This window comes from Flavobacterium tiangeerense, from assembly GCF_007830355.1.
GTDB classification, from domain to species: domain Bacteria; phylum Bacteroidota; class Bacteroidia; order Flavobacteriales; family Flavobacteriaceae; genus Flavobacterium; species Flavobacterium tiangeerense.
Window position 1 is genome coordinate 1 of sequence record NZ_VLKO01000004.1, and the last position, 57,671, is coordinate 57,671.

The 57,671-nt window shown below is 32.6% G+C and carries 54 protein-coding genes (1 of these 54 running past the window's edge); 14 read left to right on the plus strand and 40 right to left on the minus strand.

Going from position 1 to position 57,671, the window contains the following annotated elements; genetic code table 11:
- Both IQ05_RS15360 and IQ05_RS04800 read left to right on the plus strand, forming a co-directional pair.
- Positions 1-1,878 (plus strand): beta strand repeat-containing protein (locus tag IQ05_RS15360; protein ID WP_394345192.1); only part of this gene is annotated, 1,878 nt, incomplete at its 5' end.
- A 25-nt stretch (positions 1,879-1,903) separates the two neighbouring features.
- Positions 1,904-4,990, plus strand: a complete 3,087-nt coding sequence (locus tag IQ05_RS04800; RefSeq protein WP_144890542.1) for a fibrinogen-like YCDxxxxGGGW domain-containing protein — start codon at positions 1,904-1,906, stop codon at positions 4,988-4,990.
- A 78-nt stretch (positions 4,991-5,068) separates the two neighbouring features.
- Here IQ05_RS04800 and IQ05_RS04805 read toward each other — a convergent pair whose 3' ends face one another.
- Both IQ05_RS04805 and IQ05_RS04810 read right to left on the minus strand, forming a co-directional pair.
- Positions 5,069-5,854 (minus strand): anti-sigma factor, encoded by a 786-nt coding sequence (locus IQ05_RS04805; protein ID WP_144890545.1) that lies wholly within the window; start codon positions 5,852-5,854, stop codon positions 5,069-5,071.
- The gene (locus tag IQ05_RS04810) at positions 5,854-6,384 is read right to left on the minus strand and encodes an RNA polymerase sigma factor (protein WP_144890547.1); all 531 of its coding nucleotides are present in this window, start codon (positions 6,382-6,384) and stop codon (positions 5,854-5,856) included. Before IQ05_RS04810 ends, IQ05_RS04805 begins: the two co-directional genes overlap by 1 nt.
- Before the next feature lie 408 nt (positions 6,385-6,792).
- Between IQ05_RS04810 and IQ05_RS04815 the strand changes: the two genes are divergently transcribed.
- Positions 6,793-7,380, plus strand: coding sequence for a glutathione peroxidase (locus tag IQ05_RS04815; RefSeq protein ID WP_144890550.1), 588 nt, complete (start codon positions 6,793-6,795; stop codon positions 7,378-7,380).
- Positions 7,381-7,563: 183 nt separating this feature from the next.
- Here the strand turns inward: IQ05_RS04815 and IQ05_RS04820 are convergent, their stop codons facing one another.
- Both IQ05_RS04820 and IQ05_RS04825 read right to left on the minus strand, forming a co-directional pair.
- A complete protein-coding gene (locus tag IQ05_RS04820; RefSeq protein ID WP_144890553.1) occupies positions 7,564-8,514 on the minus strand; it encodes a tRNA dihydrouridine synthase in 951 nt (316 codons plus the stop codon).
- A gap of 58 nt (positions 8,515-8,572) precedes the next feature.
- A complete protein-coding gene (locus IQ05_RS04825) occupies positions 8,573-9,070 on the minus strand; it encodes a GNAT family N-acetyltransferase (protein WP_144890556.1) in 498 nt (165 codons plus the stop codon).
- Positions 9,071-9,166: 96 nt separating this feature from the next.
- On the opposite strand from IQ05_RS04825, the gene menD reads away from it, so the two are divergent.
- Positions 9,167-10,828, plus strand: coding sequence for a 2-succinyl-5-enolpyruvyl-6-hydroxy-3-cyclohexene-1-carboxylic-acid synthase (menD, locus tag IQ05_RS04830; protein WP_144890558.1), 1,662 nt, complete (start codon positions 9,167-9,169; stop codon positions 10,826-10,828).
- Between the two features lie 88 nt (positions 10,829-10,916).
- Positions 10,917-11,258, plus strand: a complete 342-nt coding sequence (locus tag IQ05_RS04835) for a DUF2853 family protein (protein ID WP_144890562.1) — start codon at positions 10,917-10,919, stop codon at positions 11,256-11,258.
- Positions 11,259-11,387: 129 nt separating this feature from the next.
- On the opposite strand, the gene IQ05_RS04840 is transcribed toward IQ05_RS04835, so the two are convergent.
- Both IQ05_RS04840 and IQ05_RS04845 read right to left on the minus strand, forming a co-directional pair.
- Positions 11,388-12,740, minus strand: a complete 1,353-nt coding sequence (locus IQ05_RS04840; RefSeq protein ID WP_144890565.1) for a M28 family metallopeptidase — start codon at positions 12,738-12,740, stop codon at positions 11,388-11,390.
- Between the two features lie 200 nt (positions 12,741-12,940).
- On the minus strand, positions 12,941-13,474 hold the full coding sequence (locus IQ05_RS04845; RefSeq protein WP_144890567.1) for a hypothetical protein: 534 nt from the start codon (positions 13,472-13,474) through the stop codon (positions 12,941-12,943).
- Between the two features lie 643 nt (positions 13,475-14,117).
- On the opposite strand from IQ05_RS04845, the gene IQ05_RS04850 reads away from it, so the two are divergent.
- From IQ05_RS04850 to IQ05_RS04885, 8 genes are all read left to right on the plus strand, one after another.
- Positions 14,118-14,972, plus strand: a complete 855-nt coding sequence (locus tag IQ05_RS04850; protein WP_144890570.1) for a CvfB family protein — start codon at positions 14,118-14,120, stop codon at positions 14,970-14,972.
- A gap of 722 nt (positions 14,973-15,694) precedes the next feature.
- On the plus strand, positions 15,695-16,525 hold the full coding sequence (locus tag IQ05_RS04855; protein ID WP_086454479.1) for a 1,4-dihydroxy-2-naphthoyl-CoA synthase: 831 nt from the start codon (positions 15,695-15,697) through the stop codon (positions 16,523-16,525).
- Positions 16,526-16,598: 73 nt separating this feature from the next.
- Positions 16,599-17,120 carry a PH domain-containing protein gene (locus IQ05_RS04860; protein WP_144890573.1) on the plus strand — a complete coding sequence of 174 codons (522 nt, stop codon included), beginning with the start codon at positions 16,599-16,601 and terminating at the stop codon, positions 17,118-17,120.
- On the plus strand, positions 17,120-18,631 hold the full coding sequence (locus tag IQ05_RS04865) for a PH domain-containing protein (RefSeq protein ID WP_144890576.1): 1,512 nt from the start codon (positions 17,120-17,122) through the stop codon (positions 18,629-18,631). The genes IQ05_RS04860 and IQ05_RS04865 overlap by 1 nt, the downstream gene beginning before the upstream one ends.
- Positions 18,632-18,677: 46 nt before the next feature.
- Positions 18,678-19,640, plus strand: coding sequence for a 1,4-dihydroxy-2-naphthoate octaprenyltransferase (gene menA, locus IQ05_RS04870; protein ID WP_144890580.1), 963 nt, complete (start codon positions 18,678-18,680; stop codon positions 19,638-19,640).
- Positions 19,641-19,670: 30 nt separating this feature from the next.
- Complete coding sequence (locus tag IQ05_RS04875; protein WP_144890583.1) at positions 19,671-20,348, plus strand: metal-dependent hydrolase; 678 nt, start codon at positions 19,671-19,673, stop codon at positions 20,346-20,348.
- A gap of 184 nt (positions 20,349-20,532) precedes the next feature.
- Positions 20,533-21,738, plus strand: a complete 1,206-nt coding sequence (locus IQ05_RS04880; RefSeq protein ID WP_144890586.1) for a tetratricopeptide repeat protein — start codon at positions 20,533-20,535, stop codon at positions 21,736-21,738.
- 40 nt (positions 21,739-21,778) lie between these two features.
- On the plus strand, positions 21,779-22,825 hold the full coding sequence (locus IQ05_RS04885; protein ID WP_144890588.1) for an o-succinylbenzoate synthase: 1,047 nt from the start codon (positions 21,779-21,781) through the stop codon (positions 22,823-22,825).
- Between the two features lie 20 nt (positions 22,826-22,845).
- Here the strand turns inward: IQ05_RS04885 and IQ05_RS04890 are convergent, their stop codons facing one another.
- The 29 genes from IQ05_RS04890 to IQ05_RS05030 all read right to left on the minus strand — a co-directional run bounded on the left by IQ05_RS04890 (position 22,846) and on the right by IQ05_RS05030 (position 51,354).
- Positions 22,846-23,322: a nuclear transport factor 2 family protein gene (locus tag IQ05_RS04890; RefSeq protein ID WP_144890591.1), complete on the minus strand. Its 477-nt coding sequence runs from the start codon at positions 23,320-23,322 to the stop codon at positions 22,846-22,848.
- A 252-nt stretch (positions 23,323-23,574) separates the two neighbouring features.
- Entirely contained in the window at positions 23,575-25,608 is a 2,034-nt protein-coding gene (locus IQ05_RS04895) for an OmpA family protein (RefSeq protein ID WP_144890594.1), read from the minus strand.
- Positions 25,609-25,692: 84 nt separating this feature from the next.
- Positions 25,693-27,471, minus strand: coding sequence for an Ig-like domain-containing protein (locus tag IQ05_RS04900; protein ID WP_144890597.1), 1,779 nt, complete (start codon positions 27,469-27,471; stop codon positions 25,693-25,695).
- Positions 27,472-27,811: 340 nt separating this feature from the next.
- Positions 27,812-28,162 carry a hypothetical protein gene (locus IQ05_RS04905; protein WP_144890599.1) on the minus strand — a complete coding sequence of 117 codons (351 nt, stop codon included), beginning with the start codon at positions 28,160-28,162 and terminating at the stop codon, positions 27,812-27,814.
- 1 nt (position 28,163) lies between these two features.
- Positions 28,164-28,511, minus strand: a complete 348-nt coding sequence (locus tag IQ05_RS04910; RefSeq protein ID WP_144890602.1) for a hypothetical protein — start codon at positions 28,509-28,511, stop codon at positions 28,164-28,166.
- 48 nt (positions 28,512-28,559) lie between these two features.
- Positions 28,560-28,886: a YtxH domain-containing protein gene (locus IQ05_RS04915; protein WP_144890605.1), complete on the minus strand. Its 327-nt coding sequence runs from the start codon at positions 28,884-28,886 to the stop codon at positions 28,560-28,562.
- 31 nt (positions 28,887-28,917) lie between these two features.
- The gene (locus tag IQ05_RS04920; protein WP_144890608.1) at positions 28,918-29,070 is read right to left on the minus strand and encodes a lmo0937 family membrane protein; all 153 of its coding nucleotides are present in this window, start codon (positions 29,068-29,070) and stop codon (positions 28,918-28,920) included.
- 37 nt (positions 29,071-29,107) lie between these two features.
- Positions 29,108-29,260 carry a lmo0937 family membrane protein gene (locus IQ05_RS04925; RefSeq protein WP_140344716.1) on the minus strand — a complete coding sequence of 51 codons (153 nt, stop codon included), beginning with the start codon at positions 29,258-29,260 and terminating at the stop codon, positions 29,108-29,110.
- Positions 29,261-29,284: 24 nt separating this feature from the next.
- Positions 29,285-29,908, minus strand: a complete 624-nt coding sequence (locus IQ05_RS04930) for a porin family protein (protein WP_144890611.1) — start codon at positions 29,906-29,908, stop codon at positions 29,285-29,287.
- A gap of 341 nt (positions 29,909-30,249) precedes the next feature.
- Entirely contained in the window at positions 30,250-30,435 is a 186-nt protein-coding gene (locus IQ05_RS04935; RefSeq protein WP_144890614.1) for a CsbD family protein, read from the minus strand.
- Between the two features lie 192 nt (positions 30,436-30,627).
- Positions 30,628-31,515 carry an MlaD family protein gene (locus IQ05_RS04940; protein WP_144890617.1) on the minus strand — a complete coding sequence of 296 codons (888 nt, stop codon included), beginning with the start codon at positions 31,513-31,515 and terminating at the stop codon, positions 30,628-30,630.
- 17 nt (positions 31,516-31,532) lie between these two features.
- Positions 31,533-32,288, minus strand: a complete 756-nt coding sequence (locus IQ05_RS04945; protein ID WP_144890620.1) for an ABC transporter ATP-binding protein — start codon at positions 32,286-32,288, stop codon at positions 31,533-31,535.
- 1 nt (position 32,289) lies between these two features.
- Positions 32,290-33,081 (minus strand): MlaE family ABC transporter permease, encoded by a 792-nt coding sequence (locus IQ05_RS04950; RefSeq protein ID WP_144890623.1) that lies wholly within the window; start codon positions 33,079-33,081, stop codon positions 32,290-32,292.
- 57 nt (positions 33,082-33,138) lie between these two features.
- Positions 33,139-33,612: a DUF2383 domain-containing protein gene (locus IQ05_RS04955; protein WP_144890625.1), complete on the minus strand. Its 474-nt coding sequence runs from the start codon at positions 33,610-33,612 to the stop codon at positions 33,139-33,141.
- A gap of 493 nt (positions 33,613-34,105) precedes the next feature.
- The gene (locus tag IQ05_RS04960; RefSeq protein WP_144890628.1) at positions 34,106-34,579 is read right to left on the minus strand and encodes a Dps family protein; all 474 of its coding nucleotides are present in this window, start codon (positions 34,577-34,579) and stop codon (positions 34,106-34,108) included.
- 222 nt (positions 34,580-34,801) lie between these two features.
- Positions 34,802-35,137, minus strand: coding sequence for a DUF892 family protein (locus IQ05_RS04965; RefSeq protein WP_144890631.1), 336 nt, complete (start codon positions 35,135-35,137; stop codon positions 34,802-34,804).
- A 167-nt stretch (positions 35,138-35,304) separates the two neighbouring features.
- A complete protein-coding gene (locus IQ05_RS04970) occupies positions 35,305-35,499 on the minus strand; it encodes a hypothetical protein (RefSeq protein ID WP_086455092.1) in 195 nt (64 codons plus the stop codon).
- Positions 35,500-35,697: 198 nt separating this feature from the next.
- Positions 35,698-36,132, minus strand: coding sequence for a response regulator (locus IQ05_RS04975; RefSeq protein WP_144890635.1), 435 nt, complete (start codon positions 36,130-36,132; stop codon positions 35,698-35,700).
- Positions 36,129-38,597: a PAS domain-containing hybrid sensor histidine kinase/response regulator gene (locus IQ05_RS04980; RefSeq protein ID WP_144890638.1), complete on the minus strand. Its 2,469-nt coding sequence runs from the start codon at positions 38,595-38,597 to the stop codon at positions 36,129-36,131. The genes IQ05_RS04975 and IQ05_RS04980 overlap by 4 nt, the downstream gene beginning before the upstream one ends.
- Before the next feature lie 2 nt (positions 38,598-38,599).
- Positions 38,600-39,160: a helix-turn-helix domain-containing protein gene (locus IQ05_RS04985; protein ID WP_144891114.1), complete on the minus strand. Its 561-nt coding sequence runs from the start codon at positions 39,158-39,160 to the stop codon at positions 38,600-38,602.
- A gap of 386 nt (positions 39,161-39,546) precedes the next feature.
- Positions 39,547-40,026, minus strand: coding sequence for a hypothetical protein (locus tag IQ05_RS04990; protein WP_144890641.1), 480 nt, complete (start codon positions 40,024-40,026; stop codon positions 39,547-39,549).
- On the minus strand, positions 40,023-40,697 hold the full coding sequence (locus tag IQ05_RS04995; RefSeq protein ID WP_144890644.1) for a peptidoglycan DD-metalloendopeptidase family protein: 675 nt from the start codon (positions 40,695-40,697) through the stop codon (positions 40,023-40,025). The genes IQ05_RS04990 and IQ05_RS04995 overlap by 4 nt, the downstream gene beginning before the upstream one ends.
- 108 nt (positions 40,698-40,805) lie before the next feature.
- Positions 40,806-41,099: a putative quinol monooxygenase gene (locus IQ05_RS05000; RefSeq protein ID WP_144890649.1), complete on the minus strand. Its 294-nt coding sequence runs from the start codon at positions 41,097-41,099 to the stop codon at positions 40,806-40,808.
- A 141-nt stretch (positions 41,100-41,240) separates the two neighbouring features.
- Entirely contained in the window at positions 41,241-43,649 is a 2,409-nt protein-coding gene (locus IQ05_RS05005) for an alpha-ketoacid dehydrogenase subunit alpha/beta (protein WP_144890652.1), read from the minus strand.
- Between the two features lie 186 nt (positions 43,650-43,835).
- The gene (locus tag IQ05_RS05010; RefSeq protein WP_317133635.1) at positions 43,836-46,661 is read right to left on the minus strand and encodes a gluzincin family metallopeptidase; all 2,826 of its coding nucleotides are present in this window, start codon (positions 46,659-46,661) and stop codon (positions 43,836-43,838) included.
- A gap of 218 nt (positions 46,662-46,879) precedes the next feature.
- Entirely contained in the window at positions 46,880-47,608 is a 729-nt protein-coding gene (locus IQ05_RS05015) for an LOG family protein (protein ID WP_144890655.1), read from the minus strand.
- Positions 47,609-47,853: 245 nt separating this feature from the next.
- A complete protein-coding gene (gene uvrA / locus IQ05_RS05020; RefSeq protein WP_144890658.1) occupies positions 47,854-50,685 on the minus strand; it encodes an excinuclease ABC subunit UvrA in 2,832 nt (943 codons plus the stop codon).
- Between the two features lie 135 nt (positions 50,686-50,820).
- Positions 50,821-51,075, minus strand: coding sequence for a hypothetical protein (locus IQ05_RS05025; RefSeq protein WP_144890660.1), 255 nt, complete (start codon positions 51,073-51,075; stop codon positions 50,821-50,823).
- A 63-nt stretch (positions 51,076-51,138) separates the two neighbouring features.
- Positions 51,139-51,354, minus strand: a complete 216-nt coding sequence (locus tag IQ05_RS05030; protein WP_144890662.1) for a hypothetical protein — start codon at positions 51,352-51,354, stop codon at positions 51,139-51,141.
- A 137-nt stretch (positions 51,355-51,491) separates the two neighbouring features.
- Between IQ05_RS05030 and IQ05_RS05035 the strand changes: the two genes are divergently transcribed.
- A complete protein-coding gene (locus IQ05_RS05035) occupies positions 51,492-52,409 on the plus strand; it encodes a helix-turn-helix transcriptional regulator (RefSeq protein WP_144890664.1) in 918 nt (305 codons plus the stop codon).
- A 103-nt stretch (positions 52,410-52,512) separates the two neighbouring features.
- Here IQ05_RS05035 and IQ05_RS05040 read toward each other — a convergent pair whose 3' ends face one another.
- The 5 genes from IQ05_RS05040 to IQ05_RS05060 form a co-directional block, all read right to left on the minus strand.
- Positions 52,513-53,580 (minus strand): YcjF family protein, encoded by a 1,068-nt coding sequence (locus IQ05_RS05040; RefSeq protein WP_144890666.1) that lies wholly within the window; start codon positions 53,578-53,580, stop codon positions 52,513-52,515.
- 210 nt (positions 53,581-53,790) lie between these two features.
- Positions 53,791-54,225 carry a hypothetical protein gene (locus IQ05_RS05045; RefSeq protein ID WP_144890668.1) on the minus strand — a complete coding sequence of 145 codons (435 nt, stop codon included), beginning with the start codon at positions 54,223-54,225 and terminating at the stop codon, positions 53,791-53,793.
- Positions 54,226-54,251: 26 nt separating this feature from the next.
- A complete protein-coding gene (locus tag IQ05_RS05050) occupies positions 54,252-54,503 on the minus strand; it encodes a hypothetical protein (RefSeq protein WP_144890670.1) in 252 nt (83 codons plus the stop codon).
- Between the two features lie 125 nt (positions 54,504-54,628).
- Positions 54,629-57,610: a sensor histidine kinase gene (locus IQ05_RS05055; protein ID WP_144890672.1), complete on the minus strand. Its 2,982-nt coding sequence runs from the start codon at positions 57,608-57,610 to the stop codon at positions 54,629-54,631.
- Positions 57,594-57,671, minus strand: partial view of a LytR/AlgR family response regulator transcription factor gene (locus IQ05_RS05060; RefSeq protein WP_144890675.1) — the end only. Its footprint extends 672 nt past the window's final position; only the last 78 of its 750 coding nucleotides appear in the window; its start codon lies beyond the right edge, outside the window; the stop codon is at positions 57,594-57,596. The genes IQ05_RS05055 and IQ05_RS05060 overlap by 17 nt, the downstream gene beginning before the upstream one ends.

The following is a 57,671-nucleotide window of genomic DNA, read 5'->3' on the forward strand; positions in this document are numbered from 1 at the left end:
GGACTTGGAAATGTGGACAACACCAGCGATGCCAACAAACCTGTTTCGTCTGCTGTGCAAACTGCCTTGGATTTAAAAGCACCATTGAACTCGCCAACTTTCACAGGAACACCTCTAGCACCAACTCCAACCGCAGGAGTTTCTAATGGCTTAATAGCAACAACAGAATTTGTAACTAATGCCGTGGCTACTGCTTCTGCAAATACGAGTTCAAATCTTGTAAATTTAACTACAGATCAAACAATTTCAGGAGTTAAAAGTTTTAGCGTTGATGCCATTATTAATGGCGTTACAGTAGGTAGAGGGAATTTTAATGAAAATTCAAATACAGCTGTGGGACTAGGAACTTTAGCAAATAATGCTGGATATGCTAATACTGGAGTAGGTAGAGGTGCATTAGCCTCAAATGGAGCGGCCGGAGGAAATACGGCATTGGGTTACATTGCATTATCAAATAATGTTTTAGGAACAGACAATGTTGCCATAGGTACTCAATCATTACAGTCAAATGTATCAGGATCACAAAATACTGCCATTGGTAAAAATGCAGATGTTGCCGCAAATGGAATTTCTAATTCGGTTGCAATTGGAGCAAATGCAATTGTTACCTCTTCAAATACAATTCAATTAGGATCAGATGGTAGCGGTTCACATGCACCTATAACAGATGTGAAGACTAGTGGTAGTTTAACTGCTGCAGGATACAAAATTCCAGGTGGTACTTCTACGGAATTTTTAAAAGCTGATGGCAGTTTAGATACAAGTACTTATCTTACTTCTTCTTCAGCAACAGATATAACTGTTAATGGTGTTACAGTTGGTAGGGGTAATGGAGCAGAAGTTTCAAATACAACTTTTGGTTCTCAATCCATGGTATCAAACACAACAGGTTTTTTAAATAGCGCTTTTGGTTTGGAAACTCTTCATAATAATATCGTGGGTTCAAGAAATACAGCGCTAGGAAGTAAAGCTTTATACTTTAACAACGCATATGACAATACTGCAGTTGGCTATTTGACATTACAGAATAATGCAACGGGTAGTTATAATGTTGGAATAGGTTCTGAAACTATGTTTGATAATACTTCTGGGGGTTATAATACAGCAGTAGGCTCTATGGCATTAAGATCAAATATTGGTGGAAACAATAACACGGCTAGCGGATATAATTCTTTGGGTTCTAATACTTCTGGAGGTGGAAATACAGCTTCTGGATATAACTCTTTACCGAGCAATACTAGTGGTACATATAATTCCGGATTTGGTGTACAAGCTTTAGAACAAACCACCACCGGAAATGCGAATACTGCTATAGGTGTGGCTGCAATAGACCAAAATACTACAGGGAGTAATAATGCTATCTTGGGTGCATTTGCAGGTAGATATGTTAGAGACGGAAGTCCAAATACAATAATAAATAGTTCGATATTAATTGGTGCAGAAAGCAGACCAAACGCTATAAATGAATCTAATCAAATAGTTATTGGCTATGGTGCAATAGGAAATGGATCAAATACCATTCAATTGGGAAATACTTCTATTACTGATGTGAAAACTAATGGAACCATGACTTCTTCGGGTTATAAAATTCCAAGTGGTACTGCTTCTCAATATTTAATGGCTGATGGTTCGGTTTCTACTGGTATTGATCCGGTTAGAGAAGTCGCCGATGAATTTAGTGCAACTGCGGCTCAAACTTCATTTACTTTAACGCAAACTAAATCACCCAACAGCAAGGTTAAAATGTATATCAATGGAATACGAATTAGTAATACTGCATATTCCGCATCAGGAAATACATTAACTTACATACCCTCTAATAACGGATCTTACTCGTTGTCAGTAAATGACCGAATTCAATTTGATTATTTTTATTAATAGCAGCTTCTAAAACCAAAACAATATGAAGTTTTTTATAAAAATTGTTTTTATTCTTTCACTGTTTTTTACATTTCAAGGAAATGCACAAAATAGTTTGGATATCTTAGGACTGAGCATTACTGATCCAGCAGCTGTTGCTTTCAGCTTAAGAAAATTAAGTAGTTCGTATACTGGAAGTGCCATTCAAGTTCGTCGTAGTTTAGACAACGCTACTTTAGACATTGGCTTTAATGGTGATGGCTCAATAGATTCTGCTGCAATATTAACATTCGTTGGAATACAAGATGGATATGTGAGTATTTGGTACGATCAAAGTGGGAATAATAGACACCTTATAAAACCAGATTTAAGTCAACAGCCTAGAATTGTATCAAACGGAACCTTTAAATATATAGGGACTAAGATTGCAATTGATTTTTCGGGGAACAAAGGCTTGGTTTATTCTGGATCTTTAAATTTGGCAAGTGTTACTGCAGTAATACGATCAGAATCTACTAACTGGCCAGGTTATCACTGTATTCTAGATGGGACTCCTAGAATTGGGGGAATATTAGAAAACGGAGGAACTAATTTTCATTCTAATGTGTCTCCTGTAGCTATTTGGAGAAACGGAATTTCAAAATTGATTTCGAGTTCATTAGGACCTACAAATGAAAGCATGGTATTGTCAATTACTACCAGTACGGATAATTTGAGCCAAATTTTCATAGGGAATTATGATGGTGGATCTAATGGAGGCTCTATTTTACAAAACGAAGCAATTGGTTTTTCTACGTTAAATACGGTAGGAGTTAGACAATTATTAGAGTGTAATCAAGGAGGTTATTATGGAATCCCACTAACGTTATGCACAACAGCAATCCTAACCAGTCCTTCACCACTAAATAGGTTTGAATGTAGAGGAACCGTTGCAACCCCATTAAGCGTTGAAGCTACAGGTCAGAACCTAACTTTTCAATGGTATAGCAACACCATTCCAAGTACTGTGGGTGGTACATTAATTGCTAATGCTACTTCAGCTACTTTTATTCCACCAACCGTAAATAATGGCACTACATATTATTATGTTGTTGTTTCTGGAAGTTTGGGTTTACCAGCGATAAGTCTCATTTCGGGGCCTGTAATCGTTGAAGAACTAGGGCCTGTTACCATAAATCCAGCTTCAGTTACCATTAATGCGGGAGATACGGCAACCCTTACAGCATCTGGTGCAATTACTTATTCATGGAGTAGCGTTTTATATACCCCTTTGGATCAAGTAACAACTGCTAAGTTGGCTGTTGGATTGCGATTGCTGAAATCTAATTATACGGGATTTGCGGTTCGCTTAAGACGTGCAAGTGATAATGTTGAAGCTGATTTTGGCTTTTCAGGTAAAAATCTAGATACAGCAGCAATTGATTCTTGGCTCGGAGTTTCAGCTGGATATTGTGTAAAACTGTATGACCAGTCAGGAAATGGAAATGACATGGTTGCGCCTTCAACTAGTGCACAACCACTTTACGTTGCATCTGGATTAAATTCAAAACCTATTTTAAGGTTTAATACGTCACAAAGTATTAAAAATAATTTTATTTTTTCTACTCCTTACTCGGTTGTGTATACAGCAAAACAAACAGGTCCTAGTAGAGGTAGAGTTTTAAATGGTTCTAATAACAATTGGCTTTTAGGATGGTGGGGAGGAAGTAAAAGTCAGGCCTATTTTGAGGGTTGGGTTTCACAAGAAAACGGAATTCCTGCAGACAATAACGCTTATGTATACTCAGGAACAGGAAACGGGTCAGCGTCATTTGTTTTTGAAAATAGTATTGTTAAAACGATTTCTCAAAATGGAGGTAATGGCAGTCCTAATGGGTTACGAATTAATGAAAGTGAACCGTCTGATGCGGATGTTGCAGATATTTTTGCCTTTGACTCCGTACTTTCAGAAGTAGACAGAATAAAGGTAGAGCTAAGCACAGGAAACTATTACGGAATTTTTCCAAATATTCCCTTGGGACTTACAGCTTCTATTGATGTATCTCCAACTGAAACAGCAACATACTATGTATCTGGTTTTTCTTTAAATGGTGCTTGTGTAGTAAATAATTCTGTAACAGTAACAGTTTTAAAAGATCCTAACCTTAGTAGTTTTGGAAATGTAACCAAGACTTTCTTTGACGGATCTTATACTATTATGCCACCAACAAGTCAAAGTAATGGAAGCATTTCATACGCCAGTAGTAATCCTAGCGTTGCCACCGTAAGCGGATCTAATGTGACAATAACAGGTCCTGGAACTACTACAATTACTGCTACGCAAGATCTTACTGGGACTCATTTTGCCGGAACTATAACTGCATCATTAACGGTGAATAGCGTTATTGTACTAACAAGAAATGGGAAAATTTCTACTTCCGATGTTAATTATGTAAATAAAAATGGTGCTTTAAGCACGAGTAATTCTTTAACTCCTTTTGGTAATCCAGTAGCTACAAAATCAAACGATGGGTTAACACAAGCTTCAGCTGGAACTAGTGCTTTACAAATAAAAACAGATTATCCATCTGCAACGGATGGATTGTATTGGATTGTAAATCCTAATATTAATGGAGGTTCGCCATTTCAAATATATGCAGATATGACTACCGATGGTGGTGGATGGACATTGATTTTGTGTAATAACAATAATTCTGGATGGAATGGAACTAATGCTATTCTAAGAAATGAAACAGTTCCAACGATTAATGGTCAATATTCAATTATAGCCTATGCAGATTATCTTAAAAAGAGTACTAGTGGTTTTCAGTATATGATCGAAGCTTCAGCAAGAGGTCGTTGGGGTGGTATTTGGACTGCTAACCAAGCGTATAGTTTTGTCAACACCAATAATACTCAAACAGATATTACTTTAAATACAAAATTTGATTCTTGGAATTACAATAATGATGGAATTGAACAGATTATGCCTTGGTATGCAAATGGTTCACAAGGAGCTATAACAACAAGTAGCGACCCCAATGGAGCATGGTGGGGTACTTTAGTTTCCACAAACGGATTCTCTCCTGCGCCATGGATGGGTTGTTGTGGTAATGATAATCCAGGAATTATTTGGTATTGGGTACGTTAAAAGTAGAATGTTATAAATTGAATAAAAAAAAGGTTCAACTGTTGTAAGTTGAACCTTTTTGATGTGATTTTAAATTTTTTAAACTTTACCTAGAGTATACAACTGCTCCATTGTAGGGGATACGCTTCCGCCAGCAGGCTCAAGTGTTATCCCAAAAGCTTGTGCTTCATTTGCATTATTTACAGCAAATAATTTTTGATCATTTTTATCAAAATTTTCTAACAAACCAATACTTGTAGGGGTTAACGGATCTAGTTTTAAAGCCCATACTTGATACACCATTCCTTCAGGAGGTTCAGGTAATCCCGATGCATCAACATAAACAACTTTTGTGTCTTGGTTCCAATACACTTTGGCAAAAGACTCTGGTGCTACTGCTTGACCTCCCAAACCTACAACAGTATTTTTAGTATCTCTTACTACTGCTAAACTGGTTTCAACTGCTGTGTTTTTAATTTTTAAACTTTTAAATTCTTTCTCTAAAGTTGCTTTTTCAAGTTTTGTAGCAACTACTTGACTTGAAGTAACATTGAGTTCATTGTATTGATATCCTACGCCTAAAAGTAAAAGTAAAGTTGCAGCCCAACCCAAATACTGCATTTTGTTACTACTCCTTTCAAGTGCTATCACAGGAGCGTGTTTTAATTCTAGTTTTTCTTTAATTTTCTCAAAGTTGACTACTGAGTGAAATGGAGAAAAACTTGATGATAAGGCTACAATTGCTTTTTCTATAGCAATTATCTCTGAGTTTATTTCAGCAGAATTTTTTGCTTTGCTGGCCACTTCTTCGCTTTCAGACTCACTTAGTAAGCCGTAAACATAAAGTTCCAGAATTCCTGATTCTATATATTCTTTTGTTTCCATTAGATTTTCAAATAATTTCTTAGATCGTTAATACAATTTCTATTTTGCGTTTTTACGGTTCCTAAAGGAATTGCCAACTCGTCACTAGCCTCTTGTTGGGTGTAGCCTTTAAAAAAAAGTAAATCAATAATCTGAATGCATTTTGGTTTTAATTTTTTTACAAAATCTTGTAAACCAATAGTATCCATTTTGTCTGCCAGTTTCGAACTGTCTTCAAAGTGATTTACGAAATTATCTGTAGAAAGGTTTTTTTGACTGTTATTAAAGTTTTTAGAGCGAAGTTTATCAATAGAAGTATTTCTTGCAATATTTAAAATCCAGGTATAAAACCTTCCTTTACTTTCATTGTACGTATCAATATTTTTCCAAATTTTAACAAATACTTCTTGAAGCACATCTTCTGCTTCTTCTCGATTTTTTACTAAAACATTAATGACAGAGAACAAACTCTTAGAATACATATCATATAGATGTGTAAAAGCTCTCTCGTCTTTTTTATAAATTAATACCAATAGTTCTTCTTGACTCATATGTTTCTTTATTTTTAGTACTACAAACTTAAACTTTACTATCCATAAAAATAGTAAAATTATCTTTAATGAATTTATTCCGGGTGTAATTTTATAGCATACAATGAGATATGAGAATAAAAACAGCTTTTTATAAAACTTTTTTAGAACTCTTTACGTAAATAACTAAAAGTATTTACAGATAACTGAATATAACAAAGCAAAACTGAAGCTTATAAATTAATGTCCATAAACAAGTTAAACATTAGGTTTAGCAATAGAAATTTAAATACCACATTAGTTTCGTTGTTTTATTTGTTTGGAAGCTTGGTTCATCATAAAGCCAAGCTTCTTTTTTTTAACTACTGTTTAACAAAGATAATTATCAGTAAAACAAATATTTGATTAATTTTACCAAAAAAAAATACCATGAAAAAAATATTATTCTTTACAACTGTTATTTTTTCTCTTTACAGTTGTCAAAATCAAGCACAACCAAAAAAATTAGAAACGAGTAATTACACAACACCAATGACAAAAGAATCGATATACCAATTTAAAGTTGAAGATTTGTCTGGAAAGACTTTTGATTTTGCAACTTTAAAAGGCAAAAAGATTATTGTGGTTAATACCGCTTCAAAATGTGGATTAACACCTCAATATAAAGATTTAGAGGCAGTTTACAAAGAATATAAGGATAAAGGTTTGGTAATTGTTGGTTTTCCGGCAAATAATTTTGCTTCGCAAGAGCCAGGTACAAACGAGGAAATTGCTACTTTCTGTCAAATGAATTATGGGGTAACTTTCCCTATGATGGATAAAGTTTCAGTAAAAGGAGATGATATGGCTGCTATTTATCAGTTTTTAACTCAAAAATCTAAAAATGGTTTACAAGATTCAACTGTAGAATGGAATTTTCAAAAATACTTAATTAATGAAAATGGAGAACTAGAAAAAGTTATTTCACCTAGAGTTCTTGTAACAGATCCGGAAGTATTGAATTGGATTAAAGCATAAGCAGTTAGCTAACTTTATAAAGTAAAATATTTTAAAAGAGATTTTCAGTCAAATGAAAATCTCTTTTTTTTGTGGTTTAAGTAAGTGTCGAATATTTTCTAAACTTTGCACCATTAAGAAATTAAGTTACATTAAGAATCAGCGTTTAATTTTTCTTAATTTCTTAATGGTTTATTTTTTCCTCTAGAATTTTTCGTTTTTGAAAATTTCAGCGACAGCAGCTTCGTAATTCCGAATACTTTGCGCTTTTTTTATTTTTTTCAAAACCTTATGTGGATTTGAAAACGTAGCCGAAAAATATTCCCATAAATGATACATTTTTAACAAAATGTGTGTTGGACCCGAAAGAGACTCACTATATATAGCATACAAAGTATCGTGAAATGCACTAAAAAGTTCTATCTTATTTTGCGGATATTCATGCGTATTATTTTTTATCATACTTGGCAGGAAGGGATCAGAGATTAATCCTCTCCCTATCATCCAATGATCAATACTCGGATAACGTTCTTGCATTTCATGAAACTTAGCCACTGAGGTTATGTCTCCGTTGTAATACAATTTGTGTTTGGTAGTATCAATACATTTTTGAAATCCATCAAGATCTACTCCGCCTTTGTACAATTGTTTTCCTAAACGGGCGTGGATGGCTATATTTTTTAAGGGATATTTATCAAGAATAGGGAGTACATCAATAATTTCTTGTGGAGATTCATAACCCAATCGCATTTTCATAGATACTAGGATATCTGTTTCATTGTGTGCTCTTTCTAGTATGTGATTGATTTTTTCAGTGTTGCTAATCAACCCTGATCCCATACCGGATTTAGTTACCATCGGGTAAGGACAGCCTAAGTTCCAGTTGAGTTCTTTGTAACCAAGTTCTCGCACATACTTAGCAACAAATAAAAATTCATCAGCATCATTTGTAATGACTTGTGGGATTACCTCTAATTCAAGATTGTTTTCTAAAAGTAAATCGCGCTCATAAGAGGGCTTGATCACTAATTTTCCATTTAGGCGAATGTAAGGCGAATAAAAAGTATCAATACCTCCAAAAAGTTTGTTTTGGGCATTTCTAAATCTAAAATCGGTAAAACCCTGTAAGGGGGAAGAAAGCAATGTAAAACTCATAAGTACTATAAAAATGCAAAGGTACCTTTTTCAAGCCACTAACACTAATTAAGGAATCTTATTCTAAAATCAACTGCATAAACACAGAGTGCAACCATCGATCAAATTTAAATCCTGATTCTTTGATTATCCCTACCGTTTTAAAACCAAATCTTTCATGAAATTCTACGCTACTTTGATTTTCAGAATCAATAACAGCAATCATTGTGTGTAAATTTTGTCTTTTTGCAAGAACTATTAATTCTTCAAGAAGTAATTTACCTATTCCTTTACCATGATGATCTTGACTTACATATACAGAATGCTCAACTGTAAATTTGTAAGCTTCTCGAAAACGGAATTCACTATACATACCAAAACCTACAACAACTCCGTCAATTTCAGCCACGATCACTGGGAAATTTTTACTCTCTTTATCGGCTAAGATGCTCATTTGTTGCTCTAGTGTTCTAATATTATAATCATACAAAGCTGTAGAGTGTAAAATATTGTAATTTATAATCTCCAAAATAGCTTGAGTATCCTCAGTTTTGTATGCGCGTATCGTAGTTTTCATGGGGTATTTATTTGCTTCAAAAATAGCAAATAACAGTTCAAATTCAAGGAAAAAGACCAGCGAATTTGTAACTTTGTATCAAAGAAATTAGATACAATGATATACCCCAAAATACCTTTGGCGCAAAGCATAATTGAAATTTGTTTAGCCAAGGGAATCACCAACATAATTATTTCCCCGGGTTCCAGAAATGCACCACTTACCATAGGTTTTGTAAACAATCCTGCTTTTAAATGTTACAGTATTGCTGATGAACGTTGCGCAGCCTTTTTTGGTTTAGGAATGGCACAACAAACGGCACATCCAGTGGCACTTGTTTGTACCTCTGGATCCGCTTTATTGAATTATTATCCCGCTTTTGCAGAGGCTTTTTACAGTCAAATTCCACTTCTGGTAATCTCAGCAGATAGGCCTCAAAGTAAGATCGATATTGGTGATGGACAAACCATTAGACAGGAAAATGTATTCGAAAACCATTCCTTATACAATGCTAATTTGCATGAGGATGTTTCGGCCGAGAATGATTTAAAAATCAACGAGGCCATTAATACGGCTATTTCTCAAAAAGGTCCCGTTCACATCAATGCTCCTTTTGAAGAACCTTTATATGAAACCGTTTCGGAGCTTTCAGTCAAAGTTAAAATTTTCGCTTCCGCAAATTTTACTCAGACGATTTCCATTGATGATGTTTCAGAATTTGCAACGATTTGGAACAATGCAATTAAGAAGATGATTCTAGTGGGCGTCAACGAACCGAATGCCGTTAACGAAAAAGTAATTGAGGCTTTCGCCAAAGACGAGTCGATTGTGGTGTTGACCGAAACGACTTCCAACTTGCACCATGATACTTTTATCAACAATATTGACACGATAATTACGCCTTTTACGAATGAAGATTTTGAAAATTTTCGTCCGGAGATTTTAGTAACATTCGGAGGAATGGTCGTTTCAAAAAGAATTAAAGCATTTTTGCGCAAATACAAACCCAAACACCATTGGCATATTGATTCCTGGAGAGCGTATGATACATTTGGTGCTTTGACACACCATTTTGAAGTAAATCCTAATGTGTTTTTTGAAACCTTTCTGCCACTTACAAATGCAATAGAAAGTAATTATTTCAATCAATTAGACGCAGTAAAAGCATTGCGAAAGTTAAAAAGCGAAATTTATTTAGATAAAATTCCTTTTTCGGATTTTAAAGTATTTGAGAGCGTTATTCAAGGTTTACCAATAAACAGCCATTTACAAATTAGTAATAGCTCGGCAATCCGCTATGCGCAACTGATAGACATTCACCCTACAATTGAGGTATATTGTAATCGTGGAACTAGTGGAATTGATGGCAGTACATCAACTGCGATTGGTGCGGCTGTGGCCAATACAAAACCGACCATTTTTATAACGGGTGACATTGGTTTTTTGTATGATAGCAATGCATTATGGAACAGCTATATTCCTAAAAATTTCAAGATTATACTCATTAATAATGGTGGTGGCGGAATTTTTAGAATTCTACCCGGACATGAAGAAACACCAGTTTTTAACACTTTTTTTGAGACATCCCATTGCTTGACCGCCGAACATTTAGCCAAAATGTATGGTTTAGAATATACAATTGCTAGTGATGAAGCAAGTCTAGAAAGTGGTTTGGCTACAATGTATGCACAAAATGATACGCCATGTATTCTAGAAGTGTTTACTCCTACATTACAAAATGATAGTATTTTATTGCAATTTTTTAAAGAATTAGTGTAATTTTTTTCTTGTTTTTAATGCAACTCTGAGATATAATGTTTAATTTTAGTCTGTTATAAACTAAAAAACCAACAAAAAACTTTTATTTATGAGTGCAAGAGAAGAATTAATTGTAAAATACGCAGCAGATTTGAAAGAAAAATGCGGCGTAGATCCAGATATGGATTTATTAACTAAAGTTACAATAGGCTGTGGACCGTCAATTTATAATGCTGATGCTGCAACAGTAGCTGGAAGTCAGCAGTCAGAATTGGACACAGTTAAAAACAATTTCTTGATCAAGAAGTTAGGCCTAACTGATGGACCAGAATTAGACGCTGCCATTGATGCAGTAATGGAAAAATATGGAAGATCTAATAGAAATAAGTACAGAGCCGTTATTTATTATTTACTAACAGTTCATTTCAAGAAAGAGAGTGTTTACAATTAATTATTGATTGTAAAAAATTAGGTATAAAAAAGCGTTTGTCGAATTGAGACAAACGCTTTTTTGTTAAATCACTTTTTTAATCAGAAACACGAGAATTAGTTTCAATTAAATTGATTTCATTCTTGAAAGTTAACGAATTGGTATTGGAAAAACAGGTAAACTAGAATGTCCTAAAGCATCAACTGCTTGTACTGCAAAGAAGAAATTATCTTTAGAATACGGAATTTCGGCCTTAGTATCTTTTACAAAAATAGTTTTTTCCCAGTGTTGTGATCCCGTTTCTCTAATAAGGATGTTGTAGCCATAAACAGCTTTTCCTTCTGGCGCAGTCCAAAGTAAAGTAGAGAAATTGGTCAAATCTTTTACTTCAATTCCAACATTAGTAGGCGCTTTTGGCGACCAAGCTAAGTTGCTGAAAGTAGCTAAGTTAGAACAGGTTACTTTTTTCATGTATTCAAAGTCCATGAATTCAGGAAGGTCTCCATACTGAATGTTATTTTCTTTTCTCACATTTTGGTGTTGGTGATCGTAGTTCTCGTTCATTTCGCAAAAACGAATCGCAGTAAAACCATTTTGGCTAAAAGGAGTATGATCTCCACCACGCAAGAAACGGTCGTTGCGGTATACCAGGTTAATATCCAATTGATCAACATATTGGTTGGTTACTGTTTTAATGTAACGTGCTAACTGTCTTGATGGGCTATCATTATCGCGATTGGTTGATTTTCGCATTTTTGATTCGGCTTCTGTTTCTAGATAAGGAATAGTTTCGCTAAAAACACGCACTCTGGTATTGTCACGTAATAAAGTGCCGCTTGATAAGCTGTTGCCTATCATGTCATTGTTAAGCATAGCAATCAAATTCCATTTGCCTTCTTTGGCAAGATCAGCAAGATGTTTAGCACCATACAAACCTTGTTCTTCACCTACTACAGCTACAAAAATGAGTGTAAAAGGAAATTCTCTTTGACTCATAATTCTGGCTAGTTCCATCATGGCAGCCACTCCTGAAGCATCATCATTTGCACCCGGTGCATCAGATTTTGCGTCCATTACATCCGAAGCTCTAGAATCTAAGTGACCACTGATAATCATAACTCTATCGTCAGTAGGATCAGTACCTTTTAAAGTTGCCATAACGTTTCCTAATTGGCTATCCGTTGCAATTCGTTTTCCATCGGCTTTGATGGTAAAAAAATCAATAACAGAGGTAAGCCTGCCTCCAGAAGCCAAAGCATATTTTTCAAATTCTGATTTTACCCAGCGCTGTGCAGCACCTATACCGCGGGTATTGCTTTTGGTGTCGCTCAACGTATGGCGTGTACCAAAAGAAACGAGTTTCCGAACGGTAGCTTCCATATTTTCCGATTTAACTTCGGTCAACATTTTTTTAATTTCGGGATCATCAACTGTAGTTTGTGCAAAAGTTGTAATCGAAAAGCAGACAAATAGAATAAAGGTTGTTATAGGATTTGGTTTCATTAATTGTTTTTTTAGTTTCCTCAAAGTTAGTAAAAAAGAAAAAGAGTTTTTCTTATCCTTTTAATTTTAGGAATTGTTTGAGGTTAGAAGTATTTACCAAGAGATATTTTGCAAATCAGGATTGTACCACTTGGATTTTATTATTTTTATTCATGGATTGTGATGTGTTGTGTGATGACTTGACGGTGAGATATTTAATTTTATAATATTTTTTTATTTTTTATAAAATCCTTTCGTATTTTAATTAATTTGTGGTGATTAATAATTGAATAAAAAGGAATATTTGATTCTCCTCTTCCATATGTTGTTAAGTTCAAAAGTATTTTGTCTTCTGTAAATATTACAAATATTTTTTTTCCAGAACTAAATATTCCACCTCTATATTTTCCTCGTAAAATATTTATTCCATTGTCATTAAGAAGAAAATCTGGAAATTCCTTTTTTAGAAGTTCAACAATTTTTTCTCTGTCTATTTTAGGATTTGAAATCTCGACTTTCAACATTTTGTAATTCAGAAACCAACTTATTAAAAGAAAAATTGTAAAAAATATTAAACATAAAGTAAAAAACACATTCTCATTATTATCAGGATTTGATAAAATTGAAACTAATAAAAATGTCCAACCTACATAAACAAAAGTCTCAAAAAATAATTCAAGCACATATTCAAAGTTTAGTTTGTAGATTATAAATTTATATTTAATACTTTTCTCTAAATTTAATTTAAAGCTCATTTTCTTTTAGATTGCTGTCAAGATGTTTGTCCATGTCAGACAGGTGTAAACACACTTATTTTTTACTGTAAATATAGTCGATTTGAACTACAAAAAAATAAATTTTTGCAAGAATTAGATTGTTGATTACTTCGTGAAAAAGAGTTTAGAACCATAAAAATAGAGCAGTACTAAATCCTTTTTTTTAACCTTTATAATAATTCAATAGTAATAATATTAATGAGTTCTTATTTTATATCGTTTTTATAAAGTGTTTATTTTCTTTGTAAGTCAAAGACCTAACAGATTTTTAAAACCTGTTAGGTCTCGGAGGTTAAAATATTAAAGTTTGATAATCTTTTAGGTTTTTTAATTGTCATAGTGTTGTAAAGCAGCCAACGAGAACAAAAACCTCATAAAAAGGTGCTTCTGTTGTTTGTGTCATGAAAACGATATTTCCTAATCTAGCCCCGATGGAAGTGAGTATCCCACGCTTTTGGGCGTGGATACTGCGTACAGCGGGACTACACGTTATGAAACAACGAAGGTAGGTGCTCCTAAAAATAAAAAACAATAGCAATTTCCGCATTAGTTTTTTTGTGGACGGTTTCTTAATATCCTACTTTCAAACTTCGTACCTTTGCACTTTACAAAATACAATATAATGATTGAAATAGGAAAATACAATACGCTAACGATATTACGTGATACCAAAGTGGGTTTGTTTTTGGGAAATCCAGAGCAAGATCCTGAGGGAATTCATGACATTTTGCTTCCCAATAAATACGTTCCCAACGAATTTGAGATAGGTGAGGAGTTGATCGTGTTTGTGTATTTGGACCATGAAGAAAGACCAGTTTCTACCACTCTGGAACCGTATATTTTATTGAATGAGTTTGCACTTTTGCGTGTGAATTATACCAATCAAATAGGAGCGTTTATGGATTGGGGAATGGAAAAGGATATTTTGGTTCCGTTTAAAGAGCAGGCGCGCCCTATGGAAAAAGGAAAACGCTATTTGGTGTACCTTTATATGGATGAAAAAACCAATAGATTAGTCGCTTCTAGTAAATTGAATCAGTTTTTGAAAAATGAAAACCTAACTGTTGAGAAAGGTGAGGAAGTTGATTTGATTGTGTCGCATATTACGGAGTTGGGAATCAACGTGATTATCAACGAAAAGTATAAAGGATTGATGTACAAGGATGAAGTGTATGATGATGCCATTCGAACGGGAGACCGCATGCGTGGTTACATTAAAACAATCAGGCCAGATAATAAAATTGATGTTTCCTTGCAAATACAAGGTTATCAAAGTATTGAACCCAATGCCGAAAAAATTCTGGATGAACTGCGCGCAAGCAGAGGTTTTTTGAGATTGACCGATAATTCTCATCCCGAAGACATTAAAACTGTATTGAAGATGAGTAAAAAAACGTTTAAAAAAGCAATTGGTTCTTTATACAGGGAGCAATTGATTGAAATTAAAGAAGACGGAATTTATTTAGTTAAAGAGTAAAAAAAAGAAAGACTAATCTACAAAGATTAGTCTTTCTCTTTTTAATACTACAATAAAAAAATAGTACAAGTATTAAAATGGAATGATGGTTAAAAGAAACGGTATGTGCCTGCTCATCAATAGTAGTTGTGTACCAATTTTTAAGATGTAACTGCGACATTAGTTGCTTTTGACCGATTTTATTAATATGTTCAATTCATTGCACTAACGTGAAAAATAGTTTCGCGGTATGACCTTAGTTTTTCTTTAATAGATTTGATTATTTTCTAAAAAATGTTTTTAGTACCGTTTTGCACAGCATCAACAAGAAAAATAATACTTCGTTTAAACCTCAGGTGCTACTTTATTTTTATTTCGACTAATTTTAATGACTTGTTCATAGATTCTTTGCTCTGGAATTCTGAAAAAATAAAGCGAATAATTTCCTTAGAAAAAAGAGCGGTAACATTTTTAATGGTAAACAATACATTCTTTTTTTAGGTTAATAACTCAGTGAAGAATAATAAGAAAGTCAACTTTATATCTTGTAATAAAGATGATTAACTTACTATAAAGTTAAAAAATAGTACGCTAATAATCATCAAGAATATCATTTTTTTTCTGATTTTTAACATTTTAATTCCTTTCATCAGAGAAGGATTACCATAAGCTTATTCAAAATAGACTAGATATAATGTAAAAAATGATTTATTTTTACACTGAAATAATTTAAAACAATTACCATGGATTGGATTACTGCCAAAGAGTACGAAGATATCACCTATAAGAAATGTAATGGAGTCGCTAGAATTGCGTTTAACAGACCTGATGTACGCAATGCTTTTCGACCAAAAACTACTGCCGAATTGTACAATGCTTTTTATGACGCCCAAGAAGATACCTCAATAGGTGTAGTTTTGTTGTCAGCTGAAGGACCATCTTCTAAAGATGGCGTGTACTCTTTTTGCAGTGGTGGCGATCAAAACGCACGTGGTCATCAAGGTTATGTGGGTGATGACGGGCAACATCGTTTGAATATTTTAGAAGTACAACGATTAATTCGTTTTATGCCAAAGGTCGTTATTGCTGTAGTGCCAGGATGGGCAGTAGGTGGTGGACACAGTTTACATGTAGTGTGCGATATGACACTTGCTAGTAAAGAGCACGCTATTTTTAAACAAACTGATGCTGATGTAACTAGTTTTGATGGAGGTTATGGATCAGCTTATTTAGCTAAAATGGTAGGTCAAAAAAAAGCTAGAGAAATTTTCTTCCTTGGCCGTAATTATTCGGCTCAAGAAGCTATGGATATGGGTATGGTAAATGCTGTGGTGCCTCATGATGAATTGGAAGCTACGGCTTACGAATGGGCACAAGAAATTTTGCAAAAATCGCCTATGGCTATCAAAATGTTAAAATTTGCTATGAACTTGACTGATGATGGAATGGTGGGTCAACAAGTATTTGCGGGTGAAGCTACTCGATTAGCGTACATGACCGAAGAGGCAAAAGAAGGTAGAAATGCATTCTTAGAGAAAAGAAAACCAAATTTTGAAAAAAAATGGTTGCCATAAAAAGTTTTAAGTTTCAGGTTTTCAAGACGAAAACCTAAAACATTACACTTTAAAACTGAAATAAAATAAAAAAATGCAAAACTTTTCGAACGAAATAATTGATACCGATTTACTCCCAAAATATGAGGAAGTAATTTTTACAAAATTGCATCCCAAATATCTTTTTGTGGTGGCAATCAAGGTTGCTATTTTGATTATTACACTAATTACAGCTCCTTTTATTTATTTGTACTTTGAGCCCGATGGTTTTTCAGGTAAAATATCATTTTTATTAGGTTTAATGTCTCCATTTGTATTTCTATTTATCGTTTTATTTGCGCTGCTTAGTTTTAGAAAAAAAGGTTTTGCATTTAGAGAACATGATGTTTTGTATCGATATGGAGTTTTGGCTACCAATACAATCATAATTCCTTATAATAGAGTGCAACATGTAGCCTTACATGAAGGATTTATACCTGGTTTTTTTGGCTTAGCCGAAATAGAAATATTTACAGCTGGCGGAAGTTCTAGTGACATTCAAATACCCGGAATTGAAAAGGAACAAGCCGAAAATATCAAACAGTTATTGATGGTTAAAATTCAAAAACAACTGTAATGGATGTAAGTTTTAGTGCGCCGCAAAGACAATCTCCAGTGGGAGTCTTAGTGTTGTTTTTTTATACTTTACAAAAAAATGCTCGCGCTTTTTGGCCTCTAATTGTAGTATATGCTTTTAAATTCAAGGAGTTAAATATTTTGTACCTGGTTACGGGTATTGTGTTGTTTTTAATATTGATAGGCGTTATATCGTATTTGAAATACCGCAGTTTCACCTTTTTTTTAGATGCTGAAAAAGATGAATTTATTATTTCTGATGGGATTTTAAACAAAACCAAAACTGCCATACAGCTGGATAAAATTCAACAAGTAAACATCAACCAGTCTTTTATTCAAAAATTAATTGGTGTTTATGAATTGCATGTTGATACTGCAGGAAGTGCAAAAAAAGAGGGTCATATTAAAGCTATTTCTCATGAAGTGGCGTTAGAATTAAAATCGCGTTTGCTTGACCAATCGGCTTTAAAAATAAGTCAAGATTTAGATATGAATTTAAACCTTGCTGATAAAGAAGCAGCAGCAACTGAGGCGCCTTTTGTAACCATAGGGTTGCTGAGTTTGTTAAAGTTAGGAATAACCTCAAACTACGGTAAAACTATCGGATTAATTATCATTTTTGGAAGTACTATTTATGAAAATTTTAGAAAATTCAGTGAAACTGATTCCGCGTATCAAGAACAAGTTAATTCTTATGTTGATAAAGGTTTAGCTTCTCAATCTCTTGTAATTGGTTTTGCATTTGTATTAGCAGGTGTATTGGTGCTGAATATTGCACGGGTAATTATTCAATATTATGGGTATACAATTACACGTCAAAAAAATTCTATGTTATTGTCTTATGGATTATTTAATTCTAAAAGCACCATTCTTAAGCCTGAGAAAGTCCAAATTACAACCATTAAAAGAAATTTTTTCCAAAAAAAGCTCGGTATATTAGAATTAAGAATAAGACAAGCTACTAGCGGTACTGCCGAAGATAGAAAATCTATCATTGAAATTCCAGGATGCAGTGATTTAGAGAGCAGTTCGGTTTTACAATTATTGTATGATCAAATACCTGAAAAAGGTTTATCCTTGAAACCTAATTTTAGAGTGTTAGCTGTAGCGTTATTGTTGTTTATCCTTCTTCCTGTTTTATTGTTCTACGCCATAGGAGCTTGGGTGGAACCCGTTGCATTTGACTTTGCATATTTAGTTCCTATTTATGTAATTTTTATAGGTTTACTACAGTATTTTAAATTCAAAAATAATAGATTGTTCATTCATGATAATTTTATCATCAAGCAAAGTGGTGGTTGGGATATCAGCACGGCAATTATCGAGCCTCATAAAATACAAGCCGTTACCACATCGCAATATTTTTGGCATAAAAAATTAGATCTTGGTTCTGTTATTTTGCACACTGCCGGAGGAACTATTTCGTTCCAGATGGGTAATTTTTCAATATTAAAAAGTAAAGTAAATTTGTGGTTGTATCGAATGGAAAAGTCCGATAGCAACTGGATGTAAAAGAAAAATCCTAATTCAAATGAATTAGGAATAAAATAAAAAAAATATGAAACATTGGATTGAGGCCGCGCGTTTACGCACACTGCCATTATCAGTATCTGGAATAATCGTAGGAAGTATGTATGCTCTTGCAAATCCTACCGAAAATATTTTAACACCTACTGAAGTTTTTAGTTGGGCCATTTTTGGTTTAGCGCTTTTAACTACTTTAGGATTGCAAGTGCTGTCTAATTTTGCTAACGATTATGGTGATGGCGTTAAAGGAACCGATAATGACGATAGAATAGGGCCTAAACGTGCTATACAAAGCGGAGTAATTACACCACAGGCCATGAAAAAGGCAATTATTATTACTTCAATAGCCACATTGATTGCAGCTATTTTATTGATTTATGTATCCTTTTCAGATACAAATATTTTCTACTCCCTATTTTTTTTAGTGCTAGGGGTAGCGGCCATTATTTCGGCCATTCGTTACACAGTAGGAAAATCAGCTTATGGCTACCATGGTTTGGGAGATGTATTTGTGTTCATTTTCTTTGGACTAGTGAGTACCTTAGGCGTTCATTTTTTGTATACTAAACAATTGGATTTCAATTTGTTTTTACCTGCCATTGCAATAGGATTATTAAGTACCGGTGTTTTGAATTTGAACAACATGCGCGATGAAGTCTCAGACAGAAAATCAAATAAAAATACGATAGTGGTTAAAATAGGTGGAGAAAATGCCAAGAAATACCATTATTTTTTAATTATAACAGCCATGTTGCTTGTTGTAATTTTTGCTGTAATCAGTCAGTACAGACTTGATCAGTATTTATTTATCATAGCATTTATTCCATTATTAAAACATTTGAAAACAGTTTACAACAATAAAAATCACAAAGATCTTGACCCTGAACTTAAAAAATTAGCCTTGAGTACCTTTGCTTTAGCTATCTTATTATCAATATGTATGGTTTCATTCATTCAAGATTTATTTGTAAATTTATTCCTTGGCGGAAGATAATTTAAGAACTAAACTTTTAAAACAATAACAATGAAAATAACATTTTACGGTCACGCATCATTAGGAATAGAAGTTGGTGGCAAACACATACTTGTTGATCCATTTATATCTGCAAATCCTTTAGCAGCCCACATCAACATTGACAGTCTTGCAGCGGATTATATTTTATTAACTCACGCACACGGAGATCATATTCTTGATGTAGAAGCCATAGCTTCAAGAACAAACGCTGTAATTGTATCCAATGCTGAAATTGCAGGATATTATGGTGCAAAAGGGTTTCAATCGCACCCAATGAACCACGGTGGAAGTTGGAAATTTGATTTTGGAAAAGTAAAATACGTAAATGCAATTCACTCCAGCTCTTTTCCAGACGGCTCTTACGGAGGGAATCCTGGTGGTTTTGTCATAGAAGGCGAGCACAAAAATATTTATATTGCAGGTGATACGGCACTTACCATGGATATGAAACTCATTCCATTGCGCACTAAACTTGATTTAGCCATTTTACCAATAGGTGATAACTTCACCATGGATGTTGAGGATGCTATAATTGCATCAGATTTTGTAGAATGTGATAAAATTTTAGGATACCATTTTGACACTTTCGGCTACATCGAAATCAATAAAGAAGACGCCATTAGAAAGTTTTTCAATAAAGGAAAAGATTTAATGTTGCTAGAAATTGGGAACTCTATTGATTTGTAATTTTTTTTAGGAGCTATTTCCTGCTATTCGTTACAATCTTTTATAAGCCGTAAGCCTTGATGGGCTTACGGCTTTATAAAAGGATTTTCACTGCTATCAGGGCTAGGAAAATACCATTCATAAGTACTAAGCGTACTCCTAAACACGTTTTAGAATATCATGTTATCCATTATTTTATCTTACCATGCAAAATAAAAAGCTATTTGTTTTTGTTCTATTCTTACTTTCTTTCCACACTATTTTTGCACAACAAGATGGTTATTGGGATAAAACCAGAGCTACAACAGAAGAAATCACGGTATCTGCACGAGACAGAATCATCATCAAAACTCAAGATTTTCCAGAGGGAACCACTGAGGTCGTTTTTAGAATTACCCTCTTAGATAAAAACCAGCAAATGGCTGGAAGTTTGGTTTCTGTTTTAAAATCAATTCCAGATCCTACAGGAATTAGTCAAGGATCAGCAGGAGCTGTTTTTATTTTGTCTAAAATTTCAGGAGATGATACCTGTAAGTATGCCATATTTACAAGTGCTGATTTAGCAAAACAATACAAAGAAAACGGAAAAACAGATACTGCCTGTTTGGTTCAAAACACACCAATAAGCAAAGATGCCAAACGACTTTCAACTGATAAATCGGCTTGTATGCAAAGCAACAAGGGCAACTTGTGGTTTGGTTTTGAAAGTAAAAACTGGATTATGAACCAGAAAATAATTTTAGAAGTTGTTCCTTGGGTTAATAAAAAGTTAAGTCGTGGCTGGACAATTGAAAACAGAAAGTCTATTATTGATCAATGTAAAACATCAAACTTGGCTCAAAAAATGAGTAATTCTGATGATTTTTGTGTTTGTATATTAGATAAAATTCAAACTAAATACACCTTTTCCGAGTTTCAAAAATTATTAGCTGTAGAGCGTGCAAAAGCGTATAAAGATTTTGGAAGTAGTTGTTTTGGCGAAAGCAACCTTTCGACTGCTGTTTATGAAGACTTAAGAAAACAAGCTGCTGCATTAGCAAATCAAGGCAAACATGGTGAAGCCATACAAAAACTGACTACCATTATCAATGATGGAAAAGCTACTGCACTAGATTACAATGCTATTGGATACAGTTATTTAGTGACAAAACAATATGGAAAGGCATTGAAATTTTTAAAAGAAGGCCAAAAAAAGGATGAAACAGAATTGTTAATTCAGCTTAATTTGGCGCATGCGTATTTGTTAAACGAAAATTTTTCCTTGGCCAAAGCCATTTACAAACAATACCAGTCTCAAAACGTAACGGATAGTTTGAGTTGGACACAAAAAATTAAGCAAGATTTTGAAGCCTTTAAAAAAGCTGGAATCGTGTCTAATGATTTTGAAAAAGTTTTAAAAATAGTAGATTAAATCAATCAAGATCTTCACTTACACAAAAAAAAAATATATTTTGAAAGCAACCTATCACAAATACATTCTTAATTTTAAACGCCCATCTGGTACTTCACGCGGGGTAATGAACGATAAAGAAACTTGGTTTATAGTTTTAGAACAAGATGACAAAAAAGGAATTGGCGAGTGTGGCATTTTAAGAGGTTTAAGTATAGATGATAGACCTGATTATGAAGAAAAATTAAAGTGGACCTGCGAAAACATTCACTTAGGAAAGGTAAAACTATGGGAAGCTTTATTAGAATTTCCTTCCATTCAGTTTGGTGTAGAAATGGCTTTTCAATCGATAGAGAGTCATCATCCTTTTTTGTTATTCCCATCTGAATTTACAGCTGGTAAAAAAGCAATGGTAATTAATGGACTGGTATGGATGGGTGAGGAGCAGTTTATGAAAAAGCAAATAGAAGAGAAGCTGGCAGATGGTTTTAAATGTATTAAACTTAAAATAGGAGCCATAGATTTTGATGCAGAACTTCAATTGCTTAAGTTTATTAGAGATCATTTTTCGCCAGAGCAAATAGAAATTCGGGTTGATGCTAATGGTGCATTTGCGGTAGAAAACGCTTTAGATAAGTTGCTACAACTTCATGAATTTAAGATACATAGTATTGAACAGCCAATTCAAAAAAATCAAATTGAAAAGATGGCAGAGCTGTGTGAGAAAACTCCATTTCCTATAGCGCTAGATGAAGAGTTGATAGGAGTTTTTTTGAAAGAGGATAAAGAGCAATTATTACTTCAAATAAAACCACAATACATTATTCTTAAACCTAGTTTTATAGGCGGTTTTAAAGGCACGCAAGAATGGATTGATTTGGCTGAAAAGCACCAAATAGGGTGGTGGATTACCTCTGCACTAGAGAGTAACATTGGATTAAATGCCATAGCACAATGGACATTTGAGAAAAATAGTGCTATGCCACAAGGATTAGGAACTGGAGCTTTGTACACTAATAATTTTGATTGTCCGCTTGATGTTACAAATGGTCATTTATGGTATAAACTTACAACTGATTGGGACTTTGACTTTTCAAAATTGTTGTAATAATTAAAAAGTAAATGTCACTATTTTGTATTTTTAGAAATATACTTTTGAAGTGATTCTTGAGCTTGATTCTGAATTTTTCCCTGAAAAAATCCGGTCCATCCCAATAAAAATCCTGTAATACCAAAGGCTTGCTTAGACCATTTATAGAGGTCAAAATCATCTGTATGCTTTATAATTAAACCGTCTTTAAATTGAAATTGGGCAATAATTTTGTTGATTACAGTTCTATTTGTTTTGGTAAATAAATAGGTAGCTTGCCAGTGCGCTGATCCAGTGAACTCATTTGCTTTGCAATCAGAAAAAATCACTTTTAAATTTCCGTTGCTTCGTTCTAAAAGCATTTTCCACATTTGGCAAACATCATTTTCTTTTAATAAACCAAAAACTGGATCGCGAAATTCAATTTTAGAATGATAGCATTCACACATTGTTGAGGCATCGGCATTAGCAAAAGCAGTATAAAACTTAATTATGGTTTTTTCGTTTGGTGTCATAGCTACAAAAATTTAATAGTAAAAATAATAATTTTATGTTATACTTTAGTTGTTAAAATAGGAATATAGAAAAATGAAATACTTTTAATGTATAATTTGAATTGCTTAATTCAATATACAAAGCGCCATTCAGGATTGATATTTGTAATTTCATTTTATAAAAATAAATTTTTATGTAAAAAAAAGAGGACAGACTGTTAAGTTTCTGTCCTCTTTTTGGAATTAATAAATGGTATTCTGTATTACTTAGTTTTATTTGACAGCTGGAATGATATCAATTATTACTGTACGATTGTAAAAACGTTCTTCGGGAGTTTTATTGTCAAAAGGTGCGTTATTTTCGTTTTCACCATAACCAGAAACGTCAAATTTCACATCGCTTCTACCAGCTTTACTCAAGCTATTTTGAAGTATGGTTTTTACATCATTGGCGCGAGCTAAAGACAATTCTTGATTGTAAGCCACCTCACCAATAACATCTGTATGACCTTTGATAATTACTGTTGCACCTATAGGAATTTTAGGTGTAACTATTTCAGTAAGATATTTATCATACAATGAAATTGCTTTAGATGTGTTAAATTCATAGATGATGCTGTATCTGGTACCTTCTTCCATTTTTGCAGGAGTCCAAAGAACCATGTGAACGGGAGTTTCTTTCTCTATAATTTTACCACTTTTAGTTTGACCAATCATTTTTATTTTATAATCACCTTCGGGACGTGTACCTAAAATCATTTTTCCTGGTATGCTTACCTCATCTTGAGTATAAGGCCCAAAAGGCTGTGTTTTTCCCTGTTCATCAGTTATTTGTAAGGACCATGAAGACAATGCTTCACCAGCTCCTTTATTATTAAAAGTAACATAACTATCAACTGGTGCTTCTTGCGATGCAATAATCTGTACTGGTTTTAATGGTGCATCAGGACCACTTTGAAATTCCATCAATAAATCAGGGGAATTACTTTCTATAGAAACTCTACGATCTCCTTCACGAAGTAACACTAGTTCTAATGTTCCTCCAGGTTGTTCTGATGGGATATTTGGTTTACTTTGACCTTTAGTAGTAATTCTAGAGGCGTCTATTGCAAATATATTTACCAAATACGTTTTAACAGATTCAGCCATTGCTAGACCATCTGTATTGTCATTATTTGATGAACCAACTAACATGATTGTTGATGAAGGATTTTTTTGCATACGATCGCCCAGTATGTTCAGCACGTTGTAATAAACCGTCATTTGTCGTTTTGAACGATCTGACAAATTTTTTGGAGCAAAAGTTTCTAATTGGTCTTCTTTGAAGTCTTTCACTTGGTTTTTCGTTAATTCAACATAACGATTTGGAATTTGTGTAGACCCTTCATTAAAGAAAACATAATTTCTAAGGGGGAAAATTTCAGTCATTCTTCTTTCTCCAGGAACATTGATAGGAGAATTTACGGAAAACTGTACTTCAGGATCTTTAAATAAATCTGTTGCTTCTTGAATCTCTTTTCCTTGTCCAAATTTAAGCGCAACACCAGCTCTAATAGTTGTTATATTCCAAGTTTCTGTAGCACGTGGATTTTGACCAAAATAAGGTTGGAACGAAACAAAAGGGGATAATACAAACTGTGTTTTGTTACGATCCGATGAAAGTGGAATATCATAACCAGCGCCAATTTGCACGGACAGAATAGTTTTCTCAATCTCACTAAATTCACCCGTTACAGCAGCAGAAGGAGCTTGATCAGGGAAAGCTGGATTAATTCCTAATTGATAGGTGAATGATTTGTCTAGATTGAATGCCAATCTTGGACCTCCATAAAGGTAAAAATTAGATTTAAACGGTGCAAAACGTACGCTAGGTTCTACAGTAATGTAACTAAGATCAGTTTTTAAATCAGCAGGACAGTCACATGCAGTAAGGACTTGGTCAAAAGAACCTTTACGGCTATCAAACCCGGCTTGCAACATAACTCCCCATCTTGAAGTAGCAGGACGATATTCTAAAAGTGGTGCAATAAAAAGCCTTGTGCCATTTCCTTCATGAAAAGTAGCAGGAGGAGTAAAGCTTGCATTTAACTGATTAGTAGACCCTTCGTAAAAATTGAAATTGGCGCCACCAGCAACACCGAAGTACCAAGAAGGAGTAGTATATTTAATAGATTGAACTTCTTGTGCTTGAACAGTTGTTTGAGCACCTAACCATGTCAAAGAGACTACTAAAAGTCTTTTAATTGAGAGGTTAGTAGGAGACCAAGAATTACTTGGTCCCTTTTTTAAATTATTAATATTGTACATGATATATTTTTTTAATTAATTTTTAATGCATCTATCCTTTTTGAGATATATTAGTTTGATTCTAAATTATGTATCGTTAAAGGCTTAGTTATTCGGTACGTTAATAGTTGTATTAACCATAGTAACTGAAGCTACAAGTGAAATTGCTCTACCATTTAAAACTGTTAAAAACGGATTTGTACTATTAGCAGGAGATGACAAAGTCACACCAGAGTTGGCTATAATATTTCCTACCATAACTCCACCACCAGCGTAATTAATAACTGCTTCAGTTCCTACATACCAATACACATTATTAGGATTACCTACGCCGTTTAAGAACGTTACACTACTTGGCATTGAATCACCTACTGTTAAAGAGGATGGTGCTTGAAAATACCATTTTGCATTCGGATCTCCATTTGCATTTAAGGTAAGATTTCCGTTGGTTATACTAAAAGAGCTTGAAGCGGTGTAAATACCAGGAGCTAATGTTAATCCTCCTAATTCACCAGCACCAGGATTAGCAACACCTCCAGGCATAGAAGCAGGTGAAATACTGTTGTAGAGATCTCTCGCTGCATTTAATCCAGCTAATGCTGTTGTTGCTTTTGTAGCATTTCCAGGCGCTGGTGCATCTGTAAATATACCATCAGTTACAATTCCATTATTTAATGGAGTTACGATATATACATCACCACTTGTTCCATCAGTAAAACCTGTTACTAAGGTTGCAGCAGCAGTTGTACCGATAGCACCGTTGATTACAGTTAATAATCCTTGATTTGTTATTCCTGCATTCCCTCCAAAAACTCCAAAGAATAAACCACTTGTTATAACAGGAGGTGTTACTACAACATTTGAGGTTGTGAAATTCCATACATAGTTACTAGCTAATGGAATACCGGCTGAACTTTTAGCACCAGTTGTTATTGTTGCTGTATAAACAAGTCCAGGATTAAGAGCATTTACTGGATTAAATGAAGCAGTAGTACCACCAGTATACAGTACAACGCCTGGAATTACTGTAGTCCCTTGTCTTAAAGTAAAAGTGGTTGTATTAATAGTTAGCGGATCCATAGCAATGCTAAAGTTTGCAGTAAGTGTTTTGTTTAAATCAACTCCTATAGCGTTATTAAATGGATCAGTAGATGTAACTGTTGGAACAGGAACAGTTGTAAAATTCCATACGTAATCAGCAGCTAGTGGTGTTCCTTGTAAACTTTTAGCACCTGATGTTATAGTAACCGTATAAACAGAATTAACGGTTAAAGGATTTGTAGGTACAAAAGAAACCGTTGATCCAGAATAAGTAATTGCACCTGCAATTGTGTTAGTACCTTGTTTAACTGTAAATGTTGAATTAATTATTGTCAAAGGATCCATTGGAACACTAAAAGTTGCAGTTATTGTTTTATTAAGAGCAACGTTAATTTGATTGTTTGTAGGATCAGTAGTATTTACAACAGGAACAATAATCATTCCAGTAGAAAATGTCCACAAATAATCTGTTTGAAGAGCATTACCCATTACATCTTTTACTCCAGTTGTAATCCTACCAGTATAGGTAGTATTAGGACTTAGAGGGTTAGTAGGAGTAAACCTTGCTGTTCTTCCGTTGTACGTAATTGCACCAGAAACTACCGTGCCATCTGCTTTTGAAATAATTAAAGTAGAGGAGTTGATAGTTGAAGCATTTATCTCTTCATTGAAAGTGACTGAGATAATTTGATTAAAAGGTACGCTTAGCGCTAAATTATTAGGAACAGTAGATTCTACAACTGGACAAACACCTACTGTTTCTACAAAATCGTCTTCAGCACAACTAGAAATTAATGCAATAAACAGTATTGCAAAGAGTAATAGTAAATTTTTAGTTTTCATTTTTTTAATTTTTAAGGATTAAGTATTCTACATAGCAAAGGTTGTTATGTTATTGGCTTAAAGAGTTATACAATTAAATAATGAAGTAGTAAGATTAACTTATATTTACACATTTTTGAAGCATCGAAATGAGCTAAGGCAGTATAGAATGTTGTGATTGTATGTACGGTATCCGTGTTGGTTTTGAATTTAGAAAAGCTATTGTATTTGTTATTATAGATGGGTGTTTGGTTTTTAAATACAAATTGAAAACCTATTGGACAATTTGATGTAATAAAAAAGAGGATAGCTTTTTGGGCTATCCTCTAATGAATTTTTAAATCTTTATAAAAAGTTTCTATCAAGAGTGCTTGTCTTGAGTAAAAGTCTCAGCTTTTTTACTTACAAAGTTAGTTATTGCAAATTGTAAAATAGTACCAAGAACCTTTGTGATTGGATTATGGGAAGAACCTAATAATACTTTTTTTGATAAGTATCCTGATGCAATACCAATAACACTGTTAAGAATATTACCTTTAAACTCGGAAGTTTTTGTTAACTGTCCAAAAGCATTTTTTATAAGGTTTACAGGTTGTAAACTTTCATAAGTTACATGATATTGGTCTTTAAGTTGTACAAGTTCAAAAGCTTGTTTTTCTTTCAATAATTGAATAGCTTCTTTTAGCATCTCTGATTCAGTACTCTTTTTCATATTAACTATTTTTAAGCATTTTGACAATTATAAAATTACTAATAGGCATTTTTATCCATTTGTCTTTAAAGTAGTATAGTAAAAGTGCTAGTGCTAGATAGAAGGCACCAACAATAAAAAAACCAAAGTATAGTTGTCCTACAAGCTTGCCTACCCAAAGAGAGAGACCAATGTTTGAAAGAAAAACAAACATCGCAAAAACAACAGAAATTGCCATTCTAGAGATTAGTGATGAAACCACGTCAGCAGTTTTATCAATCGCATTAAGTTTAGCTAACTCTATTGAAGTTTTAGTATAATTCTCTGCTCTTTCAAAAAGCATTTCTATTGATGATGCATTGTTTTCCATTTTCCTGAAATTTATATCAAAATTAATTTTTTAAAGAAGTAATACAAATTATATTGAATTAATATCCTTTTTTACTTCGTTAAAAGATGCTTTACCTTGAGCTAAAAGATCTTCTCCATCATGTTTAACTTCATTCATTTTAGATTTGCCCTCAGCAACAAGTTTCTCACCTTCTGCCCAAATTTTTTCATATTTTTGAGTAATAGTACCCAAAATGTTGTCCAATTTGTATTTCAATTCGTCAGCATAATCACTGCTTTTGTCAGCAATTTTTTTTCTTGTGTTATCACCTTTATCTGGTGCAAATAAAACTCCTAATAATGCTCCTACGGCTACTCCGCCTAAAACTCCTAATATTATTTTATCTGATTTCATAATGCAAATTTTTAAAGTTATAATTATTAATTTATACGTTTCTACCTGAAATGAGCCTAAATAATATTGCTATTACAGCAATTACCAATAAGACATGAATTATTGAACCTACGCTAAAAGCAAAGAATCCGATTGCCCAAAAAATTACTAAAATGACTGCTATTGTATAAAGAAGATTACTCATATTTTATAGTTTTAATGATTAGAATTAGTATTGAATATTATATTTTTCTACCTGAAATTAATCTGAATAGAATAGCTATTACCGCTAGAACAAGTAGAATGTGAATGATGGATCCAACACTGTATGCAAAAAAACCGATTGCCCAAAAAATCACTAAAATAACTGCTATTGTGTAAAGAAGATTGCTCATGATAAATATGTTTAATGTTAATTATTAGTTTAGTCTAAGACCTACGTATGCGCTAAATACACTGTTTTTAGCATCTGAAGATGTAAAACTATCATCTTTACCAATCTTAGTTAATCCGTAATTGTAGCGCACTCCAAAATTTACTGCATCTAAATCAAAACCTAAACCTCCTGAAATACCAGCGTCAAATTTATTGAAATCATCAGTATTTAATGTACGAACTGATGAACCAAGATTAGAATCATTAGTTGTTTTACCGCTAACCATGTATGCTAAATATGGACCTACTTGTACATTGAAATTATCAGTTAAATTAGCAACAAGTAAAATAGGTACTTCTATATAATTGATATTGAATTTTGCTGTTCCATTTACTCCAAAACTGTTGTACACTAATTCAGATCCTTTTGTAGTGTAGCTAATTTCAGGTTGAATTGCGATACTATTTGTAATTGGGAATTTAGCATATAAACCTGCATTAAAACCTGTTAATACATTATTGTCATCAACAGTATCTGTGTATAAGTTTGAAAAGTTAAGACCTCCTTTAAAACCAAAAGCTGGAGTTTTTTCTTGTGCTTGGATTCCTGTGAAAGATAATAATCCTAATGTTATTGATGCGAAAATTAATTTTTTAGACTTTTTCATTGTTTATTTTTTTTATTGATTTATATATTACAAAGGTCATTAATTAACACAGTTTAGTTGTTACATTACTTTTAGTGAATGTTTCAAGATTCACACTTTAGTAATTACAGGTTATAAATTTAATAATTAACACATTGATAAACAGTATTTAAGCAAAAAAAATGCAAGTTTTTACAACTTGCATTTTATAATATATTGTGTATTTTAAAATTAACGAAACAAAAAAATCAATTTTAGTCTCTTGTATTCTAGTCACATTTATTTTGATTAAAAAGGATTTTATAAATTACAGTTTTAGTTAAACCTAATTTTATATCCTGTAAGTAAGAGATAAAAAAAAACTATAAGGATTGAAAAATAACAATAAGTTCCTCTCTAGTTTTTCCTAGTTTGTCTTGGTATTTCTTTAGCATTTCTTCTTTCTTAGATTCTGAAAATAATGACTTGTTGCTAGTTAAAGCAACAAATTTTTCTTTTAATTTCTCCTTCTGCTGTTCCCAGTTCCCCTCTAAATCATTTGAATTCATAATTTTGGTTATTAATAGTGAAATAATCTTCACCCTCCAAAGTTCCCAAAATTCTAACTAATTAAATTATATAACTATGGCTATTTGTTGTGATTTTCACTGATTTTTAAAATAACCTTTAGACTTTACAGTATTTTATTCAAAATAGTTTTAGACTTCTAAAAATAGCTTGGATATAATAAAACAATAGTATTATTTGTTGATAGAATCATTTTTTTGATCCATTTTCAAAGCTTTTTTCATTTCGGCTTCTTCAATTTCTTGCTCTTCCTCGAGTTTTTTATCTTCTACTTTTTTCTTCTTATTGAAAAAACCTCTCAATAAAAAATTATGTTTTGCTGCCTCAATTACTTCATTTAAGCCTTTTGTAGCTGTTTTTACATTGGTTAAAGAAGAATCTATTGAATTCCCCATTCGCTCGTTACTTATAAGTTTTGATAGAGCACCTTTACCATTGTTCATACTAGTAGTAAAAGTTTCAAACTCTGATGCACTTGCTTCTAAACTGGTTACCATGTTGTCCACGCTATTCCCGAATTTTTTATCTGAAACCAGTTTAGATAATGCTCCATCACCATTATTCATACTTGAGCTAAATTGCGCTAGCTCAGCAGTTATCAGTCCTGCATTATCTACACTTTTCTTAACACTCACCATAAGGTCATCCATTTCAATGGCTTTTTTAGATCTAATATAATCCTGATCATTAATCAATATAGTAGATTTCTTTCCTGAAGTTATTGTCAAGACTTTATCGCCCATTAAACCATCCGAATTGATACTTGCCACGGCATCTTTCTTGATGTATTTACGAACTTCATCTTTGATAACCATTTTAATAACAACCGAAGTATCATTGAGGAATTCAATATCTTCAACAGTTCCAATATTTATACCTGATAATCGAACGTTGTTGCCTACTGCAAGACCGTTAACCGAATTAAATTTTGAATACAACTCAATAGTTGATCCAAATAAGTTTTTTTGTTTGCCTACAAAATAGATGGTACCTACAAATAAAAACAATCCAACTATTACAAACATTCCTAATTTCCACTGGTATCCTGACTCTTTAACCATGATTTTTAATTTTTAATTTAAATAAAAAATGAGCGAACCCATTCATCTTCACTTTTTTCTAGCTCATCATATGTTCCTTCAACATGTATTACACCTTCTTTTAAAATTACAATTCTATCAGATGTAAGTCTTGCACAGGGCATATCATGCGTTATAATTATTGAAGATGTTTTGTTTTTTTGTCGAAGTTCTAAGATGAGTTCACTTATTTCTCTTGAGGTAATGGTATCAAGTCCTGTTGTGGGTTCATCATACAAGATAATCTCTGGTTTAAGAATCAACGTTCTTGCAAGTCCTATTCGTTTGCGCATTCCTCCAGATAATTCAGAGGGCATTTTGTCTATGGCTTCCTTCAATCCCACACTTTCGAGTACTTCTAAAACGTGTTCATTAATTGCATCACCTGATAATGTGGTATCATGTCTTCTCAATGTAAAAGAAAGATTTTCTCGAACACTCATAGAATCATATAAAGCAGCATTTTGAAAAAGAAATCCAATGCGTGTTCTAATTTTGTTTAGTTCATCGATTTCTAATGAATTGATTTCTTGGTTGAACACAGTAATAATGCCGCTGTCTATTTTAATTAGTCCAACGATACATTTAATAGTAATTGATTTTCCTGAACCGGATTTACCTAAAACTACCAGGTTTTCTCCTTTATTCAAGTTAAATGTTACTCCTTTTAAAACTTCATTTGTACCAAATGATTTGTGTAAGTCTTTGATTTCAATTACCGGATTACTATTTTGAAGTGTGTAATTTTTTTCCATATTAAAAAAATAAATCAGTTACTTGTACCGCAATCATATCAATTATAAAAATGGTTAATGAGGCCGTAACTACCGCAGAATTTGCTGCTTTACCTACACTTTCAGTTCCATTTTCAGCATTATATCCTTTATAGCAACCAATCATTCCTATAAAATATCCAAAGAAAAAAGTTTTTATAGTTGCGGGAAAAATATCTAAAAATGTTATGGATTCAATCACTTGTGATAAATAGCGGACTACATTTACATCGCCGTGAATATTAATCCCCATGTAACCTCCAACTATTCCTATTCCATCAGCATAAATTACAAGTAATGGAATCATTAATGTAGTTGCCATAATTCTAGTTACAACTAAATACTTGAATGGATTGATAGCTGAAACTTCCATTGCATCAATTTGCTCAGTTACTTTCATTGAGCCTAATTCAGCTCCAATTCCTGAAGCTACTTTACCAGCGCAAATTAAAGCAGTAATAACAGGAGCAATTTCCCTAATTAAAGACAGTGCAACCATGCTAGGCAACCAAGATTCGGCTCCAAATTCTGCCAAAGTTGGTCTCGATTGTAAGGTAAGAACCAACCCCATTATGAAACCAGTAATAGTTACTAATGGTAAAGATTTATATCCTATTAAGTAACATTGTTTGAGCAGCTCCTTGAATTCATAAGGAGGCCTAATGGCTTCTTTAAAAAAACGAATAGCAAATTCAGTAGCGCGGCCAACTTCAATAAAACTTTGATTGAGATAAGTTCCCAATCGTTCTTTTTGTATCGTTAATGTTTGGTTCATTCCTCTATTTTTAAATTTAACAGGAATTATATCTTTTAAAAAAAATACAATTTCCTTTTAAAAACTCATACTTGATTTTGCAATCATACTATCTCCCAAATCTTTAATTTTGTCATGTTGATTGGTTAATAGTATTTGTTGCTGCTGTAAAATTTGATTCAGTTTTTTTGGAATAAAATCAGTGTTGTTCGTCAATGAGTTTTTATATACTTTGAGTATTTCAAACTCAGAATATTCCAATCTATTTAGAATTTCTTCTTTGTCTTTTATGAGAAAGTTTATTTTTAAATTTCCCCAAATTTTATCTATTAAAGTATGATTTCTAGCATTTTCTTTTGGGGCACCATTTATTTTACTCAGTTCAAATATCAAATCTTCATTAAACAAATTGCTTGTTTTTTCAAACTCATTGAATAATTGCACTAAGTCATTTTCATTAAATCCCTTTTTGGCATTTTGATATGCTATTACCCTATCTTTATGAGATGCTATTAAATTGTTTAATACATCAACTGATTTTTTAATATTCATATCTTATGATTTTGATTGTGCTATTTATGTTTCAGGCTGGGCATTAAAGGGTGTTGTAAAAACTACCACATTTCAATACATTTCTGTTTGCAAAATTCATATAAATAACCATAAACCTTGTTACACAACTTTACAGAAAAGTTGCAATATTTACGGTTAAGCCTTGTTATAGATAAGCATAAGATAATTCAATTCAATTCTTGAGGTTTATATCTGTAAGAGAATGTTTTATTTAATTTGTAAAAAAAAGGCTGTTGTTTCCAACAGCCCAAACCAAACAAAACTCAACCTATTTTTGATAATTTCACTTTATAAAAAAAGGAATTTATAATTTCTATTTAAGTAAATTTTACTTTACTTGTATTTATAGAAACTGTATTTCTTTGTGTATAATTGTATCTTTGAGAAGGGGCTGTTTTTCCCACTCTACAATTACTATTTGATGGTTTTAAAACCTCATTTTTTAAATTGATCATAACTTTTTTTTAATTTTTTATTCTAAATATCTTCTTAACTTCCAAGCCATTGTTTCATGATCTTTCATTAATCCTGTAAGAAAATCAGCTGTTCCAGCATCATTATTTTTGTTGTCGCAGGTATCAATATCTTCTCTTAACTGTACAATTAACGTTTCATGATCTTTTACAAGTTCTTGTAGCATTTCTTTTTGAACTGGGTATACATTAGGAGATTCTTTTATAACAGATAATTTACTAAACTCGCTCATAGTCCCAATTGTTTTTCCGCCTAATTTGCTTATTCGTTCGGCCGTTTCATCAATCGAAACTTCAAGCTCAGTATATTGAGCTTCAAATAATTGATGCAATTCCATAAAACTTTGCCCAGATACGTTCCAATGAAATTTTCTAAGTTTTATATACAAAGTCATTTCATTTGCTAAAAGCCATGACAAAATGGTAATACTACTTTTTAAGTGCGCTTCGGTGATTCCAATGTTTAGTTTCATAATGAGTTTTTTTATAAATAATTATTGATTGTTTTTAACCAGATATTTTTTGTCCTGTAATCAAGAATTAAATTTTTACAAAGGTGAATATTGTATAGTAATTTTATATTACATTATTAATTCAAAAAGTTATATGATTAACATTTTCTATTCCTTGTTTAATTGTTTATTTGTGATTTTTTTCAATGAACTTGAAATTAATACCAATCGAGTAGGTCCTGATTATGGAGTATTAGATTCGTTTTCATATAAAGAAGAATAGTTTATTGTAATATTTTTTTCTCCAATTGAATCAAAAAAATCTTCAAGACGCTGAATGTGCTCTTTTGTAAATTGTAAATGAGTTGTAAGTGCATCCGAAATTTCCTTACTCGCTGCTTTCTGGATCAATATGGGAATCGAAATTAAAAGTGATTTTTCAGAAAAGTATATGTCTTGTAATTCCTCAAGATAAATATTTCGACAGGTTTGATTTTTAGGTCCTACAAACTCTAAATCACTTTTATTTGGATAATTATTTTTCAATAATTCAAGCCTATTAATTTTTGAATTTCTCATTTTATGAACTTTTTGGAATTTATGAATAATTAAAAAAAATCCTATTTACACGCATTTTAAATACAAAACATCTTGAAGTTCTTTTAAATTAATTGATATTTTAAAAAAATAGCATATTACAATTAATTTAATTTTGATTCATAGAAAATCAAACAGGTTAATTCAATTTATGATTCGTCCTTAGTAGTACGAACTAAACTGATTCCTGAAATAAAAAATACAGCACCAAGAATACCGTATATCAGTAAAGGTTTTACAGATTCAAAATCAGAATTTGCTGATGAGAATAACATAGCTGTATAAATTAATCCACCTATCCCAAGGACGGTGAGTATTGTTCCAAAAATTCTTTTGATGTTCATTTTTTTATAATTTAGTTAAACAAAAATAGTTGTAAAGAACTCCGTTATTGTTGTACAATTTTTTATATTACTTATATCATTCACACAAAATGATTTAAGGTCTTTTTTACAGTAAAAAAAAACGCTTTAGCTTTCAATTTTAAATATTTTTAAAATTGAAAGCTAAAGCGTAACTGTAATATAATAGAAGAGAAAAATCTACATTCTATCCATGTACCATTGAAGTTCTTTTTCTAATTTTTGATACTTAAAAATCGTAGAAATTATTTTTTCTAATCGTAAAAAAGCAGTTTCACTTTTTACCACATAATCAAATGCCTTGTGATGCATGCATTGCACTGCAACTTCTATCTTATCCTGAGATGAAAGCATTATGACAGGAATATTTGAATTTAATTCTTTTATTTTATCTAATGTTTGCAAGCCATTCATAGCACCAATTACAATGCCATCTAGTTGAAAATCAAGGATAACTAAATCTGGTAAATGATTTAAATTTTCTATACACTTTTCGCCAGTAGGATAGGTTTCTATTACAAAATTTGTGTTTTGATTAAATTCAATTTCCAATGATTTTAAAAAAAAAGCATCATCATCTACTAGAAAAATCTTAATTTTATTTTCGTTTATCACTTTTTTGTATTTTTTATAATGTTTAATTCTTCTTCTAATTCTCCACAAGCTTGCAAACAGATTTCTTCTAATTGTAATACTAATTCGTCAATTTCATTTAATTTTTCTTGTGAATTTGCAAACTCCTGAATTCTTTTGGCGATATCCTCAAAGTCAGTACTAATACCCATAATAGAGAATGAAGGAATCATTTTATGTGCCGCTGCAGCCAATAATTGCCAATTTTGTTCTGCAAAACTTTGTTTAATTGTATTTATTAATGTGGGTGTCTGAGCAAGATATAAATCAATCATTTCCATCATAAGTTCTGGATTTGATTTTGTTTTTTGATTTAAGTATACCAAGTCAATACAGCGAATTTTTTTTACTGTTTTATCTATATTCTCGTTTAATTTAGCCGATAGTTTAGCCAATTTTGGTTTTTTAAGAATACCAACAATTTTACTATACAACAACCTTTCATCTACGGGTTTTGCAAGATAGTCATTCATTCCTACAGCTTTACATTTATCTAAATCTACTGTTGTTACATCAGCAGTTAGTGCAATTATAGGTATTTGTGACTGCATTTTAATTCTTATATATTCAGTTGCTTCAAATCCATTCATTTCAGGCATTTGTAAATCCATTAAAATGATGTCATACGCTTTATCTTTTAGCATTTCAATGGCAATTTTTCCGTTTTCTGCAACATCACGTTCAAAACCAAAATCATCTAGAACAGTTTTCATTAACAATTGGTTCAGTGCAATGTCTTCAACCACTAGTACTTTGATATTTTTAATTTCTGAGTCTAATTCGAGTAAATCATTCTCAAGAGCAGCGTCGGCATTAGTTTTTTGAAAACTCAATGAAAAGCTAAAACTAGAACCTTTTTTTACTTTACTTTTTACTCTTATTTTACCGCCTTGTAATTCAACAAGTTGTTTAACAATGGCTAATCCTAATCCTGTACCGCCATACATTCTTGATGTTCCGCTTGATGCCTGATTAAAATTTTCAAAAATATGGTCTAATTTATCCTCTGGAATTCCTATTCCGGTATCTGAAACAGTAAACTCAATAACCACACGGTCAACATCTTCAAAAACAAGTTGCACACTTACTGTTATTTTACCTTTTTGGGTAAACTTTACAGCATTATTGACTAAGTTCAAGATAATTTGATGCAATCGCACAGGATCACCCACTAATACATCAGGGATGTGATCATCATAATCTTGAATAAGTTTAAGATTTTTTTCTTGGATTTTATTTTCAAATAAATGAAGCATGGATTCAAGCGAAGCATTCAATTTGAAAGGTTTTTTCTCAAAAGTCATTTTGCCAGAATCTACCTTGGCAAGGTCCAAGATATCATTAATCAAAACGATTAATGCATCACCACTCATTTTTATAGCATTGATGTATTCTAATTGTTTTACAGTCAAATCGGTTTTTAAAACAACTTTTGTGAATCCAATAATAGCATTCATCGGAGTCCTAATTTCATGACTCATATTAGATAAAAATTGTTGTTTTGATTTTACTGCATTCTCTGCAATTATAGCAGCACTTTCGGCATTTTTTTTAGCTTCTTCTGCGATTTCGGTAGCTAATTCAGCAAATACTCGTGCTTCTATCAGGGCTGATGCTATTTTTTTTTGTTCTGTTACATCTCTCGCTACTATAACTACACCAGCCACTTCTCCTTGCGCATCTTTGTATACAGAACCGTTGCAAAGTACATCAGTTAATTTTCCATTTTTATGCTTGATGGTAAGCGGCAAATTAGAAACGCTTCCTTTATCAAATACCTCTTTATGAACTTCGCGAGCATTCTTTTTTTCGGTAAAATAATCAAAAAAATCAGATCCAGTAAGTTCTTCTCTAGACATTCCAGTACTGTTTACCAAGGCCTGATTCATATCCGTAATCTTACCTTTGGTGTTCAAAGTAACTAGCGGATCTTGACTGGCTTCAATTAAACTCAAAGTATACTGAGATGCTAGAATTGCAGAGTTATTAAGTTTTTCAAGTTCTTTATTAAGGTCTTGTTGTTTTTCTTTTTCTTTATGAGCTTCCTCTAATTCAATAGACCATTTTTGTTTTGAGGTTTCACGTACAACAAAAATAACACCAATTAATTTTCCTTCGTTATCTTTAAAAGGTGTTCCATTACATAAGATGGGTATTAAATTACCAGCTTCACCTTTAATTTCTAATGCTTGATCGTATAGAGATCCTTTTTGGCAAACTATTGATATAAGATTTCGAACTTGCTGAACGGGATGACAATAATCTTCAAAATTGGAATACAGTATATTTTCACGTTCTTTTCCAATAATTAATGAAGTTGCTTTATTGAAATCAATAATTTCACCTTTTATGTTTACAATAAATATAGGCTCTAGTATAGACTCTATTAAATTTCGGTTATACTGAACATCGTTATTTTCCTGGATTTTTCCATTTTTGCAATACATATCTATAAGTTGTTTTTGTGATTTCCAATTTCTTCAATTGGACTTCTCCTTTTATCTTTTAATTTTTTAAAATGTGAAGGAGATAAGCCTGTCACTTTTTTAAACTGGCTCGAAAGATGGGCTACACTACTGTAATTCATTTTCCAAGCAATTTCAGTAATGTTTAATTCTCCGTAAATTATAAGCTCTTTAATGCGCTCAGTTTTATGTGAAATAATAAATTGTTCAATAGTAGTACCTTGAACCTCAGAAAATAAATTTGATAAATAGGTGTAATCATGGTTTAACTGCTGACTTAAATAATCTGAAAAGTTAATTTTAATGACCTCCGTTGAGTGGTGTACCATCTGGATAATGACATTTTTTATTTTTTCTATCAACATAGATTTTTTATCATCCATCAATTCAAGTCCTGAATCAAGAAGTGCAGCTTTTAAGATTTGTCTTTGCTCCATAGATATGTTTTCCATGATTTCGACTTCTCCTAAATCAACAACCACAAAATGGAGTTTCAGCTTTTTTAACTCTTCTTTGACAGCAATTTTACAACGATTGCTCACCATGTATTTAATGTATAGTTTCAAATATATTTATTTAATGTTGTGTTAGTAACGTGTTTAATTTATGTAAGTTACGTTAATTAATTTTATACAGCTATCAAATAAATTTAATTTTCACAAATACTAATTATTCAGAAAATTAATTTTAGAACCGTATAAAAAAAATAGTACAATACAATTATCGAAATAATTCAATCAAATATTTAGTTCGTTATTTCGATAATGTAAAATTATACAAAGTCAACATTTTATTTGTTATATAATTAAAGTGAAAATTTGTGAAATAATTTAGGTTAAATATTTCAGAAAAATCGAAAATAGCACTTGATTTTGAATTCTTTACAAGATAAAATATATCAAAATAGGATACTTCGAAATTAAATGAATTATTAATTTATATTAATAGTATCATTCCAGTCCAATGATTTTATGGAGGAAACCTTATTAGTAGATGTCATTGTGACCCTTAATTCTTTGTTGGCAACATTTTTAGAATAAAGTGCTTTGTATCTAAAAATAATGGAATTATCGCTTTTAATTGTATAGGCTTCGATAAGTTTTAAATCCTCAAATGTGCCGTAATATTGTCTAAATCGTTGACACGTTTTAGTAAGTCTTTCTTGTGTGGTATTTTGAATCACTGATGGTGTTGCTTCATCAGGCGTAAAAGGTTTAAATTTAGAGGTGTTACACGTCATTAAAACACGTTTACCCAGTTCATAAGCCTTGATCTTTTGAGTATCATTAATATCACCTACAGCTATTTTTATTATAGTTGATGCCGTTTTAGGATTCGTAGTAATATTTTTGTTGGTTTTACAGCCAATAACAACCAATAGAATAGCTGTAAGAAAAATTAATTTTTTCATATTTTAAGTAATAGGTTAGGATCGGGACAATTTTCTAGATAAAAATCTAAATCTTTTTTACTACAAACACCTGGATAATCTCCATGCATTTCTTGTATGTTTTTTATAATTTGAAAGTGTAGGTGAGGAGCATAATCTCCGTTTACAGCGGCTTCACCAAGTGTAGCTAGCAACTGACCTTTTGCAAAGAAATCACCAACTGCAATATTTTTTAAACTATCTAGACTTAAATGTCCATAAAGAGTATAGAATAAATGTTCTTCAAGAGCGTGTTCTAGAATTATTGTAGGTCCATAATCTCCTAGACCAGTGTTGTAATTAAAACTATGAACAGTGCCATCAAGAGCTGCTAATACTGACGTTCCTGCTTTTATCCACAAGTCTAGTCCTAAGTGAATGTTCCTTTCTTCAATATTAGGATCATTAAAAATACCAGAACGCTTGTACAAATCTCTTGTTTCATTGTAACCTCCATAAGCTACTTTAGCATTTTTTTCTAATAAATAATGGTCTATGTAATTCTCAAATTCGGGGGCATTTTTCAATTGTAGGTTTTGAAAATGAGTATTGTCTACTGATAAATCCAGTGGAATATAATCACTATATGGAATTGTATTTTCAATTACTTTACAATCATGAATATCTTTTAGTATGTTTTCTAACGGTTGCATGTTTTTTTTTCATTAAAAATATAAAAAAATGCCAATATAGCGAGGCTATATTGGCATTATAACAATTAATTAAGACGTTTTCTTAAATCAAATATTTTTTTGACATACTTATTTTACTGCAAGTAAGTCTACAAATTCTATTACAGGATCTTTTGATAAAAGCGTTCCTGCATTTGCCATTAAAGCTTCGGCTATTTTACCTGCCAAATGTGCTTTTCGACCTTCTTCAGTTTCAAAGGTGTCAAAAATTCCAAATGTTGAAGTTCCTATTTGCCATCCGTACCAATTCACCGTTTCGGGTTCATCCAATACTAATGGTAGGGCACTTTTTAAAAATGCTGCCACTTCAGCTTCTTTTCCTTCTTTGGCTTCTAGACGAGCTAATAATGCGTATTTTTCCATAATTATTTTAGTTTTAGTAAAGATAATTAAATGGGAAGTTGTGCGGTAGAGTTTAACTTTTGTTGAGGATTGTTTTTTTAGAAAAATTAGGTTAAAAAAAAACCAATCTGATTTAGATTGGTTTTTAACTTATTTAAAAAATTAATATAATGAAGGAAATTTCAATGGATTTACTTCGTGCATCATATCATAAACTTTTTCATAAATATCCTCAGCAGATGGTTTAGAGAAATAATCTCCATCAGTACCATAAGCAGGTCTGTGGGCTTTTGCAGTTAAAGTTTGTGGTTTACTGTCAAGGTGTTCATAAGCATTTTGCTCCTCAAGAATTTGTTGCATGATATAAGCCGAAGCTCCTCCTGGTACATCCTCATCAATTACTAGTAAACGATTTGTTTTTGCAATACTTTTTATAATGTCTTTGTTGATGTCGAATGGTAAAAGTGATTGTAAATCAATAACTTCACAATCAATGCCAACTTCTTGTAATTCTATTGCAGCTTGTTGTACAAGTCTCAATGTTGATCCATAAGAAACAAGTGTAATGTCGTTTCCATGTTTTAAAGTTTCTATAACACCTATTGGAGTTTTGAATTCTCCATAGTTCAATGGCATTTTTTCTTTCAATCGGTATCCATTCAAGCATTCAATTACTAGAGCTGGTTCGTCACACTCTAACAAGCTGTTATAAAATCCGGCGGCTTGTGTCATATTTCTAGGTACCAAAACATGAATTCCACGCACTGCATTGATAATCATTCCCATTGGTGATCCAGAGTGCCAAATTCCTTCTAAACGGTGACCTCTAGTTCGTATAATTAGCGGCGCTTTTTGTTTTCCTACTGTTCTATATCGTAAAGTAGCTAAATCATCACTCATGATTTGAATCGCATACAATAAATAATCTAGGTATTGAATTTCGGCTATTGGTCTTAAGCCTCTCAATGCAAGTCCTATTCCTTGCCCTAAAATAGTTGCTTCTCTAATACCAACGTCAGCTACTCGAAGTTCTCCATATTTCTCTTGCATTCCTTCAAGACCTTGGTTTACATCGCCAATTGCTCCTGCATCTTCACCAAAAATCAATGTTTCAGGATATTTAGTAAAAATAGCATCAAAGTTATCGCGCAAAATCATCCTTCCATCAGTATCTTCTTTTGCATCATCTGCATAAGTAGGTAATGCCATTTTTGATGAAAATATATTTTCCTTTGTTTCTGAAAATAAATTGCTACTGAAGTTTATCTGCTCTTTGTTAGTATAGTTTGTGATCCACTGTGAAAGCTCATTTTTTCCAGATTCGTTCAAAATCAATCGGAGTACTTTTCTAGCTGCAACTAAAATTTCTTTTTTCAATGGTGTCTTAATACCACTTAGTTCAGCTACATACTTCAAAATAGACTCTTGGTGTGCACTAGTAGTTGCGATTTTTTGCAATAGTACTATTAACTCTTTTTGATCTTCGATTATAGGCTCAAGAAAAGCTGTCCAAGCTGCTTTTTTACCCTCTAAAACCTCTTTTTTTGCTTGTGCATCAATAGCATCAATTTCTTCTGGAGAGGCTATATTTATAGCTATCATCCACAATTTCATTTGTCTGATACAGTCAAATTCTCTTTCCCAGGCTAAGCGATCTGCATTTTTATAACGCTCATGTGATCCAGAACTCGAGTGTCCTTGGGGTTGAGTTAACTCATTTACATGAATTAAAACGGGAACATGATTTTCACGAGCTACTGTAGCTGCTTTTTCATAAGTAGTAATCAAATCAGCGTAATCCCAACCTTTTACTCTAAAGATTTCATATCCGTTGGTATCTGCTTCTTTTTGATATCCTTTTAAGATTTCAGAGATATTTTCTTTTGTGGTTTGATGTCTTGCATGTACCGAAATTCCGTACTCATCATCCCAAACACTCATCACCATTGGCACTTGTAAAACACCTGCCGCGTTGATAGTTTCAAAAAATAATCCTTCAGATGTACTTGCATTTCCGATGGTTCCCCAAGCAATTTCATTTCCTTCGTTAGAAAAATTTGCCGCATTAGGAATGCCTGATACTTGTCTGTAAATCTTAGAGGCTTGAGCAAGTCCTAACAAACGTGGCATTTGGCCCGCAGTAGGAGATATATCTGAACTTGAATTTTTTTGTTTTGTTAAGTCTTTCCAAGATCCATCTTCGTTAAGACTGTGTGTTGCAAAGTGCCCGCCCATTTGTCTTCCGGCAGACATTGGATCATGTTTGATGTCAGTGTGACCGTACAGTCCAGCAAAAAACTGTTGAATTGTAAGTTCACCTATTGCCATCATAAAGGTTTGATCACGGTAATATCCGGATCTAAAATCACCATTTTTGAAAGCTTTGGCCATAGCCAATTGAGGAACTTCTTTGCCATCACCAAAAATTCCAAACTTGGCCTTTCCTGTTAATACTTCTTTTCGTCCTAATAAACTGCACTCACGGCTTATTATTGCTGTGGTATAGTCTTTTAAAACTTCGATTTTGAAATCTTCAAATGTCAATGCAGAATTGGTTTTTTCTTTTATCATAATAGAAAAGTATAACTTTATGCTGCAAATTTACTTAAAAACAACCTATTATCATAGCGCTTTGAAAAAAATAGAATTTAATTTTCGCAATTTATTCTAAGTAAATGAAGTTTATTTTTTTATTATGTGTAATTTTATTATCAAATATTTGATAATAATTCAACAATTTGACAAGATAGCTTTCGTTTAGAACCACTTTCGATTAAAAAGATTGAGTAATGTTTTAGGTGAAAAAGTTACAATAAAACGTATTTTTTCGTTGTATTTGTTCTGAGAAATTTCCCAACCATTGTTAGAGTAGACTGGAAAGTAAAGCTCAAAGTAGTCGGTAACCAGGTTCAAGCGTATGCCGCTATCGTATACAAAACGCTCTTTTGAACCACTATTTTTCATTAATCCTACATCTCCATATAGCTCTATCCAATTCCAAATGCTGTAACTAGCGTTCAAACTTGTAAGCCATCTGTTTGCAAATGGAGTGTCTATTTTTGATTTAAAACCACCCTCAGCAATAATGTATTGCTGACTAAAAAGTCCACTATTCTCTGATCTTCCTATGTAATTATAGTCAAATAAATAATCGGTAGGACGATCTAGCGCAAAACTAAAAAAGTTAGATTGTGTTTTATTATGCAAAAAACTTCCGGCATAAAATCGTAAATTGAGTTGACGGTTATTTTCAAAAAGTTTTCGATATTCAATTTCTGCTGTAAGTTTACTAAATTTTCCTGAAGCCTGTAAATCAATGGCAAAGTTTACATGATTGGTAACTTCAGTTTTTGTATTTATATAACGAGTATTAAAAACAGAATAATTAGTTGCAGTATTCTCAGTAAGAATTGCACTTTCATCTTTATTAACAATGACTTGTCGAAATAGAATTAATTGTTTTCTATTATCTCTAAAGTTTGGCTCACGAATGCGCAATTGAATTGATGGATTTAATCTAAAATACGCTGCGTCTTGTGCGTAATTAAAATAATTGGCACTTATCCCATAGCGAATGTTGTATAGAGTACTTGTCCTAATATTTTGGTTCACCACAAATGCTGCTGATCCAGATATATTTTGTGATCTAGTAGAGTAAGATGGATTGACATCAAAAATAATAGGTTTGTCAAGTATGGTTTTATTATGTAATCGAATGCCCGGGGTAAGGCCATCATATAAATTATAGTAAATAGAAGGTACATATAATATTTGATTGTAATACGGATCTTCAAGATCTTTCATAAAAACAAATTTTATTGGTCTGTTATTAGGCAAAAAACCATTTAACTTTTTCCAGTTATTTCGCAAATTAAATTCTGGTACTTCGTTTTTTAAGTTTAAAATCAAGCGATCAATGTTTTTTCTAGGAATGGTCAAGGTGCTATCACAGGCCTCAATATCGAGCCATTGCTTAAAAACAGTTGCGCCTTTCCTAGTGCCATAAACAGGAATAGGAATTGTAGTTCCTGTTCTGTTTTTTACAGAAAATGTAATGCTGTCCTTTGTCTTACTCAGAGTTGTAAATTTATAATCAACAATGTCTCTTGAATTGATCATGGTGGTAAAAAACCAACTTATATCTTTTTTTGTTTTGGATTTTAAAAGGGTTTCAAAATCAGTTCTTGTTGCTAGTATATGTTGCTTTTTTGCATACAATTCTTGAATACTTTGCATCATAATGTCTTGTTTAAGAAAATCATCCAGAAACCTAATGCTTAATCCAGCCTTATATTTATTGGCAATTTGTTCATTAAACTTAATCAAATTATTTTTAGACTCTCCTAAGGGTTGATCTAGATTTTTACGTGCCATTAACATATAAAAATAACTGTATTGATCATTAAAATCAATATTTGCAATATTAAAATTCTGCAACAGTTTAAATCTGGAAAGACTGCCAATCATTTTTGTATTTGGATAATTCTCGTCAATATATTTCATCATAGCATAGACTTGAATGCCGTCATAAATCCAATTTTCTTTTCTAGGGTCAAGGTGCAAGCTTGTTTTAAGAAATGAATTTAAATATGTTTTTAAAAACTTAATTTCATACAAAAATTCTTCAGGGAAGGGACTTAAAAAAGAGGGTAGTTGGTTCAAACCATAAAACGGATTTTTATCATAATCATTTTGAGTGATAATGATTTTTTCATGTGGATATTTTCCAATAAATGCATTGGTAAAGGTGACTACTTTATCAATTACTAACGCTTTTTGAACATCGTTTAACTTGGTGTTCTTTAAATCGGTGACAACATCAACAATATTATTTTTAAAACTTGTAAATTCTGGTTTTGAGGTAATTATCAAATTAATGTTTGTACGATTATCTCCTTTTAAAAGATGTGTGGTTTCCTCTCCTTTTTCATCAAACTGCAGTACATTTAAGTCTGTAGATAGTTTTTTTTTGGAGGGTAGTGTTATTAAAACTTCAAATGAGGTAATGCCGTTTGCACTATCATCAAGATTGTTGTTACTATATTGTAAAAATTTGTTGTTTTCATATCGTGCTGGGACTAAAAAACAGTTTTTTAAACTAAAATTCCCTTCATTATCAATGCCATAATTTGTAAATTTCGCATTCGGAATTTTTAGCGTGTAAGTAAGTGTGAGTTTTATTTTTTGAAAAGGCAAAATGGCATTGGTTAATGTCACAACAACACAATCCGGGTTTTTTTCAGGCCGGTTCCATTGTAATTCGGTGGTTGTATCTAGTATTTTTAAATTTTGAGTACTTCCACGATCATCCTCTTTGGCTAGGTGAAAACCTCTGTAAAATTCGTCCGAAAACCGTTTGGCTAGTGGTGTAAATTTAGTAGCATATGCATTGTTCCAATCGTTAAAAACTAAAGATGTAAGCGTATCATTCGACGCATTATGATACACAAATTCCTGTTCCACGGTTATAGTTTTACTTTCAGGATTGACAACCGCTTGCATTTTAGTAAAATGCTGACTGTAATTTTTTTGTATTCCAATTAACAAAAAAAATGTTAACGTAACTCTTATATAGGTTTTCAAATTTGTACTCCTTTGTTTAAGATTAATGCCAATAAAAAATCAAGTGCCTATTGTAAAAAAGGGTTTAAATATTTAAGATTCTGTATCAAAATCATTTCTTTTGAAAATAAACCAGCTGCACTCAAAGGGCTAAATATAAGTATTATTCAACACGAAATTCTTATTTTTTTTAAATTTTGACAAAAAAAAGAAGCTGTTGTGAGCAGCTTCTTTTCAATTTAAAAATTTGGAGATAAATCGTATTTCTTATAAAAGGCATCAATTACTGCCACAACTTCATCTTCGGTATCTACAATCTTAATTAAGTTTAAGTCTTGCGGACTCACTGTTTTTTCTTTTTCTACAAGTACCGTTTTTACCCAGTCTAACAATCCAGACCAAAAACTGCTTCCTACCAAAATAATAGGGAATTTTCCAATTTTCTTAGTTTGAATCAGAGTGATCGCTTCAAAAAGTTCGTCTAGTGTACCAAAACCTCCTGGCATAACCACAAATCCTTGTGAATATTTCACAAACATCACCTTACGAACAAAGAAATAATCAAAGTTTAAGTTTTTATCCGTGTCAATATACGGGTTAAAATGCTGCTCAAATGGCAGCTCAATATTCAATCCTACTGAGGTTCCACCGCCTAAATGCGCTCCTTTATTTCCAGCTTCCATAATTCCAGGACCACCGCCAGTAATTACCCCGTAACCCGCTTTACTAATCTTGTAAGCAATTTTTTCTGCTAATAAATAATTCGGATCCTCTGGTTTGGTTCTCGCCGATCCAAAAATAGACACACAAGGACCTATTCGCCCCATGCTTTCGTACCCATTTACAAACTCCGACATGATTTTAAAAATCGCCCAGCTGTCATTAGTACGTATTTCATTCCAATCTTTCTGCTTCAATCGGTCTTGGATAACCTTATCCTCGTCATTATCAAAATCTTCTAATCTCATATTCTGTCTTTTAATTATCTTTTCTATTATTTTTCAGGAGCTTTATCCTGCTGTCCGTTCTATCTTTTTATTTTTTAAAGAAAAAAAATAAAAAGGATGCCACTTCCATCAGGGCTAAAAATCGAGTCTGCTAAAGTAATTCTTTTTTTAAAACTGCCACATACTGCTTTAGCAGTTTTTGTCATTTTATATGAATTTACTTTCGATATAAATTTCCAGTTTGGAATTCCTATTTTGGAGGTAAATTAAACCAACTCTTTCTTTAAAAACTGAGCGGTATAGCTTTTTTTACTTTTCGCTACTTCTTCGGGCGTTCCTTTGGCAATCAACTGGCCGCCACCTTTTCCGCCTTCAGGACCAATATCAATAATGTAATCAGCTAATTTAATTACATCCATATTATGCTCAATAATCAAGATGGTATTTCCTTTATCAACTAGTTTGTTAATCACTTCCATCAAAACTCTAATATCCTCAAAATGAAGCCCTGTTGTAGGTTCGTCAAGGATGTAAAACGTATTTCCAGTATCTTTTTTAGACAATTCTCCTGCTAACTTGATGCGTTGTGCTTCACCTCCAGATAGTGTGGTACTTTGTTGGCCAAGTGTAATATAGCCCAAACCTACATCTTGTAAGGTTTTAACTTTTCTGTATATCTTCGGAATCATTTCAAAGAATGGAACAGCCTCGTCAATAGTCATGTTCAATACATCCGAAATAGATTTTCCTTTGTATCTTATTTCTAGTGTTTCTCTATTAAAACGCTTTCCTTGACAGGTCTCGCATTCTACGTAAACATCAGGTAAAAAATTCATTTCTATTGTTCGAACACCTGATCCTTCACAGGTTTCACAACGTCCGCCTTTTACATTAAAACTAAAACGTCCCGCTTTGTATCCCCGAATCATACTTTCAGAAGTCATCGTAAACAGATTTCTGATTTCTGTAAAAACTTCGGTATAGGTTGCTGGGTTACTTCGAGGTGTTCTACCAATCGGGCTTTGGTCAATATCAATCACTTTATCGATATGTTCTAAACCTTCAATTTTTTTGTACGGTTGCGGTTTCTTGACACCATTAAAATAATAGGCATTCAAAATAGGGTAGAGCGTCTCGTTAATCAAAGTCGATTTTCCACTTCCCGAAACTCCCGTCACGCAGATCATTTTACCCAAAGGCAACTCAATTGAAACGTTTTTTAGATTATTCCCCGTTGCTCCAGTTAGTTTTAAGAATTTTCCGTTTCCTTCTCTTCGTTTTTTTGGAACTTCAATTTGCATCTCTCCGTTCATATACATCGCAGTAATAGTATGATGTTTGAGGATTTCAGCAGGAGTTCCTTTACTGATGATTTCACCACCATATTTCCCGGCTTTTGGACCAATATCAATCACATAATCGGCACGTTCAATCATGTCTTTATCGTGTTCCACCACAATTACAGAATTTCCAATATCGCGCAATTGTTCCAACGAATGAATCAGTTTTTCATTGTCTCGCTGGTGCAAACCAATACTTGGCTCATCTAAAATATATAATACACCAACCAATTGCGAACCAATTTGAGTAGCCAAACGAATTCTTTGCGCTTCACCTCCCGAAAGTGATTTAGAGCTTCGGCTTAAAGCCAAATAATCCAAACCTACATTCATCAAGAAATGTAAACGGTCCTTAATCTCTTTGATTACTTCAGTAGCGATACGCTTTTGTTTATCAGATAAATGGTTGTCTAAATCTTTGAACCAAGCAGTCAAATCCGAAATGTCCATGTCACACAATTCGGTAATATTTTTAGTGTTGATTTTAAAGAATTGGGCTTCTTTTTTTAATCGGGAACCTTCACAAACAGGACATTTTATCTCGTCCATGAATTCTTTTGCCCAGCGCTTGATTGTCGCCGATCCACTTTCATCATGTTGGTTTTTTATAAAATGCGAGATTCCTTCAAAATCAATTTTATATTCTTTAGTAACTCCAGCTGTTTTCGATTCGATGCTAAATTTTTCTTTACCACCATTCAAAATCATTTCCATCGCTTCTGCAGGAATGGTTTCAATGGCATCAGTCAATTTAAAACTGAATTTTTCACCAATGGTTTCCAATTGCTTAAAAATCCAAGAGCTTTTGTATTCGCCCAAAGGAGCAAAACCACCCGCCTTTATAGATAATTTTGGGTTTGGAACAATTTTTTTGCTGTTGACTTCATTTACAGTTCCAAGTCCGTTGCAATGATCACAAGCTCCTTTTGGAGAATTGAAAGAAAATAAATTGGGCTCTGGATTTTGATAGGAAATTCCGGTGCTAGGACACATCAAGTTCCGACTAAAATAGCGCACCTCATTCGAATCTTGGTCTAAAACCATCAGTACATTTTCACCTTGATTCATGGCGGTATTGATACTTTCCATCAAACGTTTGGCATTATCGGGTGTGTCTTCAATTACCATTCTATCGACTACAATTTCGATGTCATGAGTTTTGTAACGGTCAAGTTTCATCCCAAGAGTAATATCAAGTACTTCGCCATTGACACGAACTTTCAAGAATCCTTGTTTGGCAATTTGTTGAAAAAGTTCTGCGTAATGTCCTTTTCTAGCTCGGATAACTGGTGCTAAAATATTGATTCGTTTTCCTGCAAAATCCTGAATAATCAAATCCTTAATTTGCTCGTCAGAGTAGGAAACCATTTTTTCTCCGGTATTGTAACTATACGCATCGGCACCACGAGCATAAAGCAAACGCAAGAAATCATAAATTTCAGTAATAGTTCCTACCGTAGAACGCGGACTTTTACTGGTTGTTTTTTGTTCAATAGCAATCACAGGTGAAAGCCCATCGATTTTATCAACATCAGGACGTTCTAGTCCACCCAAAAACTGACGCGCATAAGCTGAAAAAGTTTCTATATAACGGCGTTGCCCTTCGGCATAAATGGTATCAAAAGCTAAGGAGGATTTCCCAGATCCCGAAAGGCCGGTAATTACAACCAGTTTTTCTCTAGGAATGGAAACATCTATATTTTTTAAGTTGTGCACGCGAGCGCCCTGAACTTCAATGGTATTGTCTTTGTCTAGCATAATTTTTTGCAAAAAAGCAAAGTTACCATTTTGATTTGTTCTTTTGATGCAACAGTTTAGAAGTTTGTGTTAAAATGGGATATAAAAAAAACGCTAATAGGAGTTAGCGTTTTTTGGTTACATTGTATTTACATCTTACTCCATTCCTAGTCCTAATGTTTGTAAAATGCCAACAATCCATATAATTGGTTTCCAAAGTACAATAAAGCCTATAATTGATAGAATGGAAAAAACAGACCAAAATCCAAAACCATAGGCTAATGTAAATTCTGGAAAGTATTCTACTAAAAACATGTAAATACCGAAAGGAATAGCTGCCAAAACGACAACGATCCAAACTAGACATTTGATAAAGAAAACGATTGTATTTAATAAAAATTGAAAAAGCATAATTTTGATTTTTTAAGTGACTTTTGTCAGGTTACTAAGTGTTTTTTTAATAATAGTTGTACTTTAATTTTGTAAGTTTGTAGTTGTTTTATCATCCTCTAATGCGGTGACTAGTCCTGTTATCAGTAATGATAGTCCAGCGCCAATCATACCTCCGGTTTGAGGTTTTTTCCCTAAGTAATTAGCAATAGCAATACCCGCCGCTGCGCTTGTTGTTAAAATGGTACTTAAGCTACTAAAGTCCATTTCTGTGCTTTGTTTTTTTAATGAATTTTTCATGATAATTGTTTTTAAATTTCGGGGCTAAATTATGTTTCAAACGCGACAATTAGTGTCGTTTAAAAATGATTTGAAAAAAAAATATTGCGACAGTAATTGACGCTTTTCTTTTCTATTTTTGAATAATTAAAAACAGCATGAAAAAAGACAATAAAAAGCATCTGAATTCAACACAAGTTTATCGCACTAAAATTTTGGTGGAACTTTTAAAAAAAAATCTATCTGTGCATCGTGATGTACTTATAAAAGAAATATCTGCAAAGGATCTTAGGAATATATCTGTACGTACAATACAACGATATGTAAAAGATTTAAATGAGGATTATGGGATTGTCATTACCTTTAATAAAGGCAATAAACACTATTATTTAAACGAGGAAAAATCGGTTAATATTGAGTCCTTTTTAAGTCACATTGAGATTTTATCAACAGCTGAACTTATAAAGTCTAGTTTTAACGAAACAAATAACGCATTAGCCTTTATTGAATTTGAAAATAATGCGTCTATGTCATCAATTTTAAATTTTAAAATTATTTTAGAAGCCATTCACCAAGCATTACCTATTACTTTTGAACACTATAGTTTTTACCATTTAAAAGAGGAAGAATACACTTTAAAACCTTACTTCTTGAAACAATACCAAAACCGCTGGTATGTTATTGGCGAAACTGAAAAAGGATATCGTACTTTTGGAATTGACAGAATAGAAAATATTAGTGTTGGTACTAAAAAGTTCAAATCAAAAACCATAGAAGCCAAAGACAAGTTTAGTCATGTTATAGGTTTAAATTATGTTGATCATAAATTACAAATTGTAAAACTTTCATTTGATATTTCTCAGAAACCTTATCTTGTTTCGCTTCCTATGCATCGCACTCAAAAAGAAATTAACCTAGAAAACGAGAAGACTTTTGATATTGAAATGATTATTCACCCTAATTTCGAATTTAGCCAACAGATTTTGAAGTATGGAAGTTTAGTTAAAGTTTTGGAGCCCGAATGGTTGGTGAATGAAATTAAGGAGGAGTTGAGAAAGGGGTTTGAGGGGTATTGAATGACACATAAAATTAACAAGTGCTTCAACTTATTGAATAGAAGTTGAAACACTCGTTTTTTAATTCACCCAATCTATTTACCAAAATGTAGCTAAAGTAATTTTATACTTTGGCTGGCTCTTTCTCTTTTTTGTACATTTCGTATTTTTCATTAAATATTTTACCAACCTCTCCTAAATCGAGAGCCATTCCGCTTTTGTAGTAGGCATTGCTTGCCCATCCAAAAGCATATGTCAGTGAAGCTGCAATTGAGGCTGCAATTGCCATGGTTGCAACTTCTAAAAGCTGTGCACCCGGAATCCAACCTACGGCTTTTAGTGTAGTTATTCCCCATCTAACAACTTGTTTACCAATACTTCCTGTTACAGTTGACGCAACAAGGCTCATTATATCTTCTTTTGTAGGCTTAATATCATAAATATATGCAATTTTAAATGCAAGTCCAGTTTGTAATGCTGACAATGCTATTATGTCAGAACCAGGAATAGGTAATGCTCCAATTCCAAAAGCGGCAGCAGTTGCTGCATTAATCCACTTTTTTACTGACTGCTCTTTAAATTTAGAAATTTTTAAAAACATTAAATCTTTACCATTAGCTTCTAGAATTTTGACAATTTCGTTATTTAAATTCTGAATACCTTCTCCTGTTTTAGATGAAATTGGAATTGGAAAAATACCAAGCTCCTCTTTTATCTGATTTATTACCTCGGTAACTTCATTTTGCTCTAAAGAGTCAATTTTGTTCAAAACAACTAATGTTTGTTTACCCAAAGCGGCGATTTCTTCAAAAGCTTTCTTTTCGTGTTTGGTTATACCAACTCCTGCGTTTAAAAAGTATAAAATTATATCAGCGCTATTTGCTACAAAATCAGAAGCTTTTTTACTTATATCAGCATCAATATCAAATAATCCAGGAGTGTCAGCTACAAAGACTCCTTTATTTAATTCATAAAGTGAAACTTCCTTAGTCCAACCTGAACGAGCTTTTACTTCTGTATAGTCAATACCTGTAAGAGTATTAATTGTTTTTGATTTCCCGGCATTTACGCTACCAATAAGGCTAATAATTAATTTTTGGTTACTAATGTTTTCAAATTCAGTATGCGTTTCATCATATGATCTTTTGAAAGCATCTTCGTAACTTTTTTGGTCAAATTCGTTGTTTTCCATTTTAAAAATGTTTTATTGGTTTTTATAAAAGTTTATTATGCTGCGCGTTTAAAAAAATTACATTAATCCTAAATAATCTCAAAAATTAATAAAAGCACACTTTAGCTTAAGTAATTTTTCACTCTTCTATTCTTACATCTTTTTTTTTCTATCAATTATTTAAAGACCAAATCTACCCTTCCAAAACGTCAATTTTTGTCGCTCTATTTTTTATTTCATTAAACTGTTAACCATTCGCTCAATACCTTCATCTGCAATTTTTAAATTTGAAAGAGTCAATTTCAAGTTGATATTGTGTTTCGTAATATTATTTGATTTTGTCATCCAATCCTCCATAAGTTGTTTTAGTTTTGATTGGTTAATTGTTCTCAGAGTTACCGAAACATTCTCGGGACAATTCACCACTAATGCAATTTGTTCATCTGTCAAGATATGTTTGAATTTGGAATGTAACATTTCAGAAGAACGTATGTGTTCATAGTCATATCTTTCGCCGCCTCTTAAAATTTGTCCAGTGTAGCAATCGGTATAAAGTGCTATTCCATCACTTCCTCTAATTAATGCTTCTTTTTGCATAGCTTTTTTCCTTGTTGCAAAAATTTTGTCAATTGCTATTCTGCTGTAAGGTCTTTTTGGATCGATCATTTTGAAATCTACTTATTAACCTTTATTTACAATGCTGGTGAATGTTTTCCTTTGCTTGATCCGTTTGGATGTCTTGAACAGGAATTAGCAGTTAAACTTGATATACTACTTGATGATGAACCGCAGTATTTGCAGCTGTATTTTGATTTTTCGGAACCTTCATAAAGCGTATGTTTTCCCTTGCTTGGTCCAAGAGGGTGACGCGGACAGGAGTTAGTGGTTAAACTCGAAATACTAGAACTTTTCGATCCGCAATTGGCACAATAAAAATTTGACATATTTTGGTGTTGATTTATGGTTATCAGTCAAAACTAAAAAACTTAAAACAACAAAAAACCCCGAAATTATAAATCGGGGTTTCTAGGCTATAAAATGGGTAATCTGTGTTATGATTTTTTTTCAGCTACATAATTAATCGGATAATTACTGTAGTTCCTGTTTCCAAAAAAGTAATTTCGATAGGATTTATATTGCTAGGTTGCATAATTTGAAGGCGCTTTTTGGCAATGGCAATGCCTTTTGAACTGTGGGTGTTTATATTCTTGGTTATGCCTTTCCCGTTATCTAAAATTTGGATTTGAAGCAGCTGATCAACCGTGATTGTAAAATAAATTGTGAAAGAAGGGTGAGGAGATTCTTCATTAAAAGCATGCTTAAAAATATTTTCAACAAAAGGCTGTAATAACATTGTAGGTATTTCTATTTGATACCTGTCGATGCTTTCATCCACTTCAATTGCAAATTGAATACGGTTGTCAAATCGTTTGTTTTCTATAGCAATGTAGGTCTCTAAATATTTAATTTCATCAGCAATTGTTATGGTTTGGTAGGTAGAATTGTCTAATGTTTGGCGCATCAAACTGGCTACTTCGCTGATATAAATTGTAGAATTTAGTTTGTCATTGTTAAAAACAAAACCTTGAATGGTTTGTAAAGCATTGAATGTAAAATGCGGATTCATCTGACTTAATAAGGCTTCTAGTTTTGCCTTAGCAAGTTGATTTTCGGTTGCTGCTTTTTGTTGGGCTCGTTTTTTTATTCTGAAAATTAATAGCGTTGCTCCTAGAATGATAAGAATTCCGATTACACAATAAAACAGTCCTGTTTTCCAAAATGGAGGTTCAATGATAATTTTTAAAACACTAAAACGCATTGTTTTTCCGGCATGTAAATCTAAAACTTCAATTTCTAGATTGTAGGTGTCATTTGGTAAATAAGACAAATAAACGAATGGCTTTTCTGTATAAGGACTCCATCGATTTGTTTTTTTTAAGCGGTATCTAAACTTTAATTTGTTTGGGAACGAATGTCCTTTTGGTACAAAGTCTAATGCTATTGTATTGTGTTCATAATCTGTAACTAATTGATTGGATTGATACGAAAACCAACGGTAATTTTTTGGATCAATAGGAACCGAATTAATGGCAATTGAACTGATTTTGATATCGGTAACCGAATTTTTAGTTGCTGTAATTTTGTTTAAATCGATAGTGTAAAAACCTTTCTTAGTGCCAAGCCACAATTGATTTTCAATAATACTTGAACTAGTTATGACGGCATCTTTCAGACCTTGTTCCTTATCAAATAACTGTATTACTCCATTATGATAGCAGTTTATTCCTTTTTCGGTACCTATAAAAATATAGTCTTGGTAACTTTCTAGAAACGTGATTGTAGTACCGATCAACTGATTTTTTGGAATTGTTTTTAGTATTTTAAAAGATTTGGTGTTATCAATTACATAAACAGCACCAAATTCTGATGCAATAATCAAGTTTTCTTGCTTGTTTTGGGTAATAAATTTGAGTTTGCTTCCCTTCCAAATACCTTCTTTTAGTAGCGATTTGAAAACTTTATTTTCATAAACAAACAATCCTTGGAACACTGAAATGAGGTAGCTTTTGTCTTTTGAATTTAAAATTCCAACTACGTCCAAAGGGGTATTCGTATTAAATTCCGAGTAGTGTTTGACTTTTAAATTAGTAAGATCATCATATACCCGAACGCCCGCGTAGGGAATCGTTTCTATAAATTGGTGATCATAGGTAAACCCAATTTTATAACTGTGAATGGGTACGTAATTGATTAATTCACCATTTAAGCTAATCTCAAATAGGCCAATGTTGCTGCTGATCCAAAACGATTTTTGATGTTTTATAATTTCGTAAAATTCGATTTGGTTTGCGGGTATTTTATAATTTAATTCATAATAACCGTCAGCATGTGAAGGCAGTTTTTGTTTTGAATTTTTAATGTACGCTAGTTCTGCATTTTTAAAATCAGTTAATGAAACTGATGTGGTAATGGTATTGTCTTTTTCTAAAAAGGAGACTCCATCCTGATGCAGTATTACTTTTTTTGCTCCGATGGTGGTAAAATCCACTATCGATTTATTTTCAAATGGGTTGTAGTTAATGGTTTTATCGAGTTGAATTTCGTATATTCCTTTGTCTTTTGAACCTACGTAAAGAATGTTTTTTTTACGAGCGTGCACCACATTCAATAAATTTTTAGAATCAATTCCGTACAATTCCGAAATGTTTTTCATCTGGTTATTTGCAATTGCATACAAACCACCACTGTTGTCAAACACACCCCAAGCAGCCGCGTAAAGATTACGATCACTATCTGCACTGAAGTCCCAAAAAGTAGATTGCCCAAGAGATTTTGAAATTGGCTGATTTTGTATTAACTTGTCCATTGGAAAGGATTGTAGGAATCCTTTGTTGGCGCTGAATAAAGTTCCTTCAAATAATCCCAAACTGTAGGCATATTTAAACTGATTTACTGGTACAATTTCTGGTTTGTTTTTATTAGTTACAATTTTAAAAAGACCTTCGTTAGCCGTTGAAAAAAACACTTCATTTTTATAAACTACAAAATCCGTAACAATAAACACTCCAAAATGAGGTATAATTCCTTTTGGAACTACTACCGCGTTAGTCTTAAGATCAATAATGGCAACTCCTAGTTCTGTACCTACATAAATTTTGTCGTTATAAGCTAATACTTTTCGAGTTCGTAAAGATGGTAAGCCTCTTTGTTTGTTAAAAACAGTAAATTGTAAACCATCATATTTGTACACACCACCCCCATAACTAGCAAACCATAAGTTGCCATTGTGATCTTGAGCGATGTCCCAGCAACTGTTATTTTTTATTGTTTTTGGTAAAATTAGATTTGAAAAGGCTCCATTTTCCAACTTTGAAATTCCATTTTCGGTACCGATCCATAGGTCTTCATTTTTATCTAAAAACAATGCCCGTACTGCATTATTAGGTAATCCATTTGAAGTAGTATAATTTATTGATGGCTTGTATTGAGCTGAACAATAAAAACCATAAAAACACACAAGAAAAAGTAAAACTCTAGTTGGCAAGTGCATCTATAAGTTTAGTTTTGTTATAATAAGCATCTGAAACTTTAATGTTGGAACCATTTGACAT

Bases quoted from the DNA above. Each gene is read 5' to 3' on its own strand.
- IQ05_RS04855 (WP_086454479.1), top strand. From the start codon at position 15,695: ATGGATTGGATTACTGCCAAAGAGTACGAAGATATCACCTATAAGAAA.
- IQ05_RS05015 (WP_144890655.1), bottom strand. From the start codon at position 47,608: ATGAGATTAGAAGATTTTGATAATGACGAGGATAAGGTTATCCAAGAC.
- IQ05_RS04995 (WP_144890644.1), bottom strand. From the start codon at position 40,697: ATGCAACCGTTAGAAAACATACTAAAAGATATTCATGATTGTAAAGTA.
- IQ05_RS05030 (WP_144890662.1), bottom strand. From the start codon at position 51,354: ATGAAAAATTCATTAAAAAAACAAAGCACAGAAATGGACTTTAGTAGC.
- IQ05_RS04850 (WP_144890570.1), top strand. From the start codon at position 14,118: ATGATTGAAATAGGAAAATACAATACGCTAACGATATTACGTGATACC.
- IQ05_RS04980 (WP_144890638.1), bottom strand. From the start codon at position 38,597: ATGTATTGCAAAAATGGAAAAATCCAGGAAAATAACGATGTTCAGTAT.
- IQ05_RS04920 (WP_144890608.1), bottom strand. From the start codon at position 29,070: ATGAGTAATCTTCTTTATACAATAGCAGTCATTTTAGTAATTTTTTGG.
- IQ05_RS04965 (WP_144890631.1), bottom strand. From the start codon at position 35,137: ATGAGAAATTCAAAAATTAATAGGCTTGAATTATTGAAAAATAATTAT.
- IQ05_RS04960 (WP_144890628.1), bottom strand. From the start codon at position 34,579: ATGAAACTAAACATTGGAATCACCGAAGCGCACTTAAAAAGTAGTATT.
- IQ05_RS04825 (WP_144890556.1), bottom strand. From the start codon at position 9,070: ATGAAAACTACGATACGCGCATACAAAACTGAGGATACTCAAGCTATT.
- IQ05_RS04955 (WP_144890625.1), bottom strand. From the start codon at position 33,612: ATGAATATTAAAAAATCAGTTGATGTATTAAACAATTTAATAGCATCT.
- IQ05_RS04925 (WP_140344716.1), bottom strand. From the start codon at position 29,260: ATGAGCAATCTTCTTTACACAATAGCAGTTATTTTAGTGATTTTTTGG.
- IQ05_RS04820 (WP_144890553.1), bottom strand. From the start codon at position 8,514: ATGAGTTTTACATTGCTTTCTTCCCCCTTACAGGGTTTTACCGATTTT.
- IQ05_RS04945 (WP_144890620.1), bottom strand. From the start codon at position 32,288: ATGGAAAAAAATTACACACTTCAAAATAGTAATCCGGTAATTGAAATC.
- IQ05_RS04865 (WP_144890576.1), top strand. From the start codon at position 17,120: ATGGATGTAAGTTTTAGTGCGCCGCAAAGACAATCTCCAGTGGGAGTC.
- IQ05_RS04910 (WP_144890602.1), bottom strand. From the start codon at position 28,511: ATGGAAAACAATGCATCATCAATAGAAATGCTTTTTGAAAGAGCAGAG.
- IQ05_RS04915 (WP_144890605.1), bottom strand. From the start codon at position 28,886: ATGAAATCAGATAAAATAATATTAGGAGTTTTAGGCGGAGTAGCCGTA.
- IQ05_RS04940 (WP_144890617.1), bottom strand. From the start codon at position 31,515: ATGGTTAAAGAGTCAGGATACCAGTGGAAATTAGGAATGTTTGTAATA.
- IQ05_RS05035 (WP_144890664.1), top strand. From the start codon at position 51,492: ATGAAAAAAGACAATAAAAAGCATCTGAATTCAACACAAGTTTATCGC.
- IQ05_RS04810 (WP_144890547.1), bottom strand. From the start codon at position 6,384: ATGAGTCAAGAAGAACTATTGGTATTAATTTATAAAAAAGACGAGAGA.
- IQ05_RS04880 (WP_144890586.1), top strand. From the start codon at position 20,533: ATGCAAAATAAAAAGCTATTTGTTTTTGTTCTATTCTTACTTTCTTTC.
- IQ05_RS05045 (WP_144890668.1), bottom strand. From the start codon at position 54,225: ATGATCGATCCAAAAAGACCTTACAGCAGAATAGCAATTGACAAAATT.
- IQ05_RS04900 (WP_144890597.1), bottom strand. From the start codon at position 27,471: ATGAAAACTAAAAATTTACTATTACTCTTTGCAATACTGTTTATTGCA.
- IQ05_RS04800 (WP_144890542.1), top strand. From the start codon at position 1,904: ATGAAGTTTTTTATAAAAATTGTTTTTATTCTTTCACTGTTTTTTACA.
- IQ05_RS05000 (WP_144890649.1), bottom strand. From the start codon at position 41,099: ATGGAAAAATACGCATTATTAGCTCGTCTAGAAGCCAAAGAAGGAAAA.
- menD (WP_144890558.1), top strand. From the start codon at position 9,167: ATGATATACCCCAAAATACCTTTGGCGCAAAGCATAATTGAAATTTGT.
- uvrA (WP_144890658.1), bottom strand. From the start codon at position 50,685: ATGCTAGACAAAGACAATACCATTGAAGTTCAGGGCGCTCGCGTGCAC.
- IQ05_RS05050 (WP_144890670.1), bottom strand. From the start codon at position 54,503: ATGTCAAATTTTTATTGTGCCAATTGCGGATCGAAAAGTTCTAGTATT.
- IQ05_RS04950 (WP_144890623.1), bottom strand. From the start codon at position 33,081: ATGAACCAAACATTAACGATACAAAAAGAACGATTGGGAACTTATCTC.
- IQ05_RS04845 (WP_144890567.1), bottom strand. From the start codon at position 13,474: ATGAGCTTTAAATTAAATTTAGAGAAAAGTATTAAATATAAATTTATA.
- IQ05_RS05040 (WP_144890666.1), bottom strand. From the start codon at position 53,580: ATGGAAAACAACGAATTTGACCAAAAAAGTTACGAAGATGCTTTCAAA.
- IQ05_RS04905 (WP_144890599.1), bottom strand. From the start codon at position 28,162: ATGAAAAAGAGTACTGAATCAGAGATGCTAAAAGAAGCTATTCAATTA.
- IQ05_RS04860 (WP_144890573.1), top strand. From the start codon at position 16,599: ATGCAAAACTTTTCGAACGAAATAATTGATACCGATTTACTCCCAAAA.
- IQ05_RS04875 (WP_144890583.1), top strand. From the start codon at position 19,671: ATGAAAATAACATTTTACGGTCACGCATCATTAGGAATAGAAGTTGGT.
- IQ05_RS04890 (WP_144890591.1), bottom strand. From the start codon at position 23,322: ATGACACCAAACGAAAAAACCATAATTAAGTTTTATACTGCTTTTGCT.
- IQ05_RS05025 (WP_144890660.1), bottom strand. From the start codon at position 51,075: ATGCTTTTTCAATTTTTATTAAATACAATCGTTTTCTTTATCAAATGT.
- IQ05_RS04935 (WP_144890614.1), bottom strand. From the start codon at position 30,435: ATGAATTCAAATGATTTAGAGGGGAACTGGGAACAGCAGAAGGAGAAA.
- IQ05_RS05055 (WP_144890672.1), bottom strand. From the start codon at position 57,610: ATGCACTTGCCAACTAGAGTTTTACTTTTTCTTGTGTGTTTTTATGGT.
- IQ05_RS04835 (WP_144890562.1), top strand. From the start codon at position 10,917: ATGAGTGCAAGAGAAGAATTAATTGTAAAATACGCAGCAGATTTGAAA.
- IQ05_RS05005 (WP_144890652.1), bottom strand. From the start codon at position 43,649: ATGATAAAAGAAAAAACCAATTCTGCATTGACATTTGAAGATTTCAAA.
- IQ05_RS04805 (WP_144890545.1), bottom strand. From the start codon at position 5,854: ATGGAAACAAAAGAATATATAGAATCAGGAATTCTGGAACTTTATGTT.
- menA (WP_144890580.1), top strand. From the start codon at position 18,678: ATGAAACATTGGATTGAGGCCGCGCGTTTACGCACACTGCCATTATCA.
- IQ05_RS04840 (WP_144890565.1), bottom strand. From the start codon at position 12,740: ATGAAACCAAATCCTATAACAACCTTTATTCTATTTGTCTGCTTTTCG.
- IQ05_RS04985 (WP_144891114.1), bottom strand. From the start codon at position 39,160: ATGGTGAGCAATCGTTGTAAAATTGCTGTCAAAGAAGAGTTAAAAAAG.
- IQ05_RS04990 (WP_144890641.1), bottom strand. From the start codon at position 40,026: ATGAAAAAATTAATTTTTCTTACAGCTATTCTATTGGTTGTTATTGGC.
- IQ05_RS04930 (WP_144890611.1), bottom strand. From the start codon at position 29,908: ATGAAAAAGTCTAAAAAATTAATTTTCGCATCAATAACATTAGGATTA.
- IQ05_RS04970 (WP_086455092.1), bottom strand. From the start codon at position 35,499: ATGAACATCAAAAGAATTTTTGGAACAATACTCACCGTCCTTGGGATA.
- IQ05_RS04895 (WP_144890594.1), bottom strand. From the start codon at position 25,608: ATGTACAATATTAATAATTTAAAAAAGGGACCAAGTAATTCTTGGTCT.
- IQ05_RS04815 (WP_144890550.1), top strand. From the start codon at position 6,793: ATGAAAAAAATATTATTCTTTACAACTGTTATTTTTTCTCTTTACAGT.